Annotated in this window: 36 protein-coding genes and 8 pseudogenes; 30 read left to right on the top strand and 14 right to left on the bottom strand. The window is 69.8% G+C overall.

Annotated elements, in window-relative coordinates; translation table 11 throughout:
* Window positions 1–163: 163 nt before the first annotated feature.
* The 4 genes and pseudogenes from ACFVIU_RS37260 to ACFVIU_RS37245 all read right to left on the bottom strand — a co-directional run bounded on the left by ACFVIU_RS37260 (window position 164) and on the right by ACFVIU_RS37245 (window position 1,739).
* The gene (locus ACFVIU_RS37260; protein WP_385848100.1) at window positions 164–328 is read right to left on the bottom strand and encodes a hypothetical protein; all 165 of its coding nucleotides are present in this window, start codon (window positions 326–328) and stop codon (window positions 164–166) included.
* A pseudogene (locus ACFVIU_RS37255) lies at window positions 329–535 on the bottom strand (cytochrome P450); the annotation flags it as partial.
* Between the two features lie 29 nt (window positions 536–564).
* On the bottom strand, window positions 565–1,323 hold the full coding sequence (locus tag ACFVIU_RS37250) for a hypothetical protein (RefSeq protein WP_385848099.1): 759 nt from the start codon (window positions 1,321–1,323) through the stop codon (window positions 565–567).
* 56 nt (window positions 1,324–1,379) lie between these two features.
* The gene (locus ACFVIU_RS37245) at window positions 1,380–1,739 is read right to left on the bottom strand and encodes a recombinase family protein (protein ID WP_385848097.1); all 360 of its coding nucleotides are present in this window, start codon (window positions 1,737–1,739) and stop codon (window positions 1,380–1,382) included.
* Between the two features lie 260 nt (window positions 1,740–1,999).
* Between ACFVIU_RS37245 and ACFVIU_RS37240 the strand changes: the two genes are divergently transcribed.
* The 6 genes from ACFVIU_RS37240 (at window position 2,000) to ACFVIU_RS37215 (ending at window position 9,788) form a co-directional block, all read left to right on the top strand.
* Window positions 2,000–3,019, top strand: a complete 1,020-nt coding sequence (locus ACFVIU_RS37240; RefSeq protein WP_385848095.1) for a LacI family DNA-binding transcriptional regulator — start codon at window positions 2,000–2,002, stop codon at window positions 3,017–3,019.
* Window positions 3,020–3,670: 651 nt separating this feature from the next.
* Window positions 3,671–5,176 carry an APC family permease gene (locus tag ACFVIU_RS37235; RefSeq protein ID WP_385848094.1) on the top strand — a complete coding sequence of 502 codons (1,506 nt, stop codon included), beginning with the start codon at window positions 3,671–3,673 and terminating at the stop codon, window positions 5,174–5,176.
* Window positions 5,177–5,235: 59 nt separating this feature from the next.
* Window positions 5,236–6,840, top strand: coding sequence for a N,N-dimethylformamidase beta subunit family domain-containing protein (locus ACFVIU_RS37230; protein WP_385848093.1), 1,605 nt, complete (start codon window positions 5,236–5,238; stop codon window positions 6,838–6,840).
* A complete protein-coding gene (locus ACFVIU_RS37225; RefSeq protein WP_385848091.1) occupies window positions 6,837–7,196 on the top strand; it encodes a cupin domain-containing protein in 360 nt (119 codons plus the stop codon). Before ACFVIU_RS37230 ends, ACFVIU_RS37225 begins: the two co-directional genes overlap by 4 nt.
* Window positions 7,197–7,654: 458 nt before the next feature.
* On the top strand, window positions 7,655–9,103 hold the full coding sequence (locus ACFVIU_RS37220) for a gamma-aminobutyraldehyde dehydrogenase (RefSeq protein ID WP_385848089.1): 1,449 nt from the start codon (window positions 7,655–7,657) through the stop codon (window positions 9,101–9,103).
* A gap of 454 nt (window positions 9,104–9,557) precedes the next feature.
* Window positions 9,558–9,788 (top strand): DUF3761 domain-containing protein, encoded by a 231-nt coding sequence (locus ACFVIU_RS37215; RefSeq protein ID WP_385848088.1) that lies wholly within the window; start codon window positions 9,558–9,560, stop codon window positions 9,786–9,788.
* A 405-nt stretch (window positions 9,789–10,193) separates the two neighbouring features.
* Here the strand turns inward: ACFVIU_RS37215 and ACFVIU_RS37210 are convergent, their stop codons facing one another.
* Window positions 10,194–11,048 carry a hypothetical protein gene (locus tag ACFVIU_RS37210; protein ID WP_385848086.1) on the bottom strand — a complete coding sequence of 285 codons (855 nt, stop codon included), beginning with the start codon at window positions 11,046–11,048 and terminating at the stop codon, window positions 10,194–10,196.
* A 195-nt stretch (window positions 11,049–11,243) separates the two neighbouring features.
* Here ACFVIU_RS37210 and ACFVIU_RS37205 point away from each other — a divergent pair.
* Both ACFVIU_RS37205 and ACFVIU_RS37200 read left to right on the top strand, forming a co-directional pair.
* Window positions 11,244–11,453: pseudogene (locus tag ACFVIU_RS37205) on the top strand (ATP-binding protein); the annotation flags it as partial.
* Between the two features lie 174 nt (window positions 11,454–11,627).
* Window positions 11,628–14,033: a LuxR C-terminal-related transcriptional regulator gene (locus ACFVIU_RS37200; RefSeq protein WP_385848112.1), complete on the top strand. Its 2,406-nt coding sequence runs from the start codon at window positions 11,628–11,630 to the stop codon at window positions 14,031–14,033.
* Window positions 14,034–14,393: 360 nt separating this feature from the next.
* On the opposite strand, the gene ACFVIU_RS37195 is transcribed toward ACFVIU_RS37200, so the two are convergent.
* Window positions 14,394–14,600 carry a hypothetical protein gene (locus ACFVIU_RS37195; protein ID WP_385848085.1) on the bottom strand — a complete coding sequence of 69 codons (207 nt, stop codon included), beginning with the start codon at window positions 14,598–14,600 and terminating at the stop codon, window positions 14,394–14,396.
* Between the two features lie 68 nt (window positions 14,601–14,668).
* Between ACFVIU_RS37195 and ACFVIU_RS37190 the strand changes: the two genes are divergently transcribed.
* The 3 genes and pseudogenes from ACFVIU_RS37190 to ACFVIU_RS37180 all read left to right on the top strand — a co-directional run.
* A protein-coding gene (locus ACFVIU_RS37190) for an IS5 family transposase (protein ID WP_385848083.1) occupies window positions 14,669–15,486 on the top strand; the annotation gives its coding sequence in 2 pieces (ribosomal slippage) (window positions 14,669–15,017 and window positions 15,017–15,486; 819 coding nt in all).
* 421 nt (window positions 15,487–15,907) lie between these two features.
* On the top strand, window positions 15,908–16,753 hold the full coding sequence (locus ACFVIU_RS37185) for a DUF1206 domain-containing protein (protein ID WP_385848082.1): 846 nt from the start codon (window positions 15,908–15,910) through the stop codon (window positions 16,751–16,753).
* Window positions 16,754–16,908: 155 nt separating this feature from the next.
* Window positions 16,909–17,088: pseudogene (locus tag ACFVIU_RS37180) on the top strand (DUF6233 domain-containing protein); the annotation flags it as partial.
* Between the two features lie 33 nt (window positions 17,089–17,121).
* Here the strand turns inward: ACFVIU_RS37180 and ACFVIU_RS37175 are convergent.
* The 3 genes and pseudogenes from ACFVIU_RS37175 to ACFVIU_RS37165 form a co-directional block, all read right to left on the bottom strand.
* Window positions 17,122–17,295, bottom strand: a pseudogene (locus ACFVIU_RS37175) (IS5/IS1182 family transposase); the annotation flags it as partial.
* Window positions 17,296–17,304: 9 nt separating this feature from the next.
* Window positions 17,305–17,712 (bottom strand): annotated as a pseudogene (locus ACFVIU_RS37170) (transcriptional regulator); the annotation flags it as partial.
* A gap of 360 nt (window positions 17,713–18,072) precedes the next feature.
* Window positions 18,073–18,285, bottom strand: a complete 213-nt coding sequence (locus ACFVIU_RS37165; protein ID WP_385848110.1) for a helix-turn-helix domain-containing protein — start codon at window positions 18,283–18,285, stop codon at window positions 18,073–18,075.
* 145 nt (window positions 18,286–18,430) lie between these two features.
* On the opposite strand from ACFVIU_RS37165, the gene ACFVIU_RS37160 reads away from it, so the two are divergent.
* Window positions 18,431–18,565, top strand: a complete 135-nt coding sequence (locus tag ACFVIU_RS37160) for a hypothetical protein (protein ID WP_385848081.1) — start codon at window positions 18,431–18,433, stop codon at window positions 18,563–18,565.
* A gap of 92 nt (window positions 18,566–18,657) precedes the next feature.
* Window positions 18,658–19,053, top strand: a complete 396-nt coding sequence (locus tag ACFVIU_RS37155) for a DUF3224 domain-containing protein (RefSeq protein WP_385848080.1) — start codon at window positions 18,658–18,660, stop codon at window positions 19,051–19,053.
* Between the two features lie 474 nt (window positions 19,054–19,527).
* On the opposite strand, the pseudogene ACFVIU_RS37150 reads toward ACFVIU_RS37155, so the two are convergent.
* Window positions 19,528–20,819 (bottom strand): annotated as a pseudogene (locus ACFVIU_RS37150) (IS256 family transposase).
* A 110-nt stretch (window positions 20,820–20,929) separates the two neighbouring features.
* Window positions 20,930–21,316, bottom strand: coding sequence for a peptidase inhibitor family I36 protein (locus tag ACFVIU_RS37145; RefSeq protein WP_385848079.1), 387 nt, complete (start codon window positions 21,314–21,316; stop codon window positions 20,930–20,932).
* 396 nt (window positions 21,317–21,712) lie between these two features.
* Here ACFVIU_RS37145 and ACFVIU_RS37140 point away from each other — a divergent pair, with 396 nt between their 5' ends.
* Window positions 21,713–22,546 (top strand): polysaccharide deacetylase family protein, encoded by an 834-nt coding sequence (locus tag ACFVIU_RS37140; protein ID WP_385848078.1) that lies wholly within the window; start codon window positions 21,713–21,715, stop codon window positions 22,544–22,546.
* A 372-nt stretch (window positions 22,547–22,918) separates the two neighbouring features.
* Complete coding sequence (locus ACFVIU_RS37135) at window positions 22,919–23,725, top strand: IS5 family transposase (protein WP_385848077.1); 807 nt, start codon at window positions 22,919–22,921, stop codon at window positions 23,723–23,725.
* Here the strand turns inward: ACFVIU_RS37135 and ACFVIU_RS37130 are convergent.
* Complete coding sequence (locus ACFVIU_RS37130) at window positions 23,717–24,298, bottom strand: recombinase family protein (protein ID WP_385848076.1); 582 nt, start codon at window positions 24,296–24,298, stop codon at window positions 23,717–23,719. The genes ACFVIU_RS37135 and ACFVIU_RS37130 overlap by 9 nt on opposite strands.
* Window positions 24,299–24,771: 473 nt before the next feature.
* On the opposite strand from ACFVIU_RS37130, the pseudogene ACFVIU_RS37125 reads away from it, so the two are divergent.
* The 6 genes and pseudogenes from ACFVIU_RS37125 to ACFVIU_RS37100 all read left to right on the top strand — a co-directional run.
* Window positions 24,772–24,864, top strand: a pseudogene (locus tag ACFVIU_RS37125) (DUF5988 family protein); the annotation flags it as partial.
* A gap of 15 nt (window positions 24,865–24,879) precedes the next feature.
* On the top strand, window positions 24,880–30,105 hold the full coding sequence (locus ACFVIU_RS37120; RefSeq protein ID WP_385848075.1) for an SDR family NAD(P)-dependent oxidoreductase: 5,226 nt from the start codon (window positions 24,880–24,882) through the stop codon (window positions 30,103–30,105).
* Between the two features lie 5 nt (window positions 30,106–30,110).
* Window positions 30,111–31,109: a spirocyclase AveC family protein gene (locus tag ACFVIU_RS37115; protein ID WP_385848073.1), complete on the top strand. Its 999-nt coding sequence runs from the start codon at window positions 30,111–30,113 to the stop codon at window positions 31,107–31,109.
* Window positions 31,110–31,341: 232 nt separating this feature from the next.
* Window positions 31,342–31,725, top strand: a complete 384-nt coding sequence (locus ACFVIU_RS37110; RefSeq protein WP_385848072.1) for a hypothetical protein — start codon at window positions 31,342–31,344, stop codon at window positions 31,723–31,725.
* A 127-nt stretch (window positions 31,726–31,852) separates the two neighbouring features.
* Complete coding sequence (locus tag ACFVIU_RS37105; protein WP_385848070.1) at window positions 31,853–33,262, top strand: NAD(P)/FAD-dependent oxidoreductase; 1,410 nt, start codon at window positions 31,853–31,855, stop codon at window positions 33,260–33,262.
* Between the two features lie 364 nt (window positions 33,263–33,626).
* Window positions 33,627–34,340: a DUF4158 domain-containing protein gene (locus ACFVIU_RS37100; RefSeq protein ID WP_385848069.1), complete on the top strand. Its 714-nt coding sequence runs from the start codon at window positions 33,627–33,629 to the stop codon at window positions 34,338–34,340.
* Window positions 34,341–34,714: 374 nt separating this feature from the next.
* Here ACFVIU_RS37100 and ACFVIU_RS37095 read toward each other — a convergent pair whose 3' ends face one another.
* Complete coding sequence (locus ACFVIU_RS37095; protein ID WP_385848067.1) at window positions 34,715–36,184, bottom strand: MFS transporter; 1,470 nt, start codon at window positions 36,182–36,184, stop codon at window positions 34,715–34,717.
* A 97-nt stretch (window positions 36,185–36,281) separates the two neighbouring features.
* Here ACFVIU_RS37095 and ACFVIU_RS37090 point away from each other — a divergent pair, with 97 nt between their 5' ends.
* The 9 genes from ACFVIU_RS37090 (at window position 36,282) to ACFVIU_RS37050 (ending at window position 43,828) form a co-directional block, all read left to right on the top strand.
* Window positions 36,282–37,295 carry an Lrp/AsnC family transcriptional regulator gene (locus ACFVIU_RS37090; protein ID WP_385848066.1) on the top strand — a complete coding sequence of 338 codons (1,014 nt, stop codon included), beginning with the start codon at window positions 36,282–36,284 and terminating at the stop codon, window positions 37,293–37,295.
* 70 nt (window positions 37,296–37,365) lie between these two features.
* The gene (locus tag ACFVIU_RS37085) at window positions 37,366–37,629 is read left to right on the top strand and encodes a hypothetical protein (protein WP_385848064.1); all 264 of its coding nucleotides are present in this window, start codon (window positions 37,366–37,368) and stop codon (window positions 37,627–37,629) included.
* A 694-nt stretch (window positions 37,630–38,323) separates the two neighbouring features.
* Window positions 38,324–38,530 (top strand): hypothetical protein, encoded by a 207-nt coding sequence (locus ACFVIU_RS37080; protein ID WP_385848063.1) that lies wholly within the window; start codon window positions 38,324–38,326, stop codon window positions 38,528–38,530.
* Window positions 38,531–39,436: 906 nt separating this feature from the next.
* The gene (locus tag ACFVIU_RS37075; protein WP_385848061.1) at window positions 39,437–39,700 is read left to right on the top strand and encodes a hypothetical protein; all 264 of its coding nucleotides are present in this window, start codon (window positions 39,437–39,439) and stop codon (window positions 39,698–39,700) included.
* Between the two features lie 116 nt (window positions 39,701–39,816).
* Entirely contained in the window at window positions 39,817–40,035 is a 219-nt protein-coding gene (locus ACFVIU_RS37070; RefSeq protein ID WP_385848060.1) for a hypothetical protein, read from the top strand.
* A gap of 520 nt (window positions 40,036–40,555) precedes the next feature.
* The gene (locus ACFVIU_RS37065) at window positions 40,556–41,230 is read left to right on the top strand and encodes a DUF4265 domain-containing protein (protein WP_385848058.1); all 675 of its coding nucleotides are present in this window, start codon (window positions 40,556–40,558) and stop codon (window positions 41,228–41,230) included.
* A 131-nt stretch (window positions 41,231–41,361) separates the two neighbouring features.
* The gene (locus tag ACFVIU_RS37060; RefSeq protein ID WP_385848057.1) at window positions 41,362–41,790 is read left to right on the top strand and encodes a DUF6086 family protein; all 429 of its coding nucleotides are present in this window, start codon (window positions 41,362–41,364) and stop codon (window positions 41,788–41,790) included.
* 133 nt (window positions 41,791–41,923) lie between these two features.
* Window positions 41,924–42,385: a hypothetical protein gene (locus ACFVIU_RS37055; RefSeq protein ID WP_385848056.1), complete on the top strand. Its 462-nt coding sequence runs from the start codon at window positions 41,924–41,926 to the stop codon at window positions 42,383–42,385.
* Window positions 42,386–42,901: 516 nt separating this feature from the next.
* A complete protein-coding gene (locus ACFVIU_RS37050; RefSeq protein WP_385848054.1) occupies window positions 42,902–43,828 on the top strand; it encodes a class I SAM-dependent methyltransferase in 927 nt (308 codons plus the stop codon).
* Here ACFVIU_RS37050 and ACFVIU_RS37045 read toward each other — a convergent pair.
* Window positions 43,713–43,978: pseudogene (locus ACFVIU_RS37045) on the bottom strand (NADP oxidoreductase); the annotation flags it as partial. The gene ACFVIU_RS37050 and the pseudogene ACFVIU_RS37045 sit on opposite strands and share 116 nt — an antisense overlap.

The raw sequence follows: 43,978 nt of genomic DNA, 5'->3' as shown, positions 1-43,978 counted from the left end.
ACCCCGACCCACCACCAAACCCCCCCCACGCCCACTCCTCCTACTCGCCCCCACCACCCCCCCCCCCCCCCGGAACCGGCCGGATGGGCCGCCCGGGCGGGTGGTGGCCAGAGCTGACGGGAAGTCGGCCGTGCGGGTGCTTCCACTGGGGGAGTCCACGGCGCTAGGCGAGCCGCACCGGGAGCGTGAGGGGACCACGGACGAGCAGGCCGGGCCGCCACGGCAGGGCGGCGGGGTCGGTGGCCAGGCACTGGGAGGGCAGAGCGGCGAAGAGCCGCGGCAGGGCGATGCCAGCCTCCAGGCGGGCAAGGCGTGCGCCCAGGCACACGTGGGGACCGTCTCCGAAGGCCAGGTGCGCAGGAGCTGTCCGGCTGCCCGGAGCGTAGCGGCGGGGCCGGAAAGTGTGAGGGGCGGCGAACACTCGCGGGTCGCGATTGGCTGCGGCCAGCACCACCAGGACGGAGGCGCCGGCAGGGATGACAGTCCCGCCGAGGTCCACTGGTTCCGTGGTCCTTCGCCAGGTCGCGGACTCCAGGGGGCTGGCGTGGCGCAGCGTCTCCTCGACTACGGCGCTCCAGCCGGGGTCGCCCGCGGTTCGGGCGGCGAGCAGTTCGCCGTCGTCGGGTGCCTGGGGGGGGTGCTGTCGTGGGTGAGTTGGCTGAGCAGGTCGTCGCCGGGGTGACGGCGTTTGTGGGCGATGAGGTGGGTGAAGTAGCCGTGCAGGCTCTGCCAGGCGCGGGCGCCCTGGCCGGGTGGCAGGGCCGCGGCGGGTGAGCCCACCTGGTAGGTCCAGGTGCGCAGGTCGAGGCGGTCCGCTTCGGGGACGCCCAGGATGTCGCTGATCACCAGGACGGGCAGCGGGAAGGCGAAGTTGTCGACGAGGTCGGCTTCGGCGCCTTGGAGCAGCTTGGTGGTGAGGCCGCCGACCAGGGTGTCGGTGAGGTGGCCGATTCGCTGGGCGAGGGCGTCGACGCGCCGGGGTGTGAAGGCGGGCGCGGCGAGTCGGCGCAGGCGGCGGTGCTCGCCGGCGTCGGCGTTGAGCATGTGGCGCTCCAGCACGGACCGCTGCGCGGAGCGTGCCTGGGGCGGGTTTGCCGTCGACGGGGCCGCGGCTGTAGGCCGGGGCGTCTCCGGAGCCGGGACGTTGGACAGCCGCGGGTCGGTGAGGACGGCGCGCACGTGGTGGTAGCCGGTCACCAGCCAGGCGTCGGTTCCGTTGGACAGGGCTACCCAGGTGGCCGGACCGAGGTCGCGCACGGCGGCGTAGAAGGCATGGGGGTTGCTGGCGAACGCGGTGCCGGCGGGGTCCAGGTGGAGCGTCACCCGGCCGTCCCCGCCAGTGCCGGCAGGACGGGCTCGGCGGTCCGCACGGGGGCGGGTTAGAGGACCGGGGGGCACGAGCGGGTGGGTCTGTCGCCGGGCCAGACGTGGACGCGGACGCCGTGTTCCTTCAGGGCCGCCGCGATGGTGGCGGCGCGACGATCGTCGAGATCGAAGACGAACAGGCCGGGCACCAGGACGTGGCGGATCCAGCCGCGGCGTGCCGCCTCCAGCAGGGCGCGCAGGCGCGGCTTGGCGCTGCGGGAGGAGACGCCGTTGTCGCAGAAGTACGCCGGCTCGGCCATCCCGCGCCCCATCGCCCAGTCACGCAGACGGCGCTGCTGTGTATCCAGGGTCCAGAAGTCGGCCGGGTAGCAGCGCAGGTACACCGCGCAGGGAGCGGGGCCGGTGGTGTGCATGGCGCGTCCTTCGGGTGCGGTGCGGTGGAGCGGGGGTCGCGTTCCGAGGGTGAGGGGCCTCGGAGGGCGGGACGGCGGACTCCGGGATTTACTGCTGGGCTCCTCGGAGGGCCTTCCCTTCCACGGTGCACAAACGTTTAAGCGGTGTCAATAGCTGCGCCTAATCGTTTGTGCGCTAGGCTGTGTCTAACCGATTCGACAGGCAGGCAGGCAGGCAGGGAGAGGGGACAGCGGTGGGGCGACGGCCGACACTCAAGGACGTGGCAGCCGCGTGCGGGGTCTCCGTGGGCACGGTCTCCTACGCGCTCAACGGCAAGGGCCGGGTCGACGCCGCCACCCGCGCACGGATCCGCGAGACCGCCGACCGCCTCGGGTACACGGCCAATCAGGCGGCGCGCCGCCTGAAGTCCGGCCGGAGCGCTACCTTGGGCCTGCTCATGCCGAGCCCACCGCAGACCTCCCCCGGGGAGCTGTTGTCCCTCGACTGGCATAGTCAGGTCGCCATCGCCGCCGCCGACGCCGCCTTCCGCGCCGACCACGCCCTGCTGCTGCTCCCCGCCCCGAGCGACCCGGCCCAGCTGGCCAAGCTTCCGGTCGACGGGATCATCGTCATGGATCCGGAAAGCGACGACCCCCGGCTCCCGGTCCTCGCCTCGCTCGGCATTCCCCTGGTCGCCCTCGGTCAGAGCGCCGGCGGGCTCATGCCGCACTACGTCGCACCCGACCCTGTCAGCACAGTGCGGCAACTGCTGGACCACCTCGCCGACCAAGGCGCCACCCGCATCCATCTCCTGGTTCCCGATGCCGGGTGGGAGTGGACCCGGTTGTCCGTCGACGCCTACCGGCACTGGTGCGCCGAACACGGCATGACCACCGGCACCGCCCAGGTCCCCCTGTCGGGCGCCAGCACGGCGGCGGGCCTCGCCGACGCCGCCTGCCGGATCGCCCGCCGCGAGCTCACCGCCCCGGACCGACCCGACGCGATCCTCGGCCTCGGCCTGGGCTTCGGCGCCGGCACCCGGCGCGCCGCCCGCGACCTCGGCCTGCGGACTCCCGAGGACCTGCTGATCGCCCAGGACCTCGACGAACCCTCCCTCCAGGCGATCGACCCGCCGATCACGGCCGTCGAGATGTACCCGCGCCTACAGGCCAAGGCCGCCGTCGAACTGCTCCTCTCGCTCCTGAACGGCGAGCAGCCGCAATCGCCTGTCATCACCCGGGCAGACTTGCGCATCCGCGCCAGCAGCCGACGCACGCCCGCGCAGCAAGAAGCGCGATGAGCAATCCGCCCGCAGTCCCGATCCCCGCTCCGGTCCAGCGCTACGCAGGCCAAGCCGCCCTTTCGCGCCTCCCGCAGTCGGACGAGGTGTGGAGCAGGTACTGACCGGCCGCACGACCTCAATGCGGCACCGTCGGACCCCGCTCGAAGGCCACGCGCGCGCCTGCCGACCAGGCCTGGTCTGAACGCGGACAGCGAGCCTCGAGGCCGTACCGCAGTGCCGCGAGCCCCGACACCGCATCGCTGCGGAACTCTCCCCTCCCTGCCCAGCACATACCTCCGCGCACACGCCGCGCCGCCCGTGAACGTTCTGGGAGCGCGCACTCGTCATCTTCCACCGCCGGCGTACGCGCCCTCGTTGGCGGAGGGCCGCACGGCCTTGAGCCCAGGGTCGGCCAGGGGTCATCACGGTGATCAAGATCTCGCCCTTCGCCTGGAGCGGCTTTCAGGCGACGGACTGGGACGCCCCGAGAACGGTGCACAAACGATTAGGCAGCAGTCTATTGACGTTGCTTAAACGTTTGTGCATTGTGGAGGGACAGGCACTTTCGGCATGCCGCCCCGGCCCGGGGCCGCCCGCGCCTGATGCTCGCCCGGGAGAGCCCAGTTGTGCTTCCTGCACCCCTTTTCGCGCCTCGACAGGGAGAACAGCGTGAATCCTCCGAACCTGCCCCCCGGGCCCTCCGTCCCACCGGGCCCCGCCGGCCGCCACCGCGACACCGCGTTGCGCGCGGACGCGGTCGGCGTGCGGGACCTGGTGTTCTTCGTCCTGTCGGCCGCGGCCCCGCTGACGGTGATGGCCGGGTTCTCCGCCCTGGCGTTCCTGCTGGGCGGGGTCGCCGCCCCTGCCGGGTATCTGATCGCAGGCGCGGTGTTCGCCCTGTTCGCCGTGGGGTTCACAGCCATGAGCAGACACATGCGCAACAGCGGCGCGTTCTACGCCTACATCAGCCGCGGCCTGGGCCCCATCGCGGGCGCGGGGTCGGCGCTGGTCGCCTACCTCGCCTACGCGCTCGGGCAGATCGGGTTCGGGGCGGTGGCGGGGCTGTTCGCGGCCAACATGCTGCGGGTTCTGGCCGGTGTCACCGTGCCCTGGCAGGTGTGCGCGGTCGCGCTGACTGTGCTGATCGCGTTGTTGTCCTACCTGAAGGTCGACATCGGGGCGCGGGTCCTGGCCCTGCTGCTCATCGCCGAGATCGGGGTGCTGCTGGTCCTGGCGGTCGCCGTGCTGGCCCAGGGCGGCCACGAGGGCCTGACCGCGCAGAGCTTCAATCCCTCCCGCCTGATGACTCCTGGTGTCGCCGGCCTGTTCGTGATCACGTTCGTGGTCTACATCGGCTTCGAGCAGACTGCGATCTACAGCGAGGAGGCCCGCGACGCGCGCCGGACCGTCCCGCGCGCCACCTATCTCGCGGTCGGCATCCTGGCCGTGCTCTATACCTTCGTCTCCTGGATCATCCTGGTGGCCGCCGGCCCGCACCGCATGGCCGTGCTGCTGGCCCAGGCCCCGGCCGATCTGGTGTTCAACCTCAACACCGAGTACCTCGGCGGGACGATGACCTCTGTCATGCGGCTGCTCATCGTGACCAGCTTCCTCGCCGGAGTCCTCGCACTGCAGAACGCCGGCTGCCGCTACCTGTTCTCACTGGGCCGCGACGGCATCCTGCCCGCCGCCTTCGCCCGCATCAACCCGCGCACCCTGACCCCCAGCGTCGCCGGCCTCGTCCACACGGGGCTGGTGGTGGCCGCGGTGACCGGCTTCGGCCTTACCTCACTCGACCCCTACACCCAGATCGTGGTGTGGACCAACACCCCGACCCTGGTGGGCGTCCTGCTCCTGGAGATCGCCACCAGCATCGCGGTCATCCGCTATTTGGGACGGCTGCGCTCCGGTGAGTCGCTGTGGCAGCGCCTGGTGGCGCCGGCCCTAGCCGCCGTCCTGCTCACCTCCGTCGCCGTGCTGGTCATCTCGAAGATGTCCCTGCTCACCGGCCTCACCACAGCCGGTGGCAACGCCCTGGTCCTCAGCCCGCTGATGGGCGGCCTGATCGCCGGCTGCGTCCGCGCGCTGTGGCTGCGCGCCCACCGCCCGGACGTCTACCGCCGGCTGGACACTCCTGGCACGGAGCCCGATGCCGGTCCGCTCGCGCCCGCGTAGCACACACGTGCCCTGCGGCCCCGTCCGATCCCAGACCGCCCCAACCGCAAGAGGACCCGATGACCACCGCACCCCGAGCCGCCTGGTCGATCCCCGGCTGGCAGCCCGAACGGCCGCTGAACAACCCGGCCGTCAAGGAGATCTGGTGCTACACCGACCGCTTCTCCTACGACCCCGGCCAGGAGGTGGCCCTGCACGTCCACACCACCGCCGACCACTACGACCTGCGCGTCGTGCGCGACGGCGCCGAACCGAGGACCGTCCTGCACCTCAAGGACCTGCCCGGGAAGGCGCACCCCACCCCCGCCGACGCCTACGCGGTCGGCTGCGGCTGGCCCGTCGCGCTCACGATCCCGGTCGACCCCGCCTGGGCCTCGGGCTTCTACCTCGTCATCGTCGGCATCACTGACGAGCACGGCCGCCGCCACGAACGCGAGCACTTTTTCATCGTCCGCGCCCCGCAACCGAGCGCCCGCACCGCACTGGTCCTCACCACCAGCACCATGCTCGCCTACAACGACTGGGGCGGCGCCAACGCCTACCGCGGCCTCGCCGGCGACGACCCGTACACCGACACCCCCACCCCCCGCCAGTCCGCGCTGCGCCCGATCGCCCGCGGCATGCTCCGCAAGCCCGAAGGCGCACCCCGCAACCGCCACACCGACCGACCGCCCATCGGTTGGCAGCCGCGCCATCAGGCCTACGAGTGGGCCTACGCCAACGGCTACTCCCGACACCACGCCGACGCCCTGTGGGCCACCTACGAGCGGCCCTTCGTCATGTGGGCCGAGCAGCACGGCCACCGACTCGACTACCTCACCCAGCACGATCTGCACTTCGAGCCCGAGCGACTGGACGGCTTCGACTGCCTCGTCATCGTCGGCCACGACGAGTACTGGACCCGCCCGATGCGCGACGCCGTCGACGCCTTCGTGGACCGCGGCGGCAACATGGCCCGCTTCGGCGGCAACTACATCTGGCAGGTCCGCCTGGAGGACGACGGCACAACCCAGGTCTGCTACAAGATCCCCGGTGTCGACCCGGTCAGCGCCACCGACCCGCAGCTGGACACCACTGCCTGGGACCACCCCAAGCTCGACCGCCCCGGCGCGGCCACCATGGGCCTGACCGGCCTTGGCGGCGTCTACGCTCGCTACGGCTCGGCCACCCCCCGCTCCAGCGGCGGCTACACCGTCTACCGCCCCGACCACTGGGCCTTCGAGGGCACCGACCTCTACTACGGCGACGTGTTCGGCGACGGCGACGCCTGCATCGTCTCCTTCGAGGTCGACGGCGTCGACTACACCTTCCGCAAGGGCCTGCCCTACCCCACCGGCGAGGACGGCGCCCCCGACAACCTGGAAATCCTCGCCATGGCGCCCGCCGTGGCCGGCGAGATCGACCGCTGGGGCGGCCAGGTCCCCCTCGGCGCCTCCGAAACCGAGGCGAGACTCCTGCTGGAAGCCATGTACGACGGCAACCCTCCGGAGTTCCGCCGCGACGCCCGCTACGGCGCCGCGATGATCGGCGTCTTCACACGCGGCGCCGGCACCGTCTTCAACGGCGGCACCTGCGAATGGGTCAGTGGCCTCCTCCACCGCGACCCCTTCACCGAACGCATCACCCACAACGTCCTGAACCGCTTCCAGAAGGAGAGCCGATGACCACCATCGACACCGTCACCACCATCGAACTCGGCGCCGGCGACCCCGTCCGACCCCAGCGGCCCGAGGGCACGGCCTCACCCGAGTGGACCGAGACCGAATGGCGCGCCTTCGCCAGCAGCACCGGCACCCTCTTCGGCGGCAGCTGGGAAGGCGAACCCGGCGAGCTGCTCCTCGACCCCTACCCTTACGACGAGATCTGCGTCATGGTCTCCGGCCGCGTCGCCCTCACCGACCTCCGCGGCGGCCGCAAGGAATTCGGCGCCGGCGAGGTGTTCCACGTCCCCAAGGGCTTTCGCGGCACCTGGACCACCCTCGAACCCTCCAAGAAGTTCTTCTTCGCCACCGCCCACTGATTCGTCGTATCCGGCGCAGCCACGAGCCCTTCCCTGGAGCGCCGGAACCAGTTGAGGGCAGCGCCGCTCACCCCCACCACCGCACGGCACATGCGATACCCCGCGAAACGCTGCAGTCCTGCGCAGCCTGGCCGGCATCAACCTCTTCGGCATGGACGTGACCGCCTCCGCCTACCACCACGCCGAGATCACCTCCGTCGCCTACGACCTGGTCAGCCTTCTCCCACTGGACAAAAGAGGCTGCGCCAGGCACTGCCCCCAGGCCAGAGACGACCGCCCCACCCGTCCGCCCACCCACCGAAGCCACTGGAGCGCCGGTGCCAGGCCGGCGAAGATCACAGCCATCGAGGAGACCATGCGCGAGCGCGGACCATCGTGCTCAGACGCAGCGACGACGGGCGCCCACTCGCCGTCCACGAACACCTGTCCACCACCAGCGCGTGAGAGCTGAGGAAACCGTGACCCCCGTGCTTCGCACACTGCACAACTACGTCAACGGGGAGCCCGTAGACGCGGCCGACGGCCGCACGCTTGACATCGTCGACCCCACGACCGGCGAGGTGTACGCGACATCGCCGCTGTCCCGCGCCGCCGACGTGGAGGCGGCCATGGCCTCGGCCGACGCCGCCTTCCTGGTCTGGCGCGACGCCACCCCCAGCACCCGGCAGAAGCTGCTCCTGAAGATCGCCGACGCGGTCGAGGCGCGCGCCGACGAGATCATCGACGCCGAGGTGCGCAACACTGGCAAGCCCCGCGCGTTGACCCTGTCCGAGGAGATCGGCCCGACGGTCGACCAGATCCGCTTCTTCGCCGGCGCCGCCCGCCTGCTGGAGGGCAAGGCCGCGGGCGAGTACATGGACGGGTTGACGTCGATCATCCGCCGTGAGCCGGTCGGTGTCTGCGCCCAGGTCGCGCCGTGGAACTACCCGATGATGATGGCCGTGTGGAAGTTCGCACCGGCCATCGCCGCGGGCAACACCGTGGTGCTGAAGCCCTCGGACACCACCCCGGCCTCCACCGTGCTGCTGGCCGAGATCATCGGCGGCGTCCTCAAGGACATGGCGCTGCCGGCCGGCGTCTTCAACGTCATCTGCGGCGACCGCGAAACCGGCCGCCTGATGGTCGAGCACCACACGCCGGCGATGGCCTCCATCACCGGCTCCGTCCGGGCCGGCATCCAGGTCGCCGAGTCCGCCTCCAAGGACGTCAAACGCGTCCACCTGGAGCTGGGCGGCAAGGCCCCAGTCGTGGTCTTCGAGGACGCCGATATAGCCGAGACCGTTGAGAACATCGTCCTCGCCGGCTTCTTCAACGCCGGCCAGGACTGCACCGCCGCCACCCGCGTACTGGTGCACGAGTCCATCCACGACGCCTTCGTCGAGGCCCTCGCCAAGGCCGCGGCCGACACCAAGACCGGTGGGGTGGACGACGAAGACGTGCTCTACGGCCCGCTGAACAACGCCAACCAACTGCAGCAGGTCACCGGCTTCATCGAACGGCTGCCGGCCCACGCCAAGGTCGAGGCCGGCGGCCACCGGGTCGGCGACAAGGGCTACTTCTATGCCCCGACCGTCGTCTCCGGCCTCAGGCAGGAGGACGAGATCGTCCAGAACGAGGTCTTCGGCCCCGTCATCACCGTTCAGAAGTTCACCGACGAGACCCAGGCCGTCGACTACGCCAACGGCGTCGGGTTCGCCCTCGCCTCCTCGGTGTGGACCAAGGACCACTCCCGCGCCATGCGGATGTCGCGCCGCCTGGACTTCGGCTGCGTCTGGATCAACACCCACACGGCCCTCGCCGCCGAGATGCCGCACGGCGGCTGGAAGCTGTCCGGCTACGGCAAGGACCTCTCCTCGTACGGCTTCGAGGACTACACCCGGATCAAACACGTCATGACCGCCATCTGACGTCCAGTCCGCACATTGAGGTATCAGGGAAGGTCGCCCACCTCCACTCACCGGGGCAGCAAGGAACCGCCCCCTCCCGGCGGCCGCAGCCCCGAAAGACATCCGTGCCGGCGCACCGCACCAGGCGCGCGCCAGAGATGGCGGGCTCCACCACGTGCCCCCTTGACCACGGTCCGATCGGCGGCTGGTGGCGCGGCGAACGTCGGTGGCCCCGGAGCGGGTGGCGCCGGACTGGAGAGCAGGACCGGCCAGAGGTCCTGGCAGCATGAGCCGACGTCGCCCGGGTCCGGCAGGGACGCCTTTCCTCCCCAAGTTTCATGTCGTACCCCCTTCGCGGTGCGCGACCGTTTAAGCCCAAACACACCCATACGCGGTTGAAGGCTGGAGAGAGTCCCCCAGTATTCGCTCGACTTCACGGGGGTCCCTTTTGCGCGCTCGCCTTGCCGCCTCAGCCATGGCCATCGCCGTCGCGGGCGTCTTCTTCAGCTCACCCACCGCGTCCGCGGCGACGCTGCCGTCCACCAACACCGCCCACCACACCACCGGCGTATGCGGATGGACACACGGCAAGAAGCCCAGCAACAAGTACGAGACCGCAAAGTGCAAGGACGCCTCGCTCTCGTACTCACGCCATTCCCAGGGCACCTGCTCCCACCACCCCGGCGTCCGCTACTGGTTGAAGTAACCCCCAGCACTACCGGCAGGATGGGGAGGCCCTGCCCACGCGACCACTCCGGCCACCCCACAGGAAACCCCCGTGCATCCGTGTTGGCGCGCGGCGTGTGAGGGCAGCCGTGTTTTCGGAACCCTCGCCCCACGCGAGCAGACGCGGGCAGAGAAGCCATGTTGAACAGAGGGCCTCGGAACGGAATGTGAACAGCCACAAACCCTCTTCTCGGGTCAACCCCCGAAGGAATTCGAGCGTTGCCCACTTAGCCCTAGCCGCCCAGCGGATGCGAATGCGTCGGCGCCCACCAGCATCTGGTCCGGGGGGGCCGACGCGGTCAGCTCGCCATCATGGCCTGGAGGTCGCTGAGCGACAGCTCGTCACCCCGCTGTCCGGCCCGGAGGCCGACGGGCCGTGCGAATCTTACGAAAGCACATCGACGTAGTCGCCGGCCGACGTGGAGGCGGCAGTGGTGGTGCTGGTCGCGAAGGAGAAGCGGTAGTAGCCGTCGGCCGTGGCCTTGGTGGTGGTCTTGAGCGCGCCGCCGGCGCCGCTGGTCACCGACTTCAGGGTGGTGTAGGTGCTGCTGTTCTTCTTGCGGTACTGCAGCAGCACCTTCTGCCCCGTGTAGCCGGTGTACGTGCCGTGGTTCCAGTCGGCACGTCTCAGCTTGCCGTCGACCGTGATGGTCCTGCCCTTCTTCACCGGCTCGGGGGTGGCGTCGAGGGTGAGTTGGGACGCCTTCTTGATCCTGGTGGTGGCCACATCGTCGTCGTAGCTGGCGTTCGCGTAGAGGTCGTAGCCGCCGAGGAACAGCTTCCACGTCCCGGCGCTGCCGTTGTTCTTCAGGTCGGACGCTGCGTTGATGTGGAAGACGGCCTTGCAGCTGTAGACGCCGGTCCGGGTCGTCGACTCGGTGCAGGCAGGGTCGTCGTCGGTGCCCAGGGAACCGGTGATCGTGTCGGCGCTGGAGCTGTCGGTGCCTTGCCAGAGGAAGGCTTGTGTGAGCGCAACACCGCTTGAACTGGTTGCGGTGTATGTGACGGTGACGGTCTTCTTGGTGGTCACGCCCAGGTCGATGTCTTTGCCGCCGTTGATGACGGCTTTGGAGAAGGTCATGCTGCCCAGCTTGGTATCGGGGTGAACGGTCGACGCGGTGAAGGCGCCGAGGCTCGCACGCGCACCCGGACGCTCCGCTGCCTGGGCGGCTGACGGGAGCGCGAGCGCGGACACCATGATGACGCTGGAGGCGATGGTGGCTGTGGCACGTATACGCATAGCAATCCTCTGTTGTCGAAGATGGCTCGCCGACGCTGGTTGAGAGTCGTGCGGTCATCTCTTGGTCTGGTCCGATCGGTGCACGGTACGTGGCACGGGGCGGGCCCCGAATCCGCGTAATCACGCAGTTCAGTACGTAGGGCCGCGCTCCCCCGTTTCACCGCCTGTCACAGGGGGCCACTAATCTGCCGCTTCATGACCGATGACCTGCGGTACCCCATACCGCCCCTCGCCCGCCGAGCCCATGGTGGCGCACGTGTGTTGATCGGGCGTGAGGCAGAAGTACAGGTGCTGCTGGGAGCCTTGACCGCCCTCGGTGCAGGGTCAGGGCGAGCCGTGGCGCTGACCGGGGATCCGGGCATCGGCAAGAGTGCTCTCGTGTGGACGGTCGCGGCCGAGGCGCGAGCCGCTGGGATTCCGGTGTGCGCAACCCGCGGGCAGATCGTCGCAGCCTCCTCTCACAGCGATGCCGCGGGGCCGCGGGACCTGCGCGATGTCGTCACGCGCGCGGCGCGGGGCGGTCCGCTGCTGGCCGTGGTCGAAGACCTGCATCTCCTCCCAGTGGATCAACTGCCCCACGTGGAACAGCTGCTTGAGCTGACCACCGCTGGTCAGGTGCTGTGCCTCGTTTCCTGTCGGCAGCGCCAGCTGGTTGTGGCGGCCGCGGAAATGCTCTCGCGTGCGACGTCCGCCGGCCTGCTGGAGGTGTGGGATCTCGGCCCGTTGTCCCGCGAGGAGGCCGCACAACTGCTCGGAGAGCATCCGGACGCCGACGAGATCTGCCGACAGGCCATGGGCAATCCGCAGTATCTGAAGGTGCTGGGGACTCACGGCCGGCCGAACGCCGAGGCCGTCACGGCTGTCCTCGGGGAGTTGGCCGGCCTGGATCCCGAATCCCTGGCCGTGCTCCAGGCCGCGGCGGTCCTCGGCGAGCCGTTCCATCCGGAGCTGCTGGCCACCGTGACCGGGCAGGAGACGGCCGCCAGCGCGCGCGTACTCGACACCCTCACCCGTCTGGACCTGGTTCGACCCGCCGAGCCCGCACCTCAGCTCGCGGTACGCCACCGAGCGGTGAGCCAGGTCGTCTACGAACGGATGGACCCCAGCCGGCGCACCGACCTGCACCGCCGGGCCGACGCCGCACTCGCCCAGCAGGCCGTACCCGTCGCACGGCGTGCCCGGCATGTCGCCGCCGCCGCCGATCCGAACTGTCCGCAGCACGTGACGGTTCTGATCGCAGCCGCACGCAGCCTTCTGTACAGCTCGCCCAGCGTCGCGGCGGGCTATCTGAGAGCCGCCCTGCCGCTGCTTGGTGAGGGCCAGGATCACCGGCACGAGGCCCAGGTCCTCCTGGCACGTGCCCAGTTGCTGACCGGGGACGCCTCCGAAGGTCGGGAGCTGCTCGACGCCCTGAGATCGGCCATGGCCGGTCTGCCCGACGAGGCGACCGCGCTCGCCGACTCCAGCCGGCTCGAACGCCGCCTCGGCCGGTACAGCGAGGCAGGCGCCCTGGCACGGACCGGTCTGGCGGTGCTGTCCGACAAGGACGTGGTGATCGCTGCGGCCCTGCACACCGAACTCGCCGACCACGCCTACGACCTTCAGGAGTACGAGGCCTCCCGCGAGCATGCCGACACCGCCGCGGCGATCGCCCACCGGCACCTCGATCACGTCGGCGAGGCCCGGGCCCTGGCCCAGGCCGCACTCGGCTACCTGTTCACCGGCGACCTGCTCACGGCACAGGCGCGGGCGGCGGCCGCGGCCGAACTCATCGACTCTTCCTCCGACACCGCTGTGCTGACCAACCTGGAGGCCGCGGTTCAACTGGCCCTGAGCGAAGGCATGCTGGGACGGCTGCTGGACGCCGATCGGCACCTGACCCGGGCGTCGGCTCTGTCCCGGCGAACCGGCCAGACCTACATCGAGCCCCAGATCCTCACCGTGCTCGCCAACGCCCGGCTGCGCCTGGGAAACCTGGACGGTGCGCTGGCCACGCTCGAAAGGATCACTCTGCGGCGCGAGGGAGTCGTCATTGCGTCGGAGGAGGCTGTCGGCGCCATGGTGCGGGCCGAGGTCCTTTTCTGGCGGGACAGGCCAGGTGACCTGGAGCAGGCGCAGGCATCGGCCACCCGCGCCCTGGCCGTCTGCGGCGACACGCCGACCGCGTGGGCGGTCACCGTGCGCTGCTTCCACGCCGAGCTCGTGCTGCGCACCGGCGATCCCGCGCGGGCCCGGTGGCTTCTGCTGGATGCCGCCGGCGGCGCCGAGTTGCCCCATCTCACCGCCTGGCGCAAGCCCCGCTGGTGCGACACCCTGGCTCAGGCGTCACTCGCCGCGTGCGACCGCGAGGCGGTCGCACACTGGGCAGAGCTCGCCGAGCGATCCGTCGAACAGCTCCCCTCCCCCGGCCGGAAGGGCTTCGCCCTGCGCGCCCGTATGCGCGCCCACGCCGCACACGGCCAGATCGAAGCCGCCCTGCACAAGGCGGTGGAAGCCTTCTCCGACTTCTCCCTGAGCGGTGAGCGCATCGAGGCCTGCGCGACCCTGCTCGCGGCTGCGGAACTGTCCCTGAACGCGGGACGCACACACGGTGTGGCCGACTGGCTGGAGGGAGCCGCGGTCCTCGCAGACCAGTGCCGCTCCGCACGCCTGCTCGGTGACGTGAGCCGTCAGCGGTCCCGGCTGGCCGAGCTCACCGGCACGACCGGCGCACTGCCGTCGTTGACCGCCCGCGAACGAGAGATCGCCGATCTCGCCAGCACCGGCATGACCAACGCCGGGATCGCCACCACACTCTTCCTCAGCGTGCGGACCGTGGAGACCCACCTCAGACAGGTCTACCGCAAGCTCGGCGTCTCGAACCGCGCCGCGCTCACCCGCAGAATGCTGGACAACACCGTCCCTCGCACGGCAGGCACCCACCATGACGTCGTCCCTCCACCTACGAGGGCCGACGGTAACCCCCCAGCAGCCCAGGGCACTTGAACACACGATGCAACATCCGGACACACCGGCCTGACGAAGCCGGTGCAATCGCCTCGGCCGAGGAGAGCTGACATCGCCCGACAGGTCCGCTCCACGATGTCAACGCCGGTCTCCGCCTCCAGAAGACGGCCGCCTTTCGGCCGGAGCGGAACGGCCGCGGGCGCGACCTCAAGGCGGCCGGAACGGAGCGGGCGGTGTCGGTGAGCTGGAGGGACATCTCGAGGCTGTCTCGAGGCCGGAATCTCCCTTCCACGCCAGTGCCGCGGTGCGGGCCGGCTCCTACGGGACGGTGCATCCGCTGATCGTCCTCGCGCACCGGGTGCGGCCTGTCCGCCTCGTCGCGGTGGGCGCAGGGGTCCATCACGGCGCGGTCCTGGCCAGCCGCTGCGTGAAGGCGTCCCCGAGGCGACGCAGCCGTCGGCTGTGAGGTCGGACTTCCACGTCGGTGCGGGATTCCCGCAGGGCCCGCAGCGCCGTCAGCTCGACCGTCTCCAGCCGGCCGGACTCCGGCTCCTGGTCGTCGCGCTCGGGATCGGTCGGCGCGAGCGCAAGCAACTGCTCGCGCATCGCCGCCTGCCGAGGCCGGGCGACGTCTTACACCGTGTCCTATGTGGTGAGGCGTCGTTGTTCTGGGCATGGGGCGGGGTACGTGGAGTTGGATTGTTCCGGACGGGCTGTGGGAGATCGCGAAGCCGTTGATCCCGCCCTCGAGAGTGCGGCCGCAGGGCGGTGGAACGCAGGACACGCCTGATGAGACGCTGTTCGCAGCGATCATCTACGTCCTGGTCAGCGGCTGCGCCTGGCGCCGACTGCCGCCCTGTTTCGGCATATCGAAGTCGACGGCCCACCGCCGATTCCTGATCTGGTCGCGGGCCGGTGTCTGGGGCCGCCTCCACGAGGCCGTACTGCACCAGCTTGACGACGCCGGCCTCATCGATGTCACCCGCGTCGCACTCGACACCGCCCACGTCCGCGCTAAAAAAGGGGCGAACACACAGGTCCGAGCCCCGTGGACCGCGGCAAGCCGGGTTACAAGATGCACGTCCTGTCGGACGCGAACGGACTGCCCCTCCTCGTCGGCGTCTCGGCCGGCAACACACACGACAGCGAAGGGCTGAAGCCCATGGTCGAGGGTCACCAAACGAGACACGACCCCGATCGCGGCCGGTACCTCAAGCTCCAGCGCCTACACGCGGACAAGGCCTACGATCGTGCTGATCTGCGGAAATGGTTACGTGGCAAGCGCATCGGAGTCCGGATCACGCGAAGAGGCACCGAGTCCAGCGAGCGATTGGGCCGCCGCAGGTGGGTGATCGAGCGCACGATGTCGTGGCTGTCGGGCTACCGCAGACTCAGCCCCCGCTACGAACGCAATCCCCGCAACTACCTGGCATTTCTCGGACTTGCCGCAGCCCTCTGCTGCTACAAGCGACTCGTCCGCCTCACCACATAGGACACGGTCTTAAGCGAGCGCCGCCTCCTTCTTCTCGTTGTTCGCATCGGCTCCCTCGCCGCGCTGATGCCCGATACCGGGCGGCCCACTGGCCCTGGCGCTCCCGGGATTCGTCCGCGCCACTCGTACGGCCGTCCGCAGGACCCTGGTGGTCCGGCACGGATTCAGGAGCCCTCTGCGGTGCCGCGGTCGCAGCACGCAGGGCCTGCTCCGGCAGGGGACGATGTCGGCACGTGCGGTGGCCCGGCGGCCGGCATCGGACAGAGTAGGGCGGCATTCCACGGGTAGTCGTCGTGCGTTGGCGGGCGGAGCGGCGCGGCACCTGGGGAGGTCGAGCGCCGCTCCCTGCCGGCAGCGTGTCCCGGCGAGACGCTGGCCGGCGGCCAGGATGGCATCGCCCTTCGGGGGCATCCGGTAGGACATGGCTAATAAATCGGCATCTGCAACCACACGCCAACTGGGTCAGGTCCACCGTGCAGCGGACGGCAGAGCGGTCGCGGCGGCGGCCCGTGCGGGCTTCGTCGGCCGCGGGGTCATCTACGCGCTGATCGGCGTTCTCTCACTGCGGATCGCATTCACCGGCGGGGGCAGACAGGCCGACCGGGGCGGCGCGGTCGCCGAAATCGCTCAGAAGCCTTTCGGGACCGTACTGTTGTGGTTGCTCGGCATTGCCCTGGCCGGGATGGCTCTGTGGCGGCTGTCCGAGGCTGTCTTCGGGCAGGCGGGCCCCGACGGCGGGAAGCCGGGCAGAAGGGCGATGGCCGCGGGCCGTTTCTGCTTCTACGGATTCGTCGCGTACTCCGTGCTCTCCTACGCGGCCGGGGACAAGGGCAGCGGCAGTGGCAGTTCCGACAAGAACTCCCAGGACGTCACGGCGAAGGCGCTCGCCTGGCCGGGCGGACAGTGGATCGTCGGCGTGGCGGGGGCCGCGGTGACCGCCGTCGGCATATGGATCGCCATCCGGGCCCTCCTGCGCAGGTTCGAGAAGCACCTGAGGATGTTCGCCATGTCGCAGAGGATGCGCAAAATCGTGTCCTTCTTCGGCATGTTCGGCGGTACGGCCCGGGGTGTCGTCTTCGCCACCGCGGGCTGCTTCGCCATCGCCGCGGCCGTCCGCCACAGGCCCGGCGAGGCCAAGGGGATGGACGACACCCTGCGCACGTTCGCCGGCACCCCTGCGGGGCCATGGCTGCTGGCGCTGATAGCGGTCGGCCTCATGTCCTTCGGGGCCTTCTCCTGGGCCAGCGCGCGCTGGCGCGACGTCTGACGGCGGACCGGCGCCCCGCCGGGGAGCGTACGTCCCGCCGAAGGCCACCACGAACACGGCGTCCGCTGCCGTAGTGCCTTCCGCCGACTGACACCAGACAACCTTGACCATCCTGATTCCAGCAGCCGCAGGCCGAGAAAGAGCACGCCCGCCGGATGAAGCCACGGCCCCCGTACTGGATCGCCGAACTCGGCATCGGCGTCGGACGGCTGCCCACACGAGTCCACCGCGGCGCCTGCCACATGGCCGGCAAACGACGTCACCCCATCGGCCTGGACGAAGCACGTCGCCTGCTCGCCGACGGCACCACCGCCTGCACCCACTGCCCGCCCGACGCCGACCTCGGCATCCTCGACTCAGACCGTGTCCTATGTGGTGAGGCGGATCAGTCGCTTGTAGCAGCACAGGGCGGCGGTGAGTCCGGGAAAGGCCAGGTAGTTGCGGGGATCGCGTTCGTAGCGGGGGCTGAGCCGCCGGTAGCCGGACAGCCACGACATGCTGCGCTCGACGACCCAGCGCCGTCGTCCTACTGACGTTTTCGAGTTGTCGTTGCCCAGGCCGCCCTTGACCGTGGCCTTGATCGCCGAGACGACGATCGCCAGGTGCGGGCCGCGGTACTTGTAGCCGTCCATCGAGGCGAGGAAGCCGGCCGGGGCAAGGCCGGCGTCGACGCCGAGGTCGGCCATCGTGGCGAGGCAGGCGTCGCGGAGCCGGTTGTACCAGCCGTCCAGATAGCGGCGTTTGCCGTACCGGACACACGCCTCGATCGGGCGCACCTCGTAGCCGAGCTCCTGGGCGTAGGCGACGGCGGGCGTCGCGTACCAGGGCGGCCCCGTCGGGCGCTCGCCCTTCGGCGTGAACGGGCTGGGCAGCAGCAAGCCGTCCAGCTCCACCCACTCCTTGCCGACCTTCACCTTCGACAGGTGGATGTGGGACAGGTCGACCAGCCGCCGCTCGGGCCTGCCCAGGTGCCAGGTTCGGGTGGCAGCGGCAGCGCGCCTGGAGGGAAGTCTTCTCGTCCGCGGAGATCACGTACTCGTCTTCGCCCAGCGGGACGCCGTCGAAGGTGCGGGCGTACAGGTCCAGCACGCGCGCGGCCTTGGGGCGGAAGGCAGAGTCGCGCACGAAAATCCAGGATCGGCACTGCCAGGGCTTGAGCGCGTCCTGCTTGAGCCAGCGCCGCACGGTGGAAGGGGAGATCGACCCGGCGATGGACCGGTCGACCACCTCCCGGGCCAGCTCCGGACACGACCAGCGCGACAGCGGCGCGCCGGTCCCAGCGGGCAACTGAACGCCAGCGCCTTGACCTCGGCAACCTGCTACGCGGTGAACGACACTGGCCGGCCGGACCGCTTACGGTCGGCCAGGGCACACAGTCCTCCAGCGGCGAAGCGGCCCCGCCACGTGCGCAGCGTGTCCACGTGCAGCCGCCTCTGCACAGCTATCCGGGCATGGGGACCCCCTCGGGCCGCCAGCAGCACGATGGTTGCCCACTGCCGGGCCTGATGCGCAGTCGTGTGGCCGTACGCCATCTTCTTCAGCCGGTGACGCTCGGAGGCGGTCAGCACGACGGGCACGGCAGAGGCGAGGGGCGCGGGAGGAGAGCGACCGATCCTTCAAGGGCAACGGGGAACGGGCCGACACCGGGCCACACCCGTCCCTGTATCCTGCGACGTCATGGCAACGCCCCCGGCGCCGCCCCGAGTTGCTTTCGGCGAGATCTCCCGCAAGCCCGATTCTGCCCTCGACCAGCTCCACCTCACCATGCAGACCGACCTCGACGCCCTGTCGGCCCGCTGCCGGAAGTACTGAGCCGGGCCTTCGACGGTCCCCGTGCAGGGATTGTCAGTGCTGTGTGCAAGGCTGCTGCGCGATACAGACGATCAAGACTCCAGGGGCGCAGAATGAGCACGAAGGCCAGCGGAACGTTCGACCTCACATCATTCGAACCGGAGGTGCTCGACGAAGGCCCGGGCGCCGCGCTTGGCCGCGTGCGGATCACCAAGACCTTCCACGGTGGCCTGGCCGGCACCAGCACCGTGAACATGCTGTCGGTGGCCGACACCGAGGGCAGTCCCGCGGCCTATGTCGCCGTGGAGCGATTCACCGGCGAACTCAACGGCCGCAAGGGCTCCTTCGTCCTCCAGCACAGCGCGCCCGGTAGCCACGGGGAGCAGATCGCGATCCGCGTGGTCCAGGGAACGGGCTCCGGCGACCTCGCGGGGATCACGGGTGCCTTCGAGATCATCCAGTCCGAGGACGGCAGCCACTCCTACGTCTTGGAGTACACGCTGAGCTGACACAGGCCCGCCTCGCCGTCTGGACCACCAGGGCGTGGTTGACTCACTCGTCAACGACACCCCTCACTGGGCGATCAGCGACCAGGCCCGGCCAGCAGGAGCGGCGGCGCTGACACGGCGGCCCCGGCCCTGGCAGCAGCCTCGCCATGCAACCAAGACGACCCGGACCGGTCCCACCACAAACCCCCTTCTCGGATCAACCCCCCGAAGAAATTCCAGCGTTGACCACTTACCCCAGCCGCCCAGCGGATGCGAACGCGTCGGCACCCACCAACATCTGCTGCGGGGTGCCGACGCGGTCAGCTCGCCAACATGGCCTGGAAGTCGCTGAGCGACAGCTCGTCACCCCGCTGTCCGGCCCCGAGGCCAGCGAGCCGCGCGAATCTTACGAAAGCACATCCACGTAGTCGCCGGCCGACGTGGAGGCGGCAGTGGTGGGTCTGTCAAACGAGCGGTGTAACTGGGGTGGTTGGGTTACTGCCGGGCGGCTGAGAGCCGGCCGTCGAAGGTGATGTCGAAGGCGTTCAACGCGGTCTTCCAGCGCATGGTCCAGCGGGCCTGTCCCTTGCCCGTGGGATCGAGCGACATGATCGCCATGTAGACGCACTTCAACGCGGCTTGCTCGTTGGGGAAGTGTCCGCGAGCCTTGACCGCCCGGCGGATCCGCGCGTTCACCGACTCGATCGCGTTCGTCGTGCAGACGATGCGGCGGATCTCGGTGTCGAACCGCCGGAACGGGGTGAATTCCTCCCCGGCGTTCTCCCACAGTTTCACGATCGCCGGATACTTCCTGCCCCAGGCGTCGACGAACTCGGCGAACCGCTCCAGGGCGGCCTCCTCGGTCGGCGCCGTGTAGACGGGCTTGAGGAGGCGGGCGATCTTGTCCCAGTCCTGGCGGGCCGCATAGCGGAAGGAGTTCCGCAGCAGATGGACCACACAGGTCTGCACGATCGTGCGGGGCCAGACCGTCTCCACTGCCTCGGCCAGGCCCTTGAGCCCGTCACAGACCAGCATCAGCACGTCGCTGACACCGCGGTTCTTGATCTCAGTGAGGATGTGCAGCCAGTGCCTGGCGCCCTCGCCGCCGTCGCCGGCCCCCAGCCCGAGGATCTCGCGTCGCCCCTCGGTAGTCACGGCCATGGCCACATAGATCGGCCGGCTGGCGACCGCGCCGTCGCGGATCTTGACGTGGATGGCGTCGATGAAGACCACCGGATAAACGACGTCGAGCGGCCGGTTCTGCCACTCGGCCATGCCGTCCAGGTCCTTGTCCGTGATCGTGGAGATGGTCTGCCGGGAGACCTCCGCCCCTAGACCTCCGCGAGATGGGCCTGGACCTCACCGGTGGTCTGGCCCTTGGCGGCCAGCGAGATGACCATCTCGTCGACACCGGTCAGGCGCTTCTGCCGCTTCTTTACGATCTTCGGTTCGAAGGAGCCGTCCCGGTCGCGGGGCACCGATATCTCCACCGGTCCCACCTCGGTCAGCACGGTCTTGGAGCGTTTGCCATTGCGGGAGTTGCCGCCGTCCTTGCCCGCCGGATCGTGGTTGTCATAGCCGAGGTGGTCGGTGATCTCGCCCTCGAGAGCGGACTCCAGCAGCCGCTTGGCCAGCTGCTGCAGCAGCCCGCCCTCGCCGGTCAGCTGCAGGCCCTCGGCCTGGGCCCGGCTCACCAGCTCGTCGATCGACTGGTCATCCACGGCCTTCGCTGACACCACCGCTGCCGACTTGACAGCCTCGCGCCCGGCCGCGTTCTCACTGGTCATCGATGCATCTTCCATGATCGGGAGTTACACCGAACGATTTGCAGTCCCGGCTTCCCCAGCGGCGGACCCAATCGCGCCACCGGGGAGGAGCATCTGTGAAGCCCTTTCGGTTATCCGGTGGTGTAGGGGAGGAACTCCACGGAGGAGGCCACGTCGTTGAAGCCGTTGCCGTTGTTGAAGCTGATCGACTCGCCGGGAAGGAGTGTCACGGGCACTCCCTTGAAGTCGTAGTCGGGGTAGATCCGGACGAGGTAGCGGCTGTTGTTGACGACCGAGCTGGTCACGTCGTTGAAGTTGTAGTCGTCCAGGCGCGAGATGTCCTCGGTGGTCCGCAGGATGCGGGCGCTGCCGGAGGCGTTGTAGTCCCAGTTGTCGTAGAGGCAGACGTAGTTGCGGGTGCAGGCGTCGCGGCCCTGACCCCGGATGATCGACGCGTCGGCCGAGGCCGGCGCAGCTGCCGCGAGCAGGGCGGCGGTGGCGAGTGCGATACCGGGCACGAGGCGGGACGAAACGGCGACGCGGCGCATACTCGAGCGTGCAGCACGGAACACGAGCGTTCCTTTCCAAAGGAGCCGGAATGGCCGGCCAGCACGGCCGACCGTCTGCCCACCCAGCATCTCGACCTCGCAACGTAACAGCAATACTACAATTAGTAATCGCCCAGTGTCGTGGGAGTACATGCTGGCAGCACTCCTGCCCAACGCGCCCCTCGCCGGCTGAACGCCCCCCGCGCTCCCCCCGTCCTCCCCGGCACCGCTGCCACCCCCCCCCCAAGGGCAGGCTCCCGGCGGCCGATGGCGGTGGCATGAAAACGCGTTCTGTCTTCGCCGCACACTCTCTCGTGGCCCGCCGCCTATTCCGGGTGGCCATCGGGCTGTTCCGCCGCCCTGTGGGTGGTGGCACCCAGGCCCCCGGCCGCGATCGCCGGGACTGCTGCACCGCGCCACGCGGATGCTGCGGACAAGGAGGGCCTGCGGGCGCTGTTCGGATCGGAGAACCGTGCGATCCGCGCGCGCGAGTGCGTGGTCGCGGTGACGTTCAACGCGGCCTGGAACGACGCCGGCCTGAACCGCGTCCTCGGCGAGCTCGCCCGCCGACACGAGCCTGCCGCGTTCTTCCTGACCGGCGACTTCGCCCACCGATATCCCCAAGCGGTGAGAAATATCGCGGCCGCGGGACACGGCCTGGGCAACCATTCTTACAGCCACCCCTACTTCAAGGACCTGACCACGGCCGGACAACGCCGCGAAATCCGGGCAGCGGACCGGGCTCTGCGCGCGGCCGGGGCAGCAGGGGCTCTGACCCCGTTCTTCCGGTTCCCCTACAGCGAGACCAGCCCCGCACAGATCAGGGAGGTCAACAGGCTGGGATTCACGGACATCGAATTCACCACCGACACCAACGGGCGGAAGGGCACCGAGGGCGACATGACCGTGGAACGCGCCGTGCGCAGGGCACTGGAGGCCCTTCACCCAGGGGCGATCCCGCAGAAGCACGTCGGGGCATTTGAGGGCCGCACCGAGGTGATCGACGCCCAGGCTCTCCCGCGGATCCTCGACGCGATCACCGCCCACGGCTACCGGGTCGTCGACCTCCACACCCTCCTCCACCTCAGACCCACCCGTAGGCAAAGCCCCGAGATACAACCGATGGCATGCACCGACCTCCCGAGACAGGGTGATGATCAAAGCTGTGAACCACCCATTCAGCTCACGAACCCCAGATAACGTCGTCCCCCGCTGCCGAATCGAACATCTCGTTCGGGGCGGCCAGTTCACCGGAATTCATGGGCGGACAGAGCGCGGGGGCGTCCTCGCCGCAGCACGCGAGGACACTGATCGGAGAAGAGGGCACGAGGACGCGGCTTGGACGCCGCTGAGTTCTTCGCTGGCCCTTGAGGTTCAAAGACGGGTTCTGAGCCGCAGTTCGTGGCCCATGCGGCTGGCCAGGCACGAGTGAATCCGACGGCGGGCGCGTCAACTGGCTGTCCGGGTGCGAAGTTTCTCAATGGGGCCAGTGAACCTCTTTCATCCTGTGCTGGCGGGTGAAATGGGCTGGTCAGCGGGCGTGGTGACGAGGCAGGGCCCCTCGTCGTTGGCGTGGTGATTCCACTCAGCACACCGGCGACCGAAGGGGCCCTGTTGGTTCCGTATCCTGCCACGCTCGACGTCCCGCATGAGCTCGTCGAGCATGTTGCCTGGCTCCTGCACGAACACCGCCGCGCACGCAACACCCGCTGGCGGAAGCTCGGCTGCTTCGACCAAGCACTGCTCACGCTGGTCCACCTACGCAAGAACGAGACGTTCGCCCAGCTCGGCGCCGGGTTCGCGATATCGCAGGCCACCGCTTGGCGCTACGTGGACGAGGCCCTGGAGGTGCTGGCTTCCTGGGCCCCCGGCCTCCACGAAGCCCTCACCGGCCTCGGTGAGGGCGACCACGTCATCGTTGACGGCACACTGATCCCCACCGACCGCGTCCGTGCCGATCAGCCGTACTACTCGCAGAAACACAAGAAGCACGGCATGAACGTGCAGGTCATCGCCCGCCCGGACGGCACACCCCTGTGGTTCTCCCGCGCGACACCCGGCCGGACACATGACCTGACCTCGGCCCGCGCCCACGGCATCGTCCAGGCTTGCCTGACCCGACAGATCCTTGTGCTGGCAGACCGCGCCTACCAGGGCGCCGGCGCCACCTTCCGCACCCCGTACTACCACCACAGCGAACAGCCCGAGCACTACCAGCAGTTCAACCGCGACCACGCTCGACTCCGAGCCCCCGGTGAACGCGCCTTCGCCCGACTCAAGTCCTGGCGCATCATGCGCAGAGCACGCTCCTCCACCCGCCGCGTCAGCCGCACCGTCCAAGCCATCCACGTGCTACTGACCTGCGACTCTTCAGGATGAAAGAGGTTCAGTGAGGAATTCCAGGGCGATACCGATCTTGCGCAGGTCCTCGACGGTGACGAGGAGGTCGATGCCGCGGCCGAGGCGGCGGAACTCGTGGACGGTCGGGATGACCTGGACGTCGGGGTGCAGGTTCTTGAAGCGGACCGCCATCGCGACGGCGTTCTCGTATGCGGGCCAGACCTTGACACGGGTGGAGACCTTCTCGTGGAACACCTCGAAGCAGACCGGGGTGAGGGCGTCAAGCTGGGACTGGACTTCCTGGGTGGCGGTCGAGCAGCGGGCGTAGCCGATGCGGACCGCGGTGATCCCCGCCGCGAGCGGCGCGGGCTCGGCCGCCGCTGGTGTACCGGGCTCGGGGCCCAGCGTCCAGCGTCTACCGGGGTGGCGGTCGGGCGGGGTGAGGATGTGGAGTTCCTCGGCGACGCGGGGCACGAGCTGGAGGCGGCGGGTGTGGTACTTCGCCGCGGTCTTCCCGGCCCCGGTGCGGCACGCCGCCCCGGCGGGCACGTCACAGGACGGGCAGGGCTGGCGCTCGATGGCACCGGGGGCGTCGAACCCCTCGTCAGTCACGCCTCAGAAGCTACAGCCATGACGACGTTTCAATAAAGCATTCCAAGAGGCCGATTGAGAACGTGGAGGGCGAACATTTCGGACACTGGGCGGACGGCCGGGGCGGCTTCTCATTTGGCCATTTGTGAGAACCGTGCTGCGTTACCGTTGGCCCTGGGCGTGGTCGATGCGTCCTCGCGGGTTGACGGCGCCGGATTATACGGCGGAGCGCTTGACTGCGCACCGGTGCTCAAGGGGGCGCTCGTGTGCGGAGACCTCTCTATGGCATCCGCAGCATGGTGAAGTGCTCTCTTCCGATCAGTGCGCCCCCTGATCAGGCTTTTCTGCGCAGCACAAAGGGAGTGACATCGATAGCACGGTGCGACCCGGGCACCGCAGGATCAGAGTCAGCTCCCGAAATCCCGCGTGTGCACCAAGTGCTGGACGGTACGGCTGATGATGCACGGGTGGTGGTGGCCTAGTACGGACGGCATCAGCGCTTCGAGGCCACGGGTGAGGTGGCCCTGGTCGACGGGCAACAGATTCCGGTCTTCCAGTTCGCATACAGCACCGCGATCGCCGAGTAGTGCGGAGGCGCACCCATGTCTGCTTCAGAACGCGAGCCCATCGCGATCGTCGGAGTCGGGTGCCGGTTTCCCGGCCGTGTGGAAAGCGCGGCGGAGCTGTGGAATCTGGCGGCCGAGGGCCGACAGACGGTGGGGCCGGTGCCGGCTGACCGGTGGGGGGCGGGGCGGCTTGCGGCCTTGCACGATCCGGAGCTGGCCGAGCGGGCGGGGCACGGCTGTTTCCTGGAAGGGGATGTGTGGGCGTGGGAGCCTGAAGCGTTCTCGGTCGCTCCGATGGAGCAGAGGTGGGTGGATCCGCAGTTCCGGGTGCTGATGGAGGTGGCCTGGCAGGCTGTGGAGCATGCGGGTGTGCCGATGGACCGGATCCGCGGTTCACGGACTGGTGTCTATGTGGGCACGTACGCGCCGGACAATCTCTTCCGTGAAGCACGGCCGGTGGAGGATGCCCCCAACAGCCCGTATCTGTTCGGGAACTTCACCGCCGGCGCGGCCGGACGGGTCGCCTTCTCGATGGATCTGCGCGGGCCGGTGATGGTCGTCAGCACGCACTGCTCATCCGGGCTCGTCGCGCTGGACACGGCGTGCGGGGCGCTCACTCTGGGAGAGTGCGACACCGCCCTGGCCGGTGCCGTGCTGCTGATGCTCTCGCCGGAAACGCATTACTGCGAGGCTCCCCTGCTGCTGTCCGGGAGCGGCGCGTGCTACGCCTTCGACTCCCGTGCCGACGGTTATGTGCGGGGCGAGGGTGCGGGTGTGCTGGTGCTGAAGCGGCTGGCCGATGCGCGGCGGGACGGGGACCGGGTCCTTTCCGTCATCCGGGGCAGCGCGGTGAACAACGACGGCCAGGCCAGCCGCCTGACGGCGCCCTCCACGTCCATGCAGCAGCAGCTGTTCAGGGAGGCGGTGACCAAGGCGGGCATCGACCCGGGTGAGGTCGGACTGGTAGAGGCCCACGGCCCGGGCACTGCTGTGGGTGACCCGGTCGAGTACACCTCCATCAACGCCGTCTACGGGCGCGGCCGGGGCCGGTGCGCTCTCGGCTCGATCAAGACGAACATCGGGCACTCCGAGCCGGTTTCCGGTATCGCGGGCGCCATCAAGGCGATGGAGTCCCTGCGGCGCGGTGCCATCCCTCCCAACGCCACTTTCAAGGAGTGGAATCCCGCCATCTCGCGGGGCGAGGACTCCCGGCTCTTTGTGCCGACCGAGCTCGCCGCGTGGCCGGTGGACGGCCAGGCGCGGCTGGCGGCTGTCTGCTCGTACGGGGTGACCGGCACCAATGCCCATGTGGTTCTCGAGTCCGCCCCCACCGCGCGCGCCCGGCCTCACCGTCCCCGGCTGGCCGAGGGGCAGGCCCGGCTGTTCGCTCTGTCGGGCAGTTCCCCGCAGACCTTGACCCGTTCGGTGTCCCGCCTGGCCGCATGGGCGGAGGGTCCCGGAGCCGGCACCGGACTGCTGGATGTGGCCCACACACTGGCCCAGCGGCGTTCGCACGCGGACCACCGCCTGGCCATCGTCGCCCGCGACCACCGTCAACTCGCCGCCAGGGCCCGCACCTTCGCCGTGCAGGAGGCGGCCGACGGGGTGGTCTCCGGTACCCCTGTCCTGCCGCCCCGGCACTCGGGTCCAGTGTTCGTTTTCACCGGGCAGGGCTCGCAGCGGCCCGGCATGTGCCAGGGCATGTTGGCGAGTGAACCGGTGTTCGCCGCGGCAGTGGACGAACTGGAACCACTGATCCGCGCTGAGGCCGGGTTCTCGCTACGCGAGGTAATCGAACACCCGGAGCGGCTGGTCGGGGTGGAGCGTATCCAGCCCGTTCTCTTCAGCATCCAGGTGGCGCTCGCGGCGGTCTGGCGGTCTTGGGGGATCGAGCCCGCGGCCGTCATCGGGCAGTCGCTGGGGGAGGTCGCCGCGATGGTCGTGGCGGGCGGCCTGAGCCTGGAGGACGGCGTGAAGGTGATCTGCCGCCGCTCGGCACTGCTGGCCACCATCTCCGGCGGGGCCATGGCCTCGGTGATGCTCGGCGCCGCCCAGGCGCAGGCGGCGATCGACGAGGCCGGGGCAGACGGGGTGACCTTGGGCGTGCTCACCTCACCCGGCATCACGGTCGTCTCCGGGGACGCCGTACAGATCGCCGCTCTGGTCGAGCGGTGGGAGGCCGACGGCGTGGTGGCCAAGCTGATCGAAGTGGACGTGGCCTCGCACTCCCCGCAGGTCGACCCCATCCTGGCCCGGCTGCGCATGAAGCTGGCCGACGTCCCCCGGGCGCATCCCCAGATCCCTTTCTACTCCACTGTGTCGCCCGACCCGCTGGACCCCGGGCTGCTGGACGGGGCGTACTGGGTGCGCAATCAGCGCGAGACGGTCCGGTTCCACACGGCTGTCTCCGCCGCGCTCGCCGCCGGGCACCGGCTGTTCATCGAGTGCACCGCCCACCCCCTCGCGGTACGCCCTATCCTGGACACCGCCCGTGCTGACGCCGCCCCCGATACCGTCGCCGTCGGCAGCCTGCGCCAGGGGACGGACGACCAGGACGCGCTGTTGACCCACCTCGGCACGCTCCACGTGGCCGGATATGACGGCATCGACTTCGCCAGCCACTACGGGGGCGGTGACCTCGCAGACGTTCCGGTCACCGACTGGCACCGCACCCGTCACGGCGGCGACGAGCCCGTCTACCGCCTGGTGGCTCCCGCCCTTCCGGGAGCGGCGCAGCATCCGCTGCTCGGCGGCCACGTCCACGATCCCGATGTCCCCGGGCGCCATTTGTGGCAGACGCCCGTCGGCCCGCGGCTGCTGCCCTGGCTTGCCGACCACGCGGTGGCGGACGTGCCTGTGCTGCCCGGCACCGGAGTCGTGGAGATGATGCTGGCCGCCGCAGCCTGCGTGTTCGGTACCGGACACGTCGCCGCCTGGGACGTTAGCGTGCTGACTCCGCTCGTCCTCGATCCCGAGCCGCAGGTCACCACCCGGCTGGTCCGCGACGGCGACACCGTGCGCATTGAGATCGTGACCGTCGGCGAGGACGGCGTGACCGTGCACGCCCGGGGTAGCGCAGGCCCGCTGCCCGAGGATGAGCGCCCCACGCCGCTCGCCCCTGCCGACCTGGATCCCAAGGACTGGCGGGACTACGACATCGCGGCCCTGCACCGGACCTTCCGGGACAAGCACAACGTCTTCCACGGCCCCGCCTTCACCGCTCTGGACCGCATCCAGGTGCACCCCACCGAGGATCTGTCCCTGTCCGTACTGCACACCCATGAGAGCGCCCAGGTCTCCGCGGGGGCCATGGCCCTGCACCCAGCACTCGCCGACCAGGTGGTGCAGACCGCGGTGGCGGCCTGGCTTGCCCACTACACGCTCACCCCGGGCCCGGTGGTCGTCGCCGGATTCGGGAAGGTACGGGTCCACGGGCCGACCGCCCACGCCCGCAGGGCCCTGGTACGGCTTCACCAGGCCGATGATCTGGGCTGCACGGCCTCTGGCTGGCTGGCCACTGCCGACGGCACCGTCGTCGCCGAGCTCTGCGGACTGCGCATCGCCAACATCACCCCGCCCACCGAACGCTTCACTGCCCGCCTGCTCCACCAGGAATGGGTCCCCGCCCCCGCCCCTGAAGGCCGGCCCCGGGCCACGGAGAGCACCTGGACCGTCCTCGCCGCCGACGACAGCTCCTGGCCCGCGGATCTCGCCCTGGAACTCAACAAGCAGACAGCCGGCAGCCGGCTCCTGCCTCTGGCCGCCGCCCTCAACGGCACGGATGTTCCGGCCCCCCGTACGGGAGTCGTCCTCGCTCTGGGCGACGAGCAGCAGTCCGCTGACACCCCCAGCGCCGCCCGGACATCGGTTGCCCACGTGGTCACGCTGGTACGCCGGTTGTCGCAGGGGGAGCACCCTCCCCGGCTGTGGGTTCTCAGCCGTGCGGGCCGTGCGCCGCTCACCACGGCCGCCGTCCGCGGCCTGCTGCGGGTCGTCGCATACGAGCATCCCGAGCTGCGGGCCGGCGTCCTGGAGTTCGCGCCGCACCAGGCGCCGTACCCGGACATCGTGAGCGAGCTGCTCGACTGCCAGCAGCCCCTCACCGAGATCGCACTGTCGCCTGTGGGACGCCACATCGCCCAGGTACGCACCGGGGCGGACGGCGACAGCCCCGCCGACAGGACCGGAGCGCCGGTGCGGCCCGGCGCGGCCTACCTGGTCACCGGTGGTCTGGGCGGTCTCGGCCTGCTCACCGTCGAATGGCTCGCGCGGAGCGGCGCGGGCCGGATCGTCATCAGCGCACGTTCCGCCCCCGTCGCCGAAACCGAAGCCCGGCTGGACACCCTGCGCAATGCGGGTACCGACATCCACATCGCCTGCGGTGACATCGGTGACCCGGCGGTGGCCGCACGGGCGGTCGCAGTGGCCGGCGCGGACGGCTGCACCCTGCGCGGGGTGTTCCATGCGGCCGGTGTCGTCGAGGACGCCACCATCACCCGCCTCGACGACACTCTCCTGGAACGGGTCTGGCGCGGCAAGGCCGACGGCGCCTGGGCTCTTCACCAGGCCACAGCGCAGAGCGATCTCGATCATTTCATCCTGTACTCTTCCGTCGCCTCCCTGATCGGCTCCCCGGGACAGGCCGCCTACGCTGCGGCCAACGCCTTCCTCGACGGCCTGGTGGGCCACCGCCTCGACCACGGTCTGCCCGCCACCGGTATCCACTGGGGCGCCTGGAGCGAAGTCGGCCGCGGACAGCACCTCGCCGACCGGGGCTTCCTCACCATCAGCCCCGCCGAAGGCATCGACGCACTCGAACGTATCCTGACCGCCGGACACCGCCAGATCGCGTACTCCCCACTGGACACCGCCCAGTGGATCGCGCCCTATCCGGCCCTGCGCACCTCCACCCTGCTCGCCCCGCTGCTCACCGGCGAGGAACCCGAAGAAGACGAGACCGCGGTACGCGCCCAGCTCCTCGCGGCCGAGAGCCCGCCGGAGCGCCGGGAGATCCTGGAGACCTTCATCATCGGGACCGTACGCGAACTGCTTGGCGGCACCACCCGCCACATCGGTCCGCACACCAGCATGGTCATCCTCGGCCTCGACTCCCTGGGCGCCCTCCAGCTCCAGCAGCGCCTCCAGCACGCCCTGCACATCGAGATGAAACCCGGCGTGATCTGGGTCAAACCCAGCCCCGCATCACTGACCGCCTGGCTCCTGGACGCGATGGGCCTGGCGGATCAAACCTCCCGGAGGTGATGGCCGTGTGCACCCGACCCGAATCCGACCCGGCCAAGGCCGAGCGCGAGCCCGCCCGGGCGTCGGCGCCCCCCGTCCGGCGGCGCCGTCCCACACCGGTGGTCCTCTGGGCCACCGTTGGGGCCCTCTTCCTTGGCCTGGAGGCATACGTGGCGGTGCGCTACCTTGCCTCGGGGCAGCTCTGGCTGAGCACCGGCGACCTCGGCACACTGAGCAGGACCCATCAGACCCTGCTCTGGACCGCGCAGTTCCTCGTTATCGTGATGGTCGTCCCGCTCGTCGTCTGGATCGCACGCCGCTGCATCGCCGAACGCCGCCTGACCATTGACGCGTTGCTGCTGCTCGGATTCGTCTCCCAGGCGGGGCTCGACCCCTACTTTTCCCCCATGGGGATGCTCAACTCCGCGAGCCTGCACATCCCCTCCTGGGGCGAACACCTACCGGCCTGGCCGGAGGTCTTCGGATTCCCCGACCCCTCAGTCAAGGTCGAACCTCTTCTGGTCACCGGTGTCGGATACCTCACCGGCCTAGTGTTCGCGCTCACCGCCGCCGCCGTCATGCACTTCTGGGTCCTGCGGCGGTGGCCCAATTTGAGCGGAATCCGCCTCGCCGCCACAGGACTCGGTATCTGCGCAGGCATCGGACTGCCCATCGAGATCATCTGGATCCGGACCGGCGCCTACGCCTACAGGGAAGGCGTCCCGCTCCTGACGCTCTTCTCCACCGAGTGGTACCAGGTCCCCGTCTACCTGCCACTGACATCCGGGATCTTCTGGTACGGAACCGCCTGGCTCATCCGGCACTACTACATCCACCGCGGCCCCAACAACACCGTCTTCCGGGGCACCACCCTGCTGCCGCCCCGGGCCAGGACACCCATCCGGGCACTCGCCGTCATCGGGATCCTGGACGTGTCCGTGATGCTCGACTGCATTGCCTTCCGGCTCTTCACTCTGCTGCCAGGATCGATAACGGCCGATCATCTGCCACTGCCGTTCGTGTGACCCCCGTCGCCCCACGCCCGCCCGGAAAACGCGGCCGAGGCCGACGCCGGCCGCGATCGGTGATCCGCCGCCCCTCTCCCGCACCCCAGGAGTGTCCATGCCAAGTACGCGCCATGGTCATCGGCGCCGGCCTAGCGGGGCACTTCGCAGCTCGTGTCCTGGCCGGACGCTTCCGGCAGGTCATCGACGGTGGGGCTACCACCCCTGAACCACGAGTCGAGGAGCCACTGGCATGACCTTGGTCCGTTGCGCCGCCTCTCCCTGCCAGGCAAGCGACATCCTGATCAGCACTACGCGGCAGAACATCGGCAACCTCGCCGTGGCAGCCTTCGGGGGTATCCGCCGGCTGCTCGCCCTGCCGCTGCTGGGCAGCGGTTATCTGGCCTACCTCGCCGCCCTCTTCTGGCCTGCGATAATCGCCCGTGCCACCGCCATGAGCAACCTGCTCCTGTCCGTCATCGGTCTGGTCACCCTCGGCTCCATGCTGTCCACCCTGTACGTGGTCTCCCTGTTTCTGCCCGCGAGCACCAAGTTGGGGAGCCGGACCGCACAGCGCGCTGCGCCGAAGGCGCGGGCCTCTGCACCAGCAACGCCAGATTCCGCATCAGCCAAGTGAGGCCAGGAGTGCCGATGTCCCCCCTCCCCGCAACCACCCCAGATCACGCCGTCGCCACCAGCACGGAGATCACGGGCCTGCTCCCGTGCGCTCTCCTGGCCAGCACTCCCCAGACCCGGGGGGTGCGATGACGCCCGAGGCACCCGGGAGCCCCGGGCGGGTGCAGGCCGTGGTCATCGGCGTCGGCATGGCGGGACTCCTCACCGCCCGTGTCCTGGCCGAACACTTCCGGCAGGTCATCGTCCTCGACCGGGACGAACTGCCCACCTATGCGGCACACCGCACCGGGGTCCCCCAGGGGGCACACGTCCACGCACTGTTCACCCGGGGGCTGCGCACCGTAGAAGAACTCCTTCCTGGATTCACCGCCGCCCTCCTCCAGCGCGGTGGACAGAACATCGACGTCGGCGCCGACCTGGCCATTCACACCCCGTACGGCTGGGGTGTCCGCTCCCCTTCCGCCCTCAGGGTGGTCGGAGCCAGCCGTCCACTCATCGAAGCAGTCGTCAGAGAACAGATCACCGCACTCCCTGGCGTCCGCCTCCTCGACCGCCACCACGTCGAACACCCGATAGGCACCAGACACCGCGTGACAGCCGTCCGGGTCCGGGACCTGCGGGGCGGAACCACAGCCGACATCCCTGCCCAACTGGTTGTGGACGCCTCCGGGCGCGGCTCCCGGCTCCCCGCCTGGCTGAAGACGCTCGGCTGCCCCGAACCGGTACCCGAGAGCGTGGTCGACCCCCAACTGAGCTATGCCACCCGGTTGTACCGTAGGAGCTCCGCCGACGGCCTGGGCTGGCGCGCCTGCTACAGCCTGCTCAACGCCCCCGCCACGACACGCGGCGCGGTGATCGCCCCCATCGAGGACGGGCGCTGGATCGTCACCCTCCTCGGGATCGGCCCGGATCGCCCCACCAGGCAGGAGAACGACTTCCTCCCCTTCGCCGCCTCCCTGCCCACCGCCGAGATCGCGCACGCCCTCCAACACATGACACCGCTCACCCCCGTGGCCACCAGCCGTGCCACCGCCAACCGCCGCCGTCACCTCGACCGGGCCCCGGCGCTCCCCGCCAACCTCTTCGTCCTCGGCGACGCGGCATGCGCCTTCAACCCCATCTACGCACAAGGCATGACAGTAGCGGCGCTAGGTGCCCGGCTTCTGGGTGCCTGCCTGCGCGGACCGGCCGGGCCGACGGCCACCGCGGCCCGCTTCCACCGCCGTCTCTCCCGGCTGATCGACGGCCCCTGGCTCCTGGCCACCTCCGCCGACCAGCGCTTCCCTCTCACTCAAGGCCCCGCCCCCTCCCTCACGCGGCGTCTCATGGCCGATCACCTGGACCGGGTGCTGGCAGCAGGAGCCCGCAACCCCCAGGTGCAGCACGCGTTTCTGAAGGTCCTGACCATGGTCGACGGCCCCTCCTCGCTCGCAGCCCCCGCCACCCTGCTCCGCACTCTGCGCCACAGCGCCCGGACAGTGCCAAGCCCGGTACCCGGTCCGTGCCCAGCCACCAGGCCCCAGTCATCTCAGCCATGAGCTCAACGGCGGTCGGCGACCAGCGGGAGCGGATCAAGCCCGTCGCAGACGCCCACGACATGGCCGGTCCGGCGGGGCCGGAGGCGTTCCGCCTGTGCATTTACGGCGGCACGCAGCACCTGCCGGACCCGCAGATGTCTGGCCTTCCGCTGCCCCGGCCCCGGCACAGGCCCCCCAGGCGCCCGACGCGGGAGGCTGCAGGCCCCGTCCGGGCGCCTTCTACCAGGTGCGGCCGCCGCGCCGGGGCGGTTCCCAGATTTCCGCTCGGTGTACAGCGGCGCCTCTACCGTCCAGGCCCGATACCGGGGATGGGGGTGACGGAAGGGGTTGTGGAGTGGGGCGGGGTCTGGGTCTGGACGGGGTGGTGGACCACTTCACCCTGTCCGGCGACGAGGCGGGATGGTTACGCAACAAGACCGGGGCGACGAGACTGGGCTTCGCCGTCCAGCTCAAGTTCCTGATCTGGCGCGGCCGGTTTCCCAAGATGCGCATGGAACTGCCGCCCGATGCGGTCGAGCACGTCGCGAAGCAGGTGGGCGTCGCCGCGTCCGAGCTGGGGTTCTACGGCTTCACCTCGCGTGCTGCGAAGCGTCACCGCAGCGAGCTGCGAGATCTGACCGGCTGGCACGAGTGCACCACGACCGATCACCTCACGCTCGTCTCCCACCTGGTGGACGCGATCTGGCACGACGAACGGAGCCAGGAGCAGGTACGGGCCGAGCTGTTCCGGCAGATGCGGCACGAGCTGATCGAGCCTCCGACCCCGGACCAGGTCACCTCGACCATCCGGTCCGCGCTGCACCAGGCCGACGAGCGGGCCGTCGCCGAGGTCGCCGCGCGGCGCCTTGCGTGGGAAGAGGAGTGTCCCCGCCGGCTGGACGCGCTGATCTTCACCGACCCGACCGACAACGACGATGCCGCCGACCAGGATGAGGCCGCAGCCGTGGACGATGACAGCACCGAGGAGGACGACGAGATCGAGTCGGTGCTCTCGGACATCAAGGACCATCCGGGCAACGTCAGCCTCAACTCGGCACACCCTGACCAACGACCGACTGATCCAAACGAAACTGCGTAGTTCGGATAAGACCAACTCGGCGCGTTCGGCCTGGCCCTGAACGCCGTGGTGCTGTTCAACAGCCTCTGCATCGACGCCGCAGTCAAGCAGCCGGCCGCCGACGGCTTCTGCCGTCACCGACGAGCTACCCGCCCGCCGCTCCCCCCTCCAGTACGACCCCATCGACTTCCTCGGCCGATACGCCTTCACCCCGCCGCCGGCGCCGGGCCTGCGGCAGCTGCGCTACCCGCACGGCGGCGACGACGGCGAGGACGAGTAGCCTCAGCCCGCTGCACACGAAAGGGGTTCGGTGATGTGCGACCCAGATACGTTGCACAGAGGCAAAAAGGTGCTCCTTAAGCCCTCATGGCGTGACGGCGCTCCGCTCGAAGGTGTCACCTGTCCGTGGCGTCGGGAACGAAGGGTTGATCCGGGCTCGTGGGCGATGAGCGCCGCGGGAGCATCATGGCCGTGGTCACTGCGGTGGCGAGGATGAGCGCGGCGGCGAGGCAGAAGGCGTTGCGGGCGCCGGTGAGCGCGGCGGCCGGGGTGGGGGCGCCGCGCGCGGCGGCATGGAAGAAGAGGCTGCCGAGCAGGGCGACGCCGAGAGTGCCGCCGAGTTGCTGCACCGCGTTGAGCAGGCCGGCGGCGGAACCCGTCTCGTGGGGGCGGACTCGGTGCAGGGCGGTGGTGAAGAACGGCACGGCGTACAGGCCCTGACCGATCCCGGCCACGGCCAGTGCGGGCAACAGCAGCCAGGGGTAGGAGGCGGGCGGGCTGGTGGCGTACACGGCGGCGGCCGATACGACTCCGGTGAGCAGGGCCAGCAGGCCGGCGCTCATGACCCGGGCCCCGTAACGGGGTACGAGCCAGGTACCGGCGACCCAGGACGACAGCGCCATCATCGCCGACCACGGCAGCAGGGTGAAGCCGGCCGAGAGGACGTCGCGGTGCAAACCCAGCTGCATCTGGAGCACGGCCACCAGCATGAGGCCGCCCACCACCGCGAAGAACAGCACGCTGGACACCAGCGCGGCGGTGAAGCCGCGGTCGACGAACAGGCCCGGCTCGATGAGCGGGCTGCGGCCGCCGCGGGCTCGCCGCCGTTGATGTGCGGCGAAGCCCGCCAACACCGCGCCGCCGGCGGCGAGCATGGCCCAGCACCAGCCTGGCCAGCCGTACGCGCCGCCCTCGATGAGCGGATAGACCAGCAGGCTGCTGCCCAGGACCGCCAGCGCCGTGCCGGCGTGGTCCAGCCGTGGCCGGAGCGCGGCACGGTCCTCGTGCAGCAGCGGCGTGGCCGCCAGCACGGCGGCGCCGAGGGGGACGTTGACGAGGAAGACCGCCCGCCAGGAGGAACCCAGCACATCCGCTTGGGTCAGCGCGCCACCGACCATCGGGCCGGTCACCGCGGCGAGCCCCATGACCGGCCCGATGGTGCCCATGGCCCGGGCCAGTGCCGAGCCGGTGAACATGGCGCGGATCATGCCGATGGTCTGCGGGATGATCAGTGCGGCCGCGGCACCCTGCACCGCCCGCAGGGCGATCAGCGCCGCCGTGGACGGCGCGAGCGCGCACCCCAGCGAGGCCAGGACGAAGCCGCCCATGCCCAGGCGGAACACCCGACGCCGGCCGATGATGTCACCCAGCCGTCCACCGGTGATCAGGAAGACGGCGAACGGCAAGGTGTACGCGGCACTGAACCACTGGATGCTGGAAGCCGGACCGCCCAAACCGGCTCGGATCACGGGGGCGGCGACGGTCATGATGGTGGCGTCGAGGAGGTTCATGGCCTCGGCGATCAGCAACACGCCGAGTGCGGCCCAGCGCCGCTGCGGCGGCGCAGTGATGGTGGAGTACGACATGCGCTCGACAGTGCGCGCCGCCGCCGGGCCATCTCCACTTCGAGCGGCTGGATCGGTGAAACATTCCATCAGAGTGTCTGTGGTGCATGATTCTCACATGCTGGACGACATCGACCGTGGTCTCATCCATGCCCTGCGCATCGCCGGGCGGGCGCCGTTCAGCGCGATCGCCGACGTCCTCGACGTCTCGGCGCAAACGATCTCCCGCCGCTACCGGCGGCTGTGCGCAGACGCCGGGCTGCGGGTGGTCGGCCTGGCCGAGCCGGAGCGCAGCGACCGCACCCAATGGCTGCTGCGACTGACCACGGGGCCGCGCGCCGCTCAGGACGTCGCCGACGCGCTGGCCCGCCGCGCCGACACGTCCTGGGTCAAGCTCGCCTCGGGCGGCACCGAGATCGTCGCGATCGTGCACACCTCCACCGCCGCCGGGGCCGACGGGCACGCGCTGCTGCTGCACGACATCCCGCGCACCGCCGGTATCACCGCGGTCTCCGCGCATTGCGTCCTGCACACCTACCTCGGCGGGCCCACCGCATGGTCCGGCCACCAACAGGCCCTCGACGCCACGCAGCAGCGCCGCCTGCGCACCGCCGTGGCCGAGGCGGCGCCTGTCACCGCCGCCCCTGAAGTGCGGGCGGACCTCAGCGATGCCGACTCCGACCTGCTCGCTGCCCTCCAGCACGACGGTCGGGCGAGCCTGAGCAGCCTTGCCGCGGCCACCGGCTGGTCGCCCGCCACCGTCGCGCGCCGGCTGGAGCAACTGCGGGCCCACGGACAGCTCTTCTTCGACGTCGAACTCGACTCCACCCTGCTGGGCGTCACCACGCAGGCGCTCCTGTGGATGGCCGTCGCCCCCGCCCACCTCGATCATGTCGCCCGTACCCTGGCCCGACACCCCGAGCTGGCCTACGTGGCCGCCGTCACCGGCCCTCACAATCTCACTGCCCATGCCCTATGCCCCGACCCGGCGGGCCTGCACCGTTACCTCACCGAACGCCTGGGCACCCTGAAGGCGATCACCACCCTGGAGACCGCGCCCGTGCTGCGCACGATCAAGATGGCCGGACCGCTCCCGGCCCCCGGCAAGCCGCCCATGCGACGCCGCCCATAACCCGGGCCAGGCGACGCTCGGCACGTGGCCTCGACCGCCCCTCGGTTGTCATCAACGATCCTTTTGAAAGGTGGTGCAGCACGATCGCGTGGCCGACGTCGCCACCGTCGGTGGCCGCGGCCGCGGCCAGTTCGCCAGCAGCCGCGAGCAAGCCGGCCGCGGCAGCCAGCTCGGCCAGGTCACCCATATCGAGCGTGACGATGCGCGGCCCGCTGCTGAAGGCTGGCGGCCCGCCCGGGCGAGCGCGGTCTCCAGCACCACCGGCCAGCAGCCTCGCGGTGACGTCGATCGCATGCTCACTGTTCCCCCACCGTCTCGGCGCCCATGGTGGTAGTGCCGGCGGCGGACGGATGCGCGGCCGGGAGGGGAGGCGAGCAGCCGATCGTGCAGGTGCAAGTCCGCGGCGGCGATCCACGGCCACGCCCGCATCCGCCCGGTGCCGGGGGACCTCGGCCGCAGCGTCGGCTGCGGCCGAGGTCGAAGACGGCGGTCCGGCCAGGAACGGGCCGAGGAAGACACATCCTTCCCGGACACAGACAGGCGCCGAGATGGATGCCGAGACCACGCGCGCGGGCGGCCCGGGCGACCGCCTCGACATCGCGGCGCAGCCGGCCCGCGAGCACTTGGCCTACCGCGCCAGCCCAGCGGCACAGCTCGCCGCATGCGCACCAGCTCCCGCACCAGGCCAACGACATCGTGACCGGCAGGCAGGCGGGCGGGCGGCCCTCTCCAGCTTGAGAGCCTCCGAAACCGGCTACACAGCAGACAACAGGGCAACGAGCACCTAGAGTTGGTACGGCACGGCCAGCGGAGCTGGCTGCGACGGGAATGGGTCCGACGTCCCTTTCGGGCGTGTATGCCACCAAGGTGACACCGCGTCAATCGCGACAACTTCAGACACGGCCTGTACGTCGGCAGGGCCTCAGTTGATCACTCGTCTTCAGGGTGGTCGACCTGAGACACCTGCCACTTCGCATGCAGTCTTGCGCTCAGCTCGGCCGCCCTCCACCCGGAGGAGAGGCCCACGTATGGATGCGCAGATCGTCCTAGGGATTCTGGCAGCGGCTGGCGCCGTGTCCATCTTCTTGTTCGCCTTGAAAGGCCTGCTCGACCAGATCCCTGATGTGATCCGGTCATGGCGTCGCATCGTGATGGAAGCCCGCCGCGCCCCATCGCATCACGGGCCCGAGCAAGAAGACCACCGCCCGTCCTCCCCTGGCGCCCATGGCTCGTGATCACAGATCAGGCAGGCGCCAACCGATGACGCCAGAGACAGAGCCCGGTGGACGGCGCGAAGCAGCAGTCCTTGAGGACGCCCGGATACCAGGCCCGGGCCGGCCGGCCAGCATCACCCGCAGCCGGGCCAGGCCCACCACGCAGTCGGACAAGTCGCCAAGCCCGTGGCGGAGGCGGCCGAACTGCTCGGCAAGTCGGGGCGGCATCCGCCCTCCGGCCTTGAAGTCCTCGAAACTGACCGAGGAGGCACTCCGTGCGGGCCAGCCGCTGTCCGCCCAGCCGGGGACGCAGCTGACCGGACAGCACCCACCCCCACCCCCGCTTCCCCCCACCCCGTCACACAGAACCCGCACCGCCTCCAACCAGGCCGCCCCCGCACGCCCCCCGGGCAGGCCGACACCGGTGAAAGAGACGGCAGGAGCAGGACCTCACTCAGCACGCCAGAACACCGAAAGATCACCAACACTCGCGAGAAAATCACCAAAGGGCCGAACCTGGTGAGGCCCGGGGCGAGCGGCCGGGCACCAAGACCGCCCGCATCACCGCCCGGCCGACAAGCCGGTGCAGGCGGCCGGAACGCCCGGGCAGCCGCTGAGCCCACCCGCGAGCCGCCTGCCCCCGGCATCCGGGAACGAATCGCAGCCAACAAACCCGGACCGGCCCCTTGCCGCAAGCACCACCGAAGTCACTGCTCCCTTGGGCCGTTCATCAATGTGCGGTGGGCCGATTCACCAGGTCGGACGGGTCCGTGTTCGCTCCGCACAGCACCACGCAGACCTTCTCGCCGTTGCCGGGCCGGTAGCTCCAGCTCATGGCCACCGGGCCGGGCCGGCAGGTCGCGGTCGGGGACGTGCCGGTCCGGTGACGTGAGCGCGGCCAGAGCGGTGGCGGCACCGTGCCGCAGGATGCGCCGCTCGAAGCGACCCCGGCTCGCCCGCTGCCAGAGCTGCGCGAACCGCTCCCGCAGACCGGGTTCCTCGTCGGCAGCCCCGATCCGCAACCTCTCCCCCGCCGACAGGAAGACGGAACAGGCGCAGCACGGCCGGCCCATGGCACTGCCGCAGACCGCGCTCCTGGAGCACGCCGCGAGGCAGGACCTGTACACCGTGATGACCTTCCTCCAGCGGGGAGCACCCACCGCCGCGCATCTGACCGGCGGCAGGCCATAGGCAGCGGTGCTGGCAGGCGCCAGGGCGTGTCGCCGGAGTAGTAGAAGCGGCATCTGCCCCCGGGGCCGGGTGTGCAGGGTTCGCCGGCACGGGGGTCGTACAGGACACGTGCTTGCGTGGCCGGGCCACCGGGAGAGCTCGCTGGCCAGGACCACGCCCTCGTCGACTTCCTCGGCCCGCCACCCGTGGATGTCCAGCAGCAGGCCGACCAGCGGCCCGCCGACCAGTACACCGTAGGCCCGGCTCGGGAACGGGCCGAGACCGGGGCCGAGGTCGTCATGGTCCGCGCCGTCGGACTGCCCCCCGAGCCCTGGCCGAAGGCGCGGGCGGCATGATGCCGTGCACTCCAGCCGTCATCACGCAACACCAACAGAAGACCAAGGCCCCTCATGGTCCCCTTCCCGGCTACGGCAAACCTCTCTTCGGGGCGCTGGGGAGTCCTTCGTGCCGATCCCCTGCCCCGCGAGACCACGGCGTCTTTGATCAGCCGCATCGCCAACCGCTACGGGATGGAAGCGAAGGTGCTGTGGGTCTGCTGAAAGTGGCAACTGCCCGGCCGGGCAGGACGGCGGAGGTGCGCGGGCCGATGCCGAGGTGCTGCTGAACACGGCCGGACGCCGACTTGTGGCAGGCCTGTGCGGCGTCGAGGAGGAGGTGCTGGCGCGGGCGTTGCCGTCCTGGGCGGTGGAGGATGCGAAGCTGCGCGCCGGAACCGGTGATCCGGAGGGGCTGTGGCGGGTCGCCGACGCAGTGGCCGGGCCGGCGGGGTTCGGCTGCCGGCTGTCTGCGGCGCGGCGTAAGGGGGGCCGGGCGGGTGGTGCGGTACACGCCGCGGGGGGGGGGGAGCGGGTGTGCGTGCGGCACGGGCGGTGCCTGCTGGACACCGACGCCGACCAGCCGCTGGAGCACCTGGATCTGCGGAGCCTGCCGGAGGTGGTGGCGGCGCAGCGGCGGTGCGCGTCGGTGGGGCGGCGGGCGGGGCGGGCCGGTGCGGAGCCGGAGTGGGTGTCCGCGCTGGCGCGGGCGGTGGTGGCCCGGTGGTGGGAACAGGCCTACGGCTGGGAGCGGGAGACGGTCTGGCCGCGGCGCCTGCACCTGGCCGCGGGCGGGAATGCCGGCGGTGACCTGGAGCGGTGGCAGGTCGTGGGGCGGGACGCGGTCGCCTTCCCGGAAGTGGTAGCGGTGGTAGAGGCGCTGCTCGACCCGGCCATGGCCGAGCTGGTGTGGGCGGACAGCGGCGCCGGCCGGCCGCAGGCACTGCCCGCCGACGGATTGTTCTGCCGCAGGCTCGGCACCACGGGCGAGGGCATCGAGCAGTTCCGGATGGTCGCGCTGGACATGCCGCCGGAAGCAAACATCCAGCGGATCCGCAAGCTGTTGGAACACGGCGACGAGAAGGATTGGTGGCACTGGGAAGAGGCATGTGTCACCTCCGCCTGGAGAGCCAGTGCAGGCACTGAGGACGAATTGAGCGCCACCTTGACTGCTCGCGTCAGCATCCGGACGCGAGAGGGTGGGGGAACTGGCTGACCGTCGACACTTGCTATCGCAGACATCGCCGTCGCGCTCATCTGCCATCGCCGCCTCATCGCTTCATAAGGCCCTGCGCCGAGACCGCCCGCGGACTAGCCTGTCCCCGTGACCAGCAGGGAGATGCCCCGGTGAGCCAGTACTACGACATGGGCGAGCAGACCCTGTGGAACCCGTCCAACGGCGCCTCTCGGCTATTCCTGCGCCAAGTCGCCCTCCACGAAGCGGAACTGGGACTGCCATCCGGGATCGGCCCCATGGAAGCCGACGAGTGCCAGATCGACCCCACCGGATTCAAAGCGTTTGTCGGCGCCCTGCTGGCACGACACCGCAGCACCCGCCATGCCGTCGTGATCGCCCTGTCCGAAGCATTCGTCGCCACGGTGCTGGTCCTCGCTGAGAGGGCTGGTATTGACGTGGCCTGGAAGTCGAGCGACGGCGCTACGGGTGACGAACTCAGAGACGTCCAAGTCCCAGCACCTCCGGCTCCTGATCAGGAGGCATGGGCATCTGCCCTGCGCCAGAAGGCACGCGAACTCGACCAGTTCATGGCCCGCTGAACCGCGTCTCTAGGAGGCCGGGAAGCAAGCCATCAGAAACCGATGTCTATGCCGCCGCCGAAGGCACCGCCGCGGGCCTTGCTGTGCGACGCCCTCACAACCGAACCGACTACCCGGGGGGATTCAACACCTGATGTCCATATGGCCTTCGATCATTGCCGTACTCGGCACCCTCGCCGGTGCCGTGACGGCCGGACTCCTCCAGCACCGTTCGGCGCGCACCGCACGCGCCGAGGAGCGCGCCGACAGCCACCGCCAGGACCAGCTCGGTGCGGTCACCGACTTCGCGACCGCCCTGGACGCGCATCGCTCGGCGATGTTTCACCGTGAGCGTCTGGCCCTGACCGAAGCAGGCACCGAGCACCAGCTGGAGGCCCAGACGAGGTCCCACGACACCCGGGCGGCGATCACCACGCCCCACATCCGCCTTCAGATCCTGGTGCCCGAACTAGCCGTCCCCGCCCAGCAGGCCGCCGATGCCACGTACTCGCTGCGCAACGCCACCAGCCGGACCGACCTGGACACCCGGCGGCACGCGGCCAAGGAAGCATCCACCGCCTTCATCGCCGCGGCCGCCACGCTGCTGAGCCCCTGACAACCGCTGACTAAAAGCGACCACTCGGCGTCGCGGCGGGCCGCCGTTCTCTCGCAGAACGTCAAGACCGAGGTGAGTTCATTGCTTGGGCGCACTTCAGTTTCCCTGTCATGCCTGGCAGCCCCGGCACCTTCTTCGTCGATTTCCCGCTGGCCCCAGAGCCAGGCGCCCAGGCGTCCGCGTGACCGGCGCGTGGGACAAACCCTTCGTAGACCGGATTACGGCGGGTCACCAGCTTTCCTCGCTCAGGACAACGGCTCGGGGTCGGCTGGTCCCTGTCGACGGGAAGACCTCGTAGTTGATCCGCCGGCCGAGCTCCTTCGTGCGGTCGTTGTCAATCAGCCTCAGATAGTCGATCCCGGTCGGCGCGGGCGAGGCCGCAGCAGGGCTCTCGGGCTTCGCCTAGGGGGTGCGCGTGACGGGGTGATCAGGTGCGGGTGTCGACGATCAGGCAATTCCCCACGATCTACATGATCAGCTTCACGTAATTCCCCAGCCCCGTGATCGCGACTCCCCATGGGGACGGTGCATCCATGGGTGTGCACTCGGCGGGCCATGACGGGCCTCTACGATGATCCGATGCGCCAGCCCGCCGCAGATCCGTACTGGAACACCAACGTTGCCCGGCACCCGGGCATCCTCCGAGCTGTTCCCGAGGGGTGCGGTGATGCCCTGGACGTCGGCTGCGGGGACGGGCTGTTGGCCCGGAAGCTTGCCGGGCGGGCAAAACGTGTCACCGGGATCGACACATCGCCGGACATGATCGCCTGCGCACGCGAGTCTGCTGCTGGCAATCCACAACTCGCCTTCGTCGAGGGAGACTTCCTCACCGTGGAACTTCCCGGTGTGGAGTACGACTTCGTCTGCTCGGTGACCACGATCCACCACATGGACTTCGAGGCGGCCCTCGTCCGCATGCGTGGCCTTAACTTCGCGGCATTGGTCGATCATCTGCCGGTGGCAGTAGCCCTCGGGCCGCCCGCCCCGGCCGGCCAACCAACCGGGAACGGGCAGCAGTTCCCGTACCAGGGCCCACTCGTCATCGCTCATGTCCGAGTCGTACCGGGGCGGGCGCTCCGGCCGGTCGGCCGCGTTCCCGAACCTGTGGGCGAGACAGTCACACCCAGGAGTGGACCGACTGGACCCGGCAACCATGACCACGCGACACTTCGACAACAGGGCCTCTTGCTCCTCGCTGGACTCGACATCCGCGAGCTACCAAGAGGCCCTTCTTCCATGCGTCCGCACCGGCAGACTCACCCGGGCCAGGCCCCTGTTCGAACCCGACCGACCACCCGAGCGGAAAGAGAACAGCCAGTTAGAACCCCTAACGGAAAGCCGCCGTGCCGTCTTCCGTTTCCTGGTGGCTCGGCCCGGCCGCGTATGCCAGCGGTGGTGCGATTGCTTGCGCATCCGCTCCCTCGCCGACCCACAGGGCGATGAATAGCGCGGCGGTCGCTTCCAGGAGTCCCGCACGTTCGAGACCGCCGCCAGCCAAGGGTTCGCAGCCCACGTCCTGCACCAACTCGCTTACACGCGCGAGGGCAGTCTCGTCGTCTCCGCAGACCGGCACGGCCAGTGGTCGCCCATCGA

Origin of the sequence: Streptomyces sp. NPDC127190 (assembly GCF_042672505.1) — a bacterium.
Lineage (GTDB): Bacteria > Actinomycetota > Actinomycetes > Streptomycetales > Streptomycetaceae > Streptomyces.
The sequence above is the reverse complement of the archived record's forward strand: the minus strand, read 5'-3'. Positions and strand labels throughout refer to the sequence as shown.

Coding starts and splice junctions, on each gene's coding strand:
- ACFVIU_RS37245 (WP_385848097.1), bottom strand. CDS start 1,739: ATGCACACCACCGGCCCCGCTCCCTGCGCGGTGTACCTGCGCTGCTAC.
- ACFVIU_RS37230 (WP_385848093.1), top strand. CDS start 5,236: ATGACCACCGCACCCCGAGCCGCCTGGTCGATCCCCGGCTGGCAGCCC.
- ACFVIU_RS37225 (WP_385848091.1), top strand. CDS start 6,837: ATGACCACCATCGACACCGTCACCACCATCGAACTCGGCGCCGGCGAC.
- ACFVIU_RS37215 (WP_385848088.1), top strand. CDS start 9,558: ATGGCCATCGCCGTCGCGGGCGTCTTCTTCAGCTCACCCACCGCGTCC.
- ACFVIU_RS37210 (WP_385848086.1), bottom strand. CDS start 11,048: ATGCGTATACGTGCCACAGCCACCATCGCCTCCAGCGTCATCATGGTG.
- ACFVIU_RS37195 (WP_385848085.1), bottom strand. CDS start 14,600: ATGCGCGAGCAGTTGCTTGCGCTCGCGCCGACCGATCCCGAGCGCGAC.
- ACFVIU_RS37185 (WP_385848082.1), top strand. CDS start 15,908: ATGGCTAATAAATCGGCATCTGCAACCACACGCCAACTGGGTCAGGTC.
- ACFVIU_RS37165 (WP_385848110.1), bottom strand. CDS start 18,285: ATGGCGTACGGCCACACGACTGCGCATCAGGCCCGGCAGTGGGCAACC.
- ACFVIU_RS37160 (WP_385848081.1), top strand. CDS start 18,431: ATGGCAACGCCCCCGGCGCCGCCCCGAGTTGCTTTCGGCGAGATCTCC.
- ACFVIU_RS37155 (WP_385848080.1), top strand. CDS start 18,658: ATGAGCACGAAGGCCAGCGGAACGTTCGACCTCACATCATTCGAACCG.
- ACFVIU_RS37120 (WP_385848075.1), top strand. CDS start 24,880: ATGTCTGCTTCAGAACGCGAGCCCATCGCGATCGTCGGAGTCGGGTGC.
- ACFVIU_RS37110 (WP_385848072.1), top strand. CDS start 31,342: ATGACCTTGGTCCGTTGCGCCGCCTCTCCCTGCCAGGCAAGCGACATC.
- ACFVIU_RS37105 (WP_385848070.1), top strand. CDS start 31,853: ATGACGCCCGAGGCACCCGGGAGCCCCGGGCGGGTGCAGGCCGTGGTC.
- ACFVIU_RS37095 (WP_385848067.1), bottom strand. CDS start 36,184: ATGTCGTACTCCACCATCACTGCGCCGCCGCAGCGGCGCTGGGCCGCA.
- ACFVIU_RS37090 (WP_385848066.1), top strand. CDS start 36,282: ATGCTGGACGACATCGACCGTGGTCTCATCCATGCCCTGCGCATCGCC.
- ACFVIU_RS37080 (WP_385848063.1), top strand. CDS start 38,324: ATGGATGCGCAGATCGTCCTAGGGATTCTGGCAGCGGCTGGCGCCGTG.
- ACFVIU_RS37075 (WP_385848061.1), top strand. CDS start 39,437: ATGCGCCGCTCGAAGCGACCCCGGCTCGCCCGCTGCCAGAGCTGCGCG.
- ACFVIU_RS37055 (WP_385848056.1), top strand. CDS start 41,924: ATGTCCATATGGCCTTCGATCATTGCCGTACTCGGCACCCTCGCCGGT.
- ACFVIU_RS37050 (WP_385848054.1), top strand. CDS start 42,902: ATGGGGACGGTGCATCCATGGGTGTGCACTCGGCGGGCCATGACGGGC.